This is a genomic window from Sphingomonas glaciei (genome assembly GCF_023380025.1).
GTDB classification, from domain to species: domain Bacteria; phylum Pseudomonadota; class Alphaproteobacteria; order Sphingomonadales; family Sphingomonadaceae; genus Sphingomicrobium; species Sphingomicrobium glaciei.
The window spans coordinates 57,672-115,030 of record NZ_CP097253.1; the positions used below are offsets into that span (position 1 = coordinate 57,672).

Annotated in this window: 51 protein-coding genes, 2 tRNA genes and 1 pseudogene (2 of these 54 cut by a window edge); 24 read left to right on the top strand and 30 right to left on the bottom strand. The window is 64.0% G+C overall.

What is annotated here, in order from left to right; genetic code table 11:
* The 7 genes from M1K48_RS00240 to M1K48_RS00270 form a co-directional block, all read right to left on the bottom strand.
* Window positions 1-1,885 carry the 5' portion of a TonB-dependent receptor gene (locus M1K48_RS00240; RefSeq protein WP_249503896.1) on the bottom strand. The gene continues 323 nt to the left of window position 1, outside the view, so only the first 1,885 of its 2,208 coding nucleotides appear in the window; the start codon lies at window positions 1,883-1,885; the stop codon falls past the left edge of the window.
* A gap of 102 nt (window positions 1,886-1,987) precedes the next feature.
* Window positions 1,988-2,875, bottom strand: a complete 888-nt coding sequence (locus M1K48_RS00245; RefSeq protein WP_249503897.1) for an ROK family protein — start codon at window positions 2,873-2,875, stop codon at window positions 1,988-1,990.
* Window positions 2,847-3,608, bottom strand: a complete 762-nt coding sequence (locus M1K48_RS00250; protein ID WP_249503898.1) for an SDR family NAD(P)-dependent oxidoreductase — start codon at window positions 3,606-3,608, stop codon at window positions 2,847-2,849. Before M1K48_RS00250 ends, M1K48_RS00245 begins: the two co-directional genes overlap by 29 nt.
* 7 nt (window positions 3,609-3,615) lie before the next feature.
* Entirely contained in the window at window positions 3,616-5,121 is a 1,506-nt protein-coding gene (locus tag M1K48_RS00255; protein WP_249503899.1) for a carboxylesterase/lipase family protein, read from the bottom strand.
* A gap of 49 nt (window positions 5,122-5,170) precedes the next feature.
* The gene (locus M1K48_RS14360; protein ID WP_406696899.1) at window positions 5,171-5,662 is read right to left on the bottom strand and encodes a DUF7010 family protein; all 492 of its coding nucleotides are present in this window, start codon (window positions 5,660-5,662) and stop codon (window positions 5,171-5,173) included.
* Window positions 5,663-5,861: 199 nt separating this feature from the next.
* Complete coding sequence (locus tag M1K48_RS00265) at window positions 5,862-6,176, bottom strand: DUF1963 domain-containing protein (protein ID WP_249503901.1); 315 nt, start codon at window positions 6,174-6,176, stop codon at window positions 5,862-5,864.
* A 176-nt stretch (window positions 6,177-6,352) separates the two neighbouring features.
* Window positions 6,353-7,474, bottom strand: coding sequence for a DUF1963 domain-containing protein (locus M1K48_RS00270; protein WP_249503902.1), 1,122 nt, complete (start codon window positions 7,472-7,474; stop codon window positions 6,353-6,355).
* Window positions 7,475-7,985: 511 nt separating this feature from the next.
* Between M1K48_RS00270 and M1K48_RS00275 the strand changes: the two genes are divergently transcribed.
* On the top strand, window positions 7,986-9,098 hold the full coding sequence (locus M1K48_RS00275; protein WP_249503903.1) for a hypothetical protein: 1,113 nt from the start codon (window positions 7,986-7,988) through the stop codon (window positions 9,096-9,098).
* 563 nt (window positions 9,099-9,661) lie between these two features.
* On the top strand, window positions 9,662-9,967 hold the full coding sequence (locus M1K48_RS00280; protein ID WP_249503904.1) for a YetF domain-containing protein: 306 nt from the start codon (window positions 9,662-9,664) through the stop codon (window positions 9,965-9,967).
* Here the strand turns inward: M1K48_RS00280 and M1K48_RS00285 are convergent.
* Complete coding sequence (locus M1K48_RS00285) at window positions 9,964-10,980, bottom strand: ion transporter (protein WP_249503905.1); 1,017 nt, start codon at window positions 10,978-10,980, stop codon at window positions 9,964-9,966. The two genes, M1K48_RS00280 and M1K48_RS00285, sit on opposite strands and share 4 nt — an antisense overlap.
* On the opposite strand from M1K48_RS00285, the gene M1K48_RS00290 reads away from it, so the two are divergent.
* The 6 genes from M1K48_RS00290 (at window position 10,928) to M1K48_RS00315 (ending at window position 16,049) form a co-directional block, all read left to right on the top strand.
* Complete coding sequence (locus tag M1K48_RS00290; RefSeq protein WP_249503906.1) at window positions 10,928-11,806, top strand: mechanosensitive ion channel family protein; 879 nt, start codon at window positions 10,928-10,930, stop codon at window positions 11,804-11,806. The two genes, M1K48_RS00285 and M1K48_RS00290, sit on opposite strands and share 53 nt — an antisense overlap.
* Window positions 11,803-12,549, top strand: a complete 747-nt coding sequence (locus tag M1K48_RS00295) for a hypothetical protein (RefSeq protein ID WP_249503907.1) — start codon at window positions 11,803-11,805, stop codon at window positions 12,547-12,549. Before M1K48_RS00290 ends, M1K48_RS00295 begins: the two co-directional genes overlap by 4 nt.
* A complete protein-coding gene (locus M1K48_RS00300) occupies window positions 12,546-13,898 on the top strand; it encodes a DUF2254 domain-containing protein (RefSeq protein WP_249503908.1) in 1,353 nt (450 codons plus the stop codon). The genes M1K48_RS00295 and M1K48_RS00300 overlap by 4 nt, the downstream gene beginning before the upstream one ends.
* A gap of 97 nt (window positions 13,899-13,995) precedes the next feature.
* Window positions 13,996-14,901, top strand: coding sequence for a L,D-transpeptidase family protein (locus M1K48_RS00305; RefSeq protein ID WP_249503909.1), 906 nt, complete (start codon window positions 13,996-13,998; stop codon window positions 14,899-14,901).
* A 60-nt stretch (window positions 14,902-14,961) separates the two neighbouring features.
* Entirely contained in the window at window positions 14,962-15,276 is a 315-nt protein-coding gene (locus M1K48_RS00310) for a DUF202 domain-containing protein (protein WP_257794184.1), read from the top strand.
* Window positions 15,277-15,566: 290 nt separating this feature from the next.
* Window positions 15,567-16,049, top strand: coding sequence for a hypothetical protein (locus M1K48_RS00315; RefSeq protein WP_249503911.1), 483 nt, complete (start codon window positions 15,567-15,569; stop codon window positions 16,047-16,049).
* 171 nt (window positions 16,050-16,220) lie between these two features.
* On the opposite strand, the pseudogene M1K48_RS00320 reads toward M1K48_RS00315, so the two are convergent.
* The 3 genes and pseudogenes from M1K48_RS00320 to M1K48_RS00330 all read right to left on the bottom strand — a co-directional run.
* A pseudogene (locus M1K48_RS00320) lies at window positions 16,221-16,796 on the bottom strand (SDR family oxidoreductase); the annotation flags it as partial.
* Between the two features lie 12 nt (window positions 16,797-16,808).
* Window positions 16,809-17,000, bottom strand: coding sequence for a hypothetical protein (locus M1K48_RS00325; RefSeq protein WP_249503913.1), 192 nt, complete (start codon window positions 16,998-17,000; stop codon window positions 16,809-16,811).
* Complete coding sequence (locus M1K48_RS00330) at window positions 16,991-17,326, bottom strand: nuclear transport factor 2 family protein (protein ID WP_249503914.1); 336 nt, start codon at window positions 17,324-17,326, stop codon at window positions 16,991-16,993. Before M1K48_RS00330 ends, M1K48_RS00325 begins: the two co-directional genes overlap by 10 nt.
* A gap of 1,263 nt (window positions 17,327-18,589) precedes the next feature.
* Between M1K48_RS00330 and M1K48_RS00335 the strand changes: the two genes are divergently transcribed.
* Genes M1K48_RS00335 through M1K48_RS00345 form a run of 3 tightly spaced genes read left to right on the top strand, consistent with a single transcriptional unit; the run spans window position 18,590 to window position 20,975 of the window.
* A complete protein-coding gene (locus M1K48_RS00335; RefSeq protein ID WP_249503915.1) occupies window positions 18,590-19,873 on the top strand; it encodes a site-specific DNA-methyltransferase in 1,284 nt (427 codons plus the stop codon).
* Complete coding sequence (locus M1K48_RS00340) at window positions 19,870-20,400, top strand: DUF5681 domain-containing protein (protein WP_249503916.1); 531 nt, start codon at window positions 19,870-19,872, stop codon at window positions 20,398-20,400. The genes M1K48_RS00335 and M1K48_RS00340 overlap by 4 nt, the downstream gene beginning before the upstream one ends.
* Window positions 20,397-20,975: a DUF5681 domain-containing protein gene (locus tag M1K48_RS00345; RefSeq protein ID WP_249503917.1), complete on the top strand. Its 579-nt coding sequence runs from the start codon at window positions 20,397-20,399 to the stop codon at window positions 20,973-20,975. Before M1K48_RS00340 ends, M1K48_RS00345 begins: the two co-directional genes overlap by 4 nt.
* Before the next feature lie 262 nt (window positions 20,976-21,237).
* Here the strand turns inward: M1K48_RS00345 and M1K48_RS00350 are convergent, their stop codons facing one another.
* Window positions 21,238-23,019 (bottom strand): acyltransferase family protein, encoded by a 1,782-nt coding sequence (locus M1K48_RS00350; protein WP_249503918.1) that lies wholly within the window; start codon window positions 23,017-23,019, stop codon window positions 21,238-21,240.
* 1,279 nt (window positions 23,020-24,298) lie between these two features.
* Between M1K48_RS00350 and M1K48_RS00355 the strand changes: the two genes are divergently transcribed.
* The 5 genes from M1K48_RS00355 to M1K48_RS00375 all read left to right on the top strand — a co-directional run bounded on the left by M1K48_RS00355 (window position 24,299) and on the right by M1K48_RS00375 (window position 26,587).
* A complete protein-coding gene (locus tag M1K48_RS00355) occupies window positions 24,299-24,769 on the top strand; it encodes a LuxR C-terminal-related transcriptional regulator (protein ID WP_249503919.1) in 471 nt (156 codons plus the stop codon).
* Between the two features lie 41 nt (window positions 24,770-24,810).
* A complete protein-coding gene (locus M1K48_RS00360; RefSeq protein ID WP_249503920.1) occupies window positions 24,811-25,155 on the top strand; it encodes a hypothetical protein in 345 nt (114 codons plus the stop codon).
* A gap of 39 nt (window positions 25,156-25,194) precedes the next feature.
* Window positions 25,195-25,662, top strand: coding sequence for a hypothetical protein (locus M1K48_RS00365; protein ID WP_249503921.1), 468 nt, complete (start codon window positions 25,195-25,197; stop codon window positions 25,660-25,662).
* 5 nt (window positions 25,663-25,667) lie between these two features.
* Window positions 25,668-26,081, top strand: coding sequence for a JAB domain-containing protein (locus tag M1K48_RS00370; protein WP_249503922.1), 414 nt, complete (start codon window positions 25,668-25,670; stop codon window positions 26,079-26,081).
* Window positions 26,082-26,203: 122 nt separating this feature from the next.
* Window positions 26,204-26,587, top strand: a complete 384-nt coding sequence (locus M1K48_RS00375; protein WP_249503923.1) for a hypothetical protein — start codon at window positions 26,204-26,206, stop codon at window positions 26,585-26,587.
* 1,996 nt (window positions 26,588-28,583) lie between these two features.
* Here the strand turns inward: M1K48_RS00375 and M1K48_RS00380 are convergent.
* Window positions 28,584-30,041, bottom strand: coding sequence for a vWA domain-containing protein (locus M1K48_RS00380; RefSeq protein ID WP_249503924.1), 1,458 nt, complete (start codon window positions 30,039-30,041; stop codon window positions 28,584-28,586).
* A gap of 347 nt (window positions 30,042-30,388) precedes the next feature.
* On the bottom strand, window positions 30,389-30,931 hold the full coding sequence (locus M1K48_RS00385) for an RNA polymerase sigma factor (RefSeq protein WP_257794155.1): 543 nt from the start codon (window positions 30,929-30,931) through the stop codon (window positions 30,389-30,391).
* 452 nt (window positions 30,932-31,383) lie between these two features.
* Between M1K48_RS00385 and M1K48_RS00390 the strand changes: the two genes are divergently transcribed.
* On the top strand, window positions 31,384-31,749 hold the full coding sequence (locus M1K48_RS00390) for a DUF7668 domain-containing protein (protein ID WP_249503926.1): 366 nt from the start codon (window positions 31,384-31,386) through the stop codon (window positions 31,747-31,749).
* Between the two features lie 44 nt (window positions 31,750-31,793).
* Here the strand turns inward: M1K48_RS00390 and M1K48_RS00395 are convergent.
* A tRNA-Arg gene (locus tag M1K48_RS00395) sits at window positions 31,794-31,870 on the bottom strand.
* A 1,922-nt stretch (window positions 31,871-33,792) separates the two neighbouring features.
* On the opposite strand from M1K48_RS00395, the gene M1K48_RS00400 reads away from it, so the two are divergent.
* The 3 genes from M1K48_RS00400 to M1K48_RS00410 are packed head-to-tail and all read left to right on the top strand — an operon-like array spanning window position 33,793 to window position 36,040.
* On the top strand, window positions 33,793-34,077 hold the full coding sequence (locus M1K48_RS00400) for a DUF3489 domain-containing protein (protein ID WP_249503927.1): 285 nt from the start codon (window positions 33,793-33,795) through the stop codon (window positions 34,075-34,077).
* On the top strand, window positions 34,074-34,478 hold the full coding sequence (locus M1K48_RS00405; protein WP_249503928.1) for a DUF2924 domain-containing protein: 405 nt from the start codon (window positions 34,074-34,076) through the stop codon (window positions 34,476-34,478). The genes M1K48_RS00400 and M1K48_RS00405 overlap by 4 nt, the downstream gene beginning before the upstream one ends.
* On the top strand, window positions 34,475-36,040 hold the full coding sequence (locus M1K48_RS00410; RefSeq protein WP_249503929.1) for a recombinase family protein: 1,566 nt from the start codon (window positions 34,475-34,477) through the stop codon (window positions 36,038-36,040). The genes M1K48_RS00405 and M1K48_RS00410 overlap by 4 nt, the downstream gene beginning before the upstream one ends.
* A 196-nt stretch (window positions 36,041-36,236) precedes the next feature.
* Here the strand turns inward: M1K48_RS00410 and M1K48_RS00415 are convergent.
* The 4 genes from M1K48_RS00415 to hrpB all read right to left on the bottom strand — a co-directional run bounded on the left by M1K48_RS00415 (window position 36,237) and on the right by hrpB (window position 40,420).
* Window positions 36,237-36,312: transfer RNA gene (locus tag M1K48_RS00415), tRNA-Glu, on the bottom strand.
* Window positions 36,313-36,361: 49 nt separating this feature from the next.
* On the bottom strand, window positions 36,362-37,477 hold the full coding sequence (gene wecB, locus M1K48_RS00420; RefSeq protein WP_249503930.1) for a non-hydrolyzing UDP-N-acetylglucosamine 2-epimerase: 1,116 nt from the start codon (window positions 37,475-37,477) through the stop codon (window positions 36,362-36,364).
* 88 nt (window positions 37,478-37,565) lie between these two features.
* On the bottom strand, window positions 37,566-37,883 hold the full coding sequence (locus M1K48_RS00425; RefSeq protein ID WP_319941184.1) for an NADH dehydrogenase ubiquinone Fe-S protein 4: 318 nt from the start codon (window positions 37,881-37,883) through the stop codon (window positions 37,566-37,568).
* Window positions 37,880-40,420, bottom strand: a complete 2,541-nt coding sequence (gene hrpB, locus M1K48_RS00430) for an ATP-dependent helicase HrpB (protein WP_249503931.1) — start codon at window positions 40,418-40,420, stop codon at window positions 37,880-37,882. Before hrpB ends, M1K48_RS00425 begins: the two co-directional genes overlap by 4 nt.
* A gap of 231 nt (window positions 40,421-40,651) precedes the next feature.
* Between hrpB and M1K48_RS00435 the strand changes: the two genes are divergently transcribed.
* Window positions 40,652-40,909, top strand: a complete 258-nt coding sequence (locus tag M1K48_RS00435; RefSeq protein WP_249503932.1) for a hypothetical protein — start codon at window positions 40,652-40,654, stop codon at window positions 40,907-40,909.
* A 95-nt stretch (window positions 40,910-41,004) separates the two neighbouring features.
* Here the strand turns inward: M1K48_RS00435 and M1K48_RS00440 are convergent, their stop codons facing one another.
* The gene (locus M1K48_RS00440; RefSeq protein ID WP_249503933.1) at window positions 41,005-42,120 is read right to left on the bottom strand and encodes an NAD(P)-dependent alcohol dehydrogenase; all 1,116 of its coding nucleotides are present in this window, start codon (window positions 42,118-42,120) and stop codon (window positions 41,005-41,007) included.
* A gap of 63 nt (window positions 42,121-42,183) precedes the next feature.
* Entirely contained in the window at window positions 42,184-43,191 is a 1,008-nt protein-coding gene (locus M1K48_RS00445; protein WP_249503934.1) for a polyprenyl synthetase family protein, read from the bottom strand.
* A gap of 150 nt (window positions 43,192-43,341) precedes the next feature.
* Here M1K48_RS00445 and M1K48_RS00450 point away from each other — a divergent pair, with 150 nt between their 5' ends.
* Entirely contained in the window at window positions 43,342-45,309 is a 1,968-nt protein-coding gene (locus M1K48_RS00450; RefSeq protein WP_249503935.1) for a response regulator, read from the top strand.
* On the opposite strand, the gene M1K48_RS00455 is transcribed toward M1K48_RS00450, so the two are convergent.
* From M1K48_RS00455 to M1K48_RS00470, 4 genes are all read right to left on the bottom strand, one after another.
* Window positions 45,310-46,740, bottom strand: coding sequence for a sensor histidine kinase (locus tag M1K48_RS00455; RefSeq protein ID WP_406696912.1), 1,431 nt, complete (start codon window positions 46,738-46,740; stop codon window positions 45,310-45,312).
* Window positions 46,741-46,816: 76 nt separating this feature from the next.
* Complete coding sequence (locus M1K48_RS00460; protein ID WP_168068606.1) at window positions 46,817-47,479, bottom strand: response regulator transcription factor; 663 nt, start codon at window positions 47,477-47,479, stop codon at window positions 46,817-46,819.
* A 90-nt stretch (window positions 47,480-47,569) separates the two neighbouring features.
* Window positions 47,570-47,866, bottom strand: coding sequence for a hypothetical protein (locus tag M1K48_RS00465; RefSeq protein WP_249503936.1), 297 nt, complete (start codon window positions 47,864-47,866; stop codon window positions 47,570-47,572).
* A 61-nt stretch (window positions 47,867-47,927) separates the two neighbouring features.
* Window positions 47,928-48,317, bottom strand: coding sequence for a VOC family protein (locus M1K48_RS00470; RefSeq protein ID WP_249503937.1), 390 nt, complete (start codon window positions 48,315-48,317; stop codon window positions 47,928-47,930).
* A gap of 83 nt (window positions 48,318-48,400) precedes the next feature.
* On the opposite strand from M1K48_RS00470, the gene M1K48_RS00475 reads away from it, so the two are divergent.
* Together M1K48_RS00475 and M1K48_RS00480 are read left to right on the top strand one after the other, a co-directional pair.
* Window positions 48,401-50,179, top strand: coding sequence for an ABC-F family ATP-binding cassette domain-containing protein (locus tag M1K48_RS00475; RefSeq protein WP_249503938.1), 1,779 nt, complete (start codon window positions 48,401-48,403; stop codon window positions 50,177-50,179).
* A complete protein-coding gene (locus M1K48_RS00480; protein ID WP_249503939.1) occupies window positions 50,176-51,663 on the top strand; it encodes a hypothetical protein in 1,488 nt (495 codons plus the stop codon). Before M1K48_RS00475 ends, M1K48_RS00480 begins: the two co-directional genes overlap by 4 nt.
* A gap of 6 nt (window positions 51,664-51,669) precedes the next feature.
* Here the strand turns inward: M1K48_RS00480 and M1K48_RS00485 are convergent, their stop codons facing one another.
* The 5 genes from M1K48_RS00485 to M1K48_RS00505 form a co-directional block, all read right to left on the bottom strand.
* Window positions 51,670-52,128: an EF-hand domain-containing protein gene (locus M1K48_RS00485; RefSeq protein ID WP_249503940.1), complete on the bottom strand. Its 459-nt coding sequence runs from the start codon at window positions 52,126-52,128 to the stop codon at window positions 51,670-51,672.
* A 148-nt stretch (window positions 52,129-52,276) separates the two neighbouring features.
* Window positions 52,277-53,647 carry a PEP-CTERM-box response regulator transcription factor gene (prsR, locus tag M1K48_RS00490; protein WP_249503941.1) on the bottom strand — a complete coding sequence of 457 codons (1,371 nt, stop codon included), beginning with the start codon at window positions 53,645-53,647 and terminating at the stop codon, window positions 52,277-52,279.
* Entirely contained in the window at window positions 53,644-55,716 is a 2,073-nt protein-coding gene (gene prsK, locus M1K48_RS00495) for an XrtA/PEP-CTERM system histidine kinase PrsK (RefSeq protein WP_249503942.1), read from the bottom strand. Before prsK ends, prsR begins: the two co-directional genes overlap by 4 nt.
* A 144-nt stretch (window positions 55,717-55,860) precedes the next feature.
* Window positions 55,861-57,135: an amidohydrolase gene (locus M1K48_RS00500; RefSeq protein WP_249503943.1), complete on the bottom strand. Its 1,275-nt coding sequence runs from the start codon at window positions 57,133-57,135 to the stop codon at window positions 55,861-55,863.
* A gap of 17 nt (window positions 57,136-57,152) precedes the next feature.
* Window positions 57,153-57,359, bottom strand: the 3' portion of a protein-coding gene (locus M1K48_RS00505) for a DUF4893 domain-containing protein (protein WP_249503944.1). The gene runs 420 nt beyond the window's last position; the window shows 207 of its 627 coding nt (coding positions 421-627); the start codon falls outside the window, past its right edge; its stop codon occupies window positions 57,153-57,155.

The window sequence follows — 57,359 nt, forward strand, 5'->3', positions numbered from 1 at the left end:
TATTGAGGCTGAAGTTATAGTCGGGCTGGAAGGGCAGGCGGTCGGACGCCAGCCGGCGGCCGGTGATCCTGGTATAGGAAGAGGTGTCGGTGAGACGGGCATGCTGGACCGAGACGCCGCCGCTGATGGTCCATTGCGGCGTCGGGCGGAAGGAGCCTTCCAGCTCGACGCCGTAGCTCTTGACGTCTCCGGTGTTGAGATCGACCGTCGCGAACCCGCCGCCGGGCAGGCCGACGATCGAGTTGAGGCCGATCAGGTCGTTGTAGTCGTTGTAGAAGAAAGCGCCCGACAGCGACAGGCGGCGGTCGGCCGAGGTGAACTTGCTGCCGGCCTCGTAGGTCCAGACCTTGTCGCCGTCATAGCTGCGGAACGGCGCGCGCGGATTGATGTTGAAGCCGCCGCCGCGGAACCCGCGGGCGACCGAGGCATAGCTCATGAAGCGATTGGTCCAGTGCCGAGTCACGGTCAGCCGGGGAGAAATCTCCTTGTGGCCGCCTTCGACCCCGGGGACCGCCGCCAGCGGCGCTCCGGCCAGGCCGGTCGATCCGCTCAGGCGGCGCTTTTCGCGGTCGTAGCGAAGGCCGGCCGAGACTTCCCATTCCTCCACCGGGCGCCAGAACAGGGTGCCGTAGACGGCGTAATTGTTCGAGGTCTTGCGCGATACGTCGCGCAGGTTGAGCGCGTTCGGCACGATGGTGGTGATGCCGTCGGCCGACAGGACTTCGCGGCTGTAGTAGAAGGCGACCAGCGAGGAGAGTGTCGGCGAGATCCTGGTGTCGAGGCGAAGTTCGGCGGTCTTGACCTTGGTCTTGTCGTCGCCGCGGGCGCGGGCAAAGTTGACGGGGTTGAAGTCGACGTCGCTGTCGGGCGTGCGGCCCTTGCGCTCGTCATAGGCGCCGAGCAGCGTGACGTCGGTGGCGATGCCGGCGATCGGGAACTGCAAGCGCGCATTGAGGCCGCGATATTCGAGCAGCTGGCGGTTGGCCGCGTTGAAGCTGACGACCCGCGAATAATCCTTGGGACCGGCGACCCGCGCATAAGGCGTCGAAGTGCCCTTGACCCAATCCTGGTAGCCGTTGACCGTCAGCACGACGTCGTCGACCGGCTCGGCGCGGACCGTGGCGTTGAGCGTATCGGTGTTGAGCGGGTTGGCGTCGATCCCGAGCGAGGGATTGCGCAGGAAGCCGTCCTGCTCGCGGTGCGCATAAGCGATGCGGGCCTGCAGACGATCGAGGACGATCGGGCCGCTGATCGAGCCGAACGCGGTCCAGGCATTGTCCGGCCCGGCATAGCTTCCCCCGCCGCGAACCTCGAGCTTGTTGCCCGGCTGGCGGCTGATGATGTTGATCGCGCCGCCCAACGTGTTCTTGCCGTACAGCGTACCTTGCGGACCGCGCAGCACCTCGACCCGCTCGACGTCGACCAGCGGATTGTTGAGGATTGAGGTGTTGGGCTGATAGACCCCGTCGATGAAGATGCCGACGCCCGGCTGCACCGTCTGCACCAGGGTCAGGCCGACCCCGCGGATCGAGACGAAGGCGCGTCCGGCGGCATCGCCGTTGACGTTGAGGCCGGGGGTCAGCGTCGCGACATCGCGGATCGAAGTCAGCCCGCGCCGCTCGATCAGATCGCCGGTGAAGGCGCTGGCGGTGACCGGGACGTCCTGAAGCCGCTCCTCCCGCTTGCGGGCGGTGACGATGATCTCGTCGTTGGGGATCGCCTGCGGCTGAAGCTGGCCCTCGGTCTCGGGCGCATCGCTCGGCGTGGTGTCGCCGTCGGCGGTTTCCTGGGTCTGGGTAGAAGGCGCCACGGACTGGGCGGCGGCGTTCGACGCGGTCAGCGCGGACAATGCGCAACCCAATGACAGCAGAGCGGAGTAGCGCATCGAGACCTCATCCTGAAAACAAATACCAGGACGACCTATCAGACAGGCTACCTATCTGAAAGCTACAATTGGCAGTCAGGTTTAACCGATCGGGGCGCAGCCTTAGCCGATCGGGTCACCGGCCGGCCAGGCGAGCGCAATCGCGCCGAGCGGGCCGGCCAGCGGGCCGAGCGCCGGGGTGATCAGATAGTTATCGAGGTCGAGCCCGGCGGAGGCGCCATAGCCGGCAAGGCTGGCGGCGAGCCGGGCTCGGACCAGCGTCAGCAGCTCGGGCCGCCCGGTGACCACACCGCCACCGACCAGGATCCGTTCGGGCAAGCTGGTCAGCGCGAGATTGTGGCACAGGCCGGCAAGGGCCTCGGCGACCTCGGCCCACACCGGGTGGTCGGGCGGCAGCGTCTCGCCGCGTCGACCGGTCCGCGCGGCGATCGCCGGCCCGCTCGCCAGCCCCTCGACGCAGTCGCCGTGGAAGCGGCAGGCGCCCGGCCACGTCGGATCGCTGCGCGGCACCCGCAAATGCCCCGCTTCGGAATGGCCGAGGCCCGTTACCGGCCGCCCGGCGACGATCGATCCGACCCCGATCCCGGTTCCGACGGTGACGTAGGCCCAGCTGGCGAGGCCCCGCGCCGCGCCCCAGCGCCCTTCGGCCAAGGAGGCGCCGTTGACGTCGGTGTCAATTACCGTCGGCACACCCGCGCCAAGGGTAGTCAGGTCCGCGCCGCTCCAGCCGGGCTTGGGCGTGTTGCCGATGCACCCGCGCGCAAGGTCGAGCGGACCGAAGCTGGCGATGCCGAGCGCGGCGAAGCGCCAGCCGTCGAGGGTCGCCCGGATCGAGGCCAGCGTTGCGTCGCGCTCGCCGGTCGGGAGGGTGACCTGCGCGAGGATCTCGCTTGGACCATGCGCCAGGATGCAGACGCATTTGGTCCCGCCGAGCTCCACCCCTGCCAGGGGCAGGCCGCGCTCACCAGCAGCTGTAGCCGCCGTCGACAAGGACGATGCTCCCGGTCATGAGGCTGGCCGCGTCGGATGCGAGGAAGGCCACCACCGAGGCGACCTCCTCGACTTCGCCGAGGCGGCCCATCGGAGTACCGTCGATCCACCGGCGGTACATTTCCCCCGACCGGTCGGCGAACCGGTTGAGCGGGGTGTTGATGTAGGTCGGCGCGACGGCATTGACCCGGATTCCGCCGGGCGCCCATTCGGCGGCGAGGCTGCGGGTCAGCTGATGCACCGCGGCCTTGGAAGCATTGTAATAGCTCTGCGGTTGCGGGCGGTTGACCACCAGGCCGCTCATCGAGCCGATGTTGATGATGCTGCCCTTGCCCGCCGCGAGCATGTGGCGCCCGAAGGACCGGCAGCACCAGAAGGTGCCGTTGAGATTGACGTCGAGGACGTTCAGCCAATGCTCGTCGGCGACCTCCTCGGCGCTGGTCTCGCTGCGCGCGATCCCGGCATTGTTGACCAGGATGTCGAGCGGGCCGAGTTGGTCGGCGACTTCGCCGACCCGGAAGGAATCGGCGACGTCCATCACCGTCCCGCCGACTTCGAAACCCTTGCCTCCGAGCAGCGCGCGGGCACTGTCGATCGCGGCCGGGTCGCGGTCGGCAATCGTCACTTTCGCGCCGAATTCGGCGAGCGCCTCGACGCAGGCGAGCCCGATCCCGCTCGCCCCGCCGGTGACCAGCGCGGTGCGCCCGTCGAGCCGCAGGCGGTCTAGATACATGAGGTCCTCAGGGCAGGAAGGGCGCCGCGGGCATGGCGGGTTCGTGCACCGCTTCGCCCTTGGCGAGCTGGTAGACCTGGCGGGTGTCGCGGTCGAACTCGGGCCAGGGGAGCTCACCGGTCTTGGCGAAATCGATCCAGATGCGGTGGACCCGGTCGGCCAGCGCCTGCGGCGGGGCAGTGCCGGCAAGCCCGCGCTCGCCGGTCACGCTGGCGAGCGTGTCGAACACGAACGGCAGCTCCATCCCGTGGCATGCCCCAAGCTCGCCGCCGAGTGCGGGCGAGCGCCATTCGAACTCGTACAGGTGGGTGCGCCCGCGATGCTCTTCGGCGAAGCGGCGGGCCGGCCAGCGGAAGACGAGATCGTTGAGCGCGGCGGTGAGGACATGGCCCGCGCGCTTGCCTGGCCGGCCCATGCCGTAGGCAGCCAGCACCTTGCGCGCCTGCGGCTGCGAGCGGTGAACGAGGTAGGTCGCGAGCAGCCGCCCGATCTTGTCGCGCACCCCGGTCGGGACGAGGTATAGGTTCATTTCCTCGGCATTGGTCCCGATCAGCAGCTCGACCTCGGCCCCGGCGCCCCGCTGCAGCGCCGCCAGCGGCTGCTCGGGCAGGACGTCGTCACCGTGCACCGGGACGAAGCGGCTGATTCCGAACACAGGCTCGCGGCCGTCGGCTTCACGAAGGTCGATGCGAGTGGTCGGAAGACCGACTTTCTGCTGGGCATCCAGGGCCCGATCGATCGGGACCGAGCGGAAGCTCTCCACGTCCGGCTTGATCCCGAGCAGCCTCGCGACCTTGCGCACGAGCCGCTGTGCGACCCCGATACTGCGGGTCATCCCGCCATGCCCGCTCTGAACGATCGCTCGGCGGAAGAGGCCGGAGGCGAGCGGGGAGGTAAGCAGATTGGCGACCGCCATGCCGCCGGCCGATTCGCCGAAGACCGTGACATTGCCCGGGTCACCGCCAAACGACGCAACGTTGTCGCGGACCCATTCGAGCGCTGCAATCTGGTCGCGCAGCCCGAGGTTCGTCGGCACACCCGGAATGGGAAGGAAGCCTTCGATGCCGAGGCGGTAATTGATCGCGATGCAGATCACGCCGTCGCGGGCGAAGGCACTGCCGTTGCAGACGGCGGCATCCTTGCTTCCAAGCACGAAGCCGCCGCCATGGATCCAGACCATGACGGGCAATGCGGTTCCGCCGCCCGCCGGCCGCCAGATGTTGAGAGTAAGATAGTCCTCACCGGCGTCCTGGTCCGTCCCGATCAACGGCTCGACGTCGAGCGCCGGGAAGGGGTTGTGGCGCTGCGGAGCGGTCGGACCTGGCGCACCCGCGTCGCGTTCGCCCTGCCGGGCTTGTATGGGCCGTGGTTCGGCGAAGCGCAGGCGTCCGACCGGAGATGCGGCGTAAGGAACGCCGAAGAAACACTCCACCGTGCCGACGCGGACGCCGCGATAAGTGCCCGCTGCGGTCGATGAGGTTATAGTGTCGGCAATTTCTGGGCGGGGCGGCATGGCAATTCTCCAGCTACTCCGCATAGCAGCTGAGCCCGCCTCGCCTAGGTCAGGCACTATGCCGGTCGTATCCTACGCTTGATGGATTGTGTAAATATGCGCCTCGGGATGTACCAACTCCGATAGCAGCCACAATGCCCCCGATCAGCCAAAATAGTCGCTCACCATATGCGGTTTTTAAGACGAAATAGTGCGTACCCACGGCGACAGCCGCAAGCGGGAAAACCAATGCTGGCTCGGACTTCAGAAACAGCCAAGCTGCAAAGAATCCCCCGATCATGGCAATGGTGCACTCAAGCACGGTCATACCGAATGGATTGCTCCGGAACTCATTCTCGCGGCCGAACGCGCGCCGACATACCAACTTGGTTATAGGAAAGATCAGCATCCCGCCGAAGAATAGGGAATCGAAGCCAGGGCCGGCTCCTGCGGTATGATTTATCCACGTCGCCGCTAGCCAGACAAACCCAGAGATCACCACGCCGGGTCCACCCCCGACGTAGGCCCGCCTCAGATCCTGCTGAGCATCTGAAATTAGCATGTCCCCCCCATCAACTACTGCCGTGCTTCCATCGCGCGAACAAAGCTTGGTAGCACGCGACAGCAGAAGCGGAACGACGTCTTTGATGAAGCGAGGAAATGTCTGCTTTCCACCGCGCGCAAACCTTCGGTGAAGGCCAGGCAGGCGTTGGCAAGCGGCCGACAGCGGTCATTACTAAAACGCTACGCGCGTCCAAGCGTCACGTGTTCTCGGTCCACCACACGACCTTGGTGAAGTCTCCACGCGCAAGTGCGTCGGTCCCGATCCAGGCGAACAGCGCTCCCGAATCGCCCCAGTGGAATCCGGTCGCATCGTCCGTCCCGAGTTGCAGCAGAAGCACCGAGCCGGTGGGCGCGACAGTGTCTTGCACGGGCTGGTATACGGCGCCGAGCCGGTGCGGACGATTGTCCTCCAGGCGACGCAAGTCGGCTTCTAGCGCCAAGCGCATGGCATCGGGAAGAAGCGAACGCGCCTTCGGACCGGCGCGGTATAGGTCGCGTGCGGCAATCGCCACGGATCGCGCTCGCTCACTTTCGACAAGCTCACGCGCTATCAGGGTCGTGTATTCAGGGCATGCCACCCTGTTACTGGGTGTCACCGTGCCCATGTGCCACTGACCGTGGGATGCGGAGAGCTGATTTTCGATCCGCGATCGATCGGCAGGGGAGAGCAAGGTGCGTGGGGGGTGGGTTATGCTTCGGTTAACAACGACCCCATCGCCTCATCTTGTTGCTCCAGCCAGGACCGGCGTTCGGCCTGCGATTGCTCGACCAGCATGGCCAGCTTCTCGGGGTCGAACGGATCTCCGGCCCCGAGAAGGAACTCCCGTTGCCGTGCCAGACTGACCCTTGTCTCAGCGATGTGGCGGTCGCGCCGCTCTTGCCGGTCAGGATCGATTGTCTGTGTGAGCAACTCTGCGAGCCGCTTCTCCTCCTCGGCGATAGCATCGAGGGCCCGTTCGCGGCCGACGGCCGGGAGTCGTGGCACCTCCCGCACGCCGGCGGAGCGGCGCGCCCGCTTGCTTCGCGTGCGCTCAAGCATCAACGCTAAGCCGCCCCAGGTGAATGGGTCCTCGCACGGCCGCCAAGGTTTCGCTGCTACCGGCGCGCCCTCGTACAGCGCGCTTTCGAACTGCGGTGGTATGGGTGAAACCGACTCATCCCCGGTCCACGGAGCCGCGCTCGGATAGGCGGGCCGGTTCGAAAATGAGATGATGTCGACCGGCCAATGTTTCAGCGAGGGATCGTCACCGCCGCTATAGGTGGGATCGCCTACCGATCTCTTGTCGGTCGGCGGTTGTCGTTCCTGCCCCAGCTCGCGTGTGTGGAGCACGCGGATCGAGCCTTCGTCTTGGCAGCTGGCGCAACCCCAGGTGGCGACAAAGAAGAGCAGCCAGCCTTCGCGTGGACCGAGGCCACCCCACAAATCCGCGGGGAGGTCGGCGCAGGCGATCTGGGCAGCGAAGTTCAAGGGTATCTCGCCCGTGTCGGGGTATTCGCTGTTGCGGGCGCGCGGCCACTCAAACGTGTCGGGCAGCATAGGCAAGCCACCGATCCAGGATCGCGGCGCCTCGTCTCGTGGCGGAACCTGACGGCGCAGCACCACGGTGACGTCCTCGCGAGCAACGGGCGCCGATCGGGCCTGAAGTTCGTCAAGAACGCGTGTGAAAGCTTCATCGGCTCGCCTGGCCTTGCGCGCCTTCTTCTCTTCTCGGCGACCCGCTTCGCTCTCTCGCTGACCTTGTGGTTTGGAAAGTTCATCAAGTGCAGCTTCTGCGAGCTTGCTAACGAGCTTACCGAACAAGGAGGACATCTGCACCTGTCTCAAGAAGAGTGAGGGATTCTCTTATCCGAGAAGCGTTAAGATTCGAGCAGAGAGAAGAAGCGCCGGGCGAAGGCCAGCCGATCCTGACCTCGCTACAAGCGTAGTCAGTTCCGGTATCTTTGCAAAACGTCCGCTTCCGGGAACTGGTTAGTACACCCCGGCGTCGGCACTGCGCGCTGAGACGCTTCTCGCTTCGCAACGAATGAACGTCTAGTTCCGCCAGTGCTCTTCCGAAAGCAACCGCTACGCTTCCTACTATCACAAATCCATTCGATTGTTTTCTCCTCGGCCCCTGTTGGCCTGAGAAGATAAATCATGGGTTACGCAGTCTACGAGCCCGGTCAGGAACACTGCCCGTACCCGATGCGGATACTTTCGACCGCATGACGCGCAGTCGGAACCGAACTTCAGTTGACGCATCATTTTCATGTTTTCATAACTGCTTCAGCAATAAGCTTTCTCCATGAGACGCACCTGGCACTTCGGCCGACGGCTCCGTATGCTGATCGGCACCGGTCAATTTGCTCGGACTGAGAAGTTGATCCGGTTGGTCGCCACTAAGGTTGTTGTACCAGAGGTAATAGCCGCTCTCGACCGGTCAGCAGATCAGGTGCGGATCGAAGGGTGGGATACCATTGGCGCTCGGATGGAAGAGGCGAGATGCTATCTACACGGCGACAATAAGGGGCGAGAATGGCGCGCGGTGATCCTCGGCCTTCGCAACGACACCGGAGTGACGAATCTTCGGGTTGAGACCCTCTTTTCGCTGTCCGATCAGGCACGTCTGTGGCATCCGCTCACCGATTTCTTGAGCGACTTTCAAATTAAAAGACAAGAGCGTGAGCTCGCGACCCAGGCACGCGTGCCCGACACCGACCTTGTGACGATGGATGTCGCGCCGCTACGCCTGTTGGGGCTGGACGACTTGTACGCGGTGGAGGTCAATCAGCCCGTTTCGTGGAGCGAGCAGCGGGAGTGCACCCAAGGCCTTGCTGCCGCTGCCATCCTGCTGCGGTTCCACCAGGCCGTTGAACGCCACGCTATGACCGATGGCCTGCCACACGGCTTGCCGCTGTACGCAACGGTGAGACCAGTTTCACGACCGATGGAGGTGAATGCCCTCAATTTCGGCGAGGTTGCCACGCGCCGACTTAGCCCGGTGGTGGGGAACTTCGAGGCCCGCACGGCTGACCTGGTGGCCGAAGCGAAGCAGGCACGTGAAGCTGAATTCGTTCACGATACCCGGCGCCTTATTAGCCAAATGCGAGAGCGGGAGGCGGTGCTCGCCCGCTGGCCAGTCTGGCACAATCCCTTCAAACGCCATGGGTTTGCCGAACAAGTTCAGCGCGAGCAGCGGCTTACCCGCGACGCCCTGCAACACATGCACGGCATCGAGACAGGGAACGCCAATGGTGAGACCTTGATCCGGCTCCTGGTCGAAGCGCGTCACGGCAAAGTGACGCCCGAACTCCTCGCAGATCTCCCAGCGCAAGATCGTTCCGAACTCCACCAAATCAGCATGGCTTATGCCAAGATGTTCGGTGGTCGGCGCGTCCGTGCCCACTTAATGGCACATCCGGATCGCCCCGCGATCGTAGACGAGATCGGCTGACGGTTAGGTAGCTCCGTCCGCCTCTTTGGTCTTAGTGACTTATGCCCGCGAATGACACCTTCGTAGAGCTGATCGGAGACGCGTAGCAGCTCGGCATCAGATGTTCCGTCCTCGAGCCAGATCAAGAAGCACAGGAGTAATTTCGTCATGCCTTCTGCTGGGACAGTCGAGCTGCCGGAAAGACGGGCAAGTCTCGGCCACATCCGATTCGTCCGCGTGACTTCAAGCCGCGACGTGCCAGGAGACGAATACTTGTTCTACTTGTCCGATGCCGACGAGCAGCCTGCGGCACGGGTGACGGTCTACGATCGAAGCTGGGACCTGACTGAGCAAAGGGCAGAGGTTTCCGGTGAAGATTGGTTTGCACGTTCGATCAAAGAACAACTCGCCGCTGTCCGTGACTTCGTCGAAAGGCAAGGCGCGACCTTCGAAGTGAATGAATTCCTTCTTTGCTCCGGATATGAAGATCGCGTTGATACTGTCCGCAAGGGATTTCTTGAGGCTCTGGCCTCTGGCGCTCGGGAGCCGGCACGCGCAGCGAATGGAGCGAGTTCGCGCAGGCCATGGCCGCAATCGGCGCCGTCTTCTTGGTCCAGTATCTGCTCGCCAGAGGGCGGCTCGCCTGGAGCGGATTTCAGACCGCGATCGACAACGAGCCCTTGCTGCTGATGTGCGACGGGCAATTCCTGGAAGACGCCATGCGCGACGCGCGGGTGACCCGTGCCACTTTGATGGAGAAGATACGCGCGTCCAAGGCCGGGCGGATTGCCGATATCCATGCCATCGTGCTGGAGACGACTGGCGACATCAGCGTGCTGACCCGGCAAGAGACCGGACCGGAGTTGCTGAAAGGAGTTCGCGGCGCCTAGGTATCCGAGCGGGCAAGCTGCAGGCGAAGGTCACGCACTTCCTCGATCAGGCGCTGGATCTCGGCGGCGCCCGCCACCGGCGCGTCGGGTTCGGCCGCATCACGACCGACAAAGAAGCTCGCGAAGCTCGCGGTGATGTAACCGAAAATGGCCAGGCCGTAGATCGACAGGAGCAGCGCCAGGATGCGGCCCTCGCTGGTCAGCGGCCAATAGTCGGAGCCGATGCTGGTCACCAGCATCGCGGTCCACCACAGAGCATGGCCGTATGAAGTAAACCCGCCCTGAATTTCGGTGACCGGCTCGAAGCTCAGCATCCCCGCCGCTCCAAGCAGGACAACCAGCCCCGTCAGCATGAGCACATAGCCGAACCGCCGTCTGCGGAGCGTCACCCGAAGCGCGTTCATGCTGCGATTAGCAGTGCCGATGATCCGCACCAGCCTGACGCCCCGAAGCGCTCGCGCCGCGCGAAGCACCGCCAGCGAGCGGAAGAAGCGCAAAGCCGGGACGATGAGCGCGATGATCGTCAGCCAGTTCTGCCGCAAGAAGGTTGACCGGTCGGGGGCGAGCAGGAGCCGGATCGCGAACTCCGCGATGAAGATGATCCAGATGACTGTTCCGGCCACTTCGAACAACTGGCTTGCGCCCCACACCAGCTCCGTAAACACCAGGAGCAGCCATGCGAGCCCCAGGATCGCCATGGGCAGGCGCAGCCACTCGTCTAAGTGTTCAAGAACGCTCCACCGCTCCGCCGTCGACGCCATGCTTAACTCCCAGTAGGTCTGCCTGAGGTCAAGCTGTCGCACAGCAGTCCGTTCCGTTTGCAACAAACTGGCGCCCTCGCCCGTCTCTTCCAGCAGGAGGCGTCGATTGACCACAAGCAACGCACTCGAACTTTTCGGCATCACGCTGGTCGGCGCGACACCGGAGAATGGCAAGAAGCTGCTCCTCACCATCGCGTTGGTGGCAGTGGTGCTGTCATTTTCGACGATCGTCAGGCGGCTGCTTGCGCGCACGCCCGGCGAGCGCCTTGGGGCAGGCAAGGTTCGCTTCTGGTCGCGGCAAGCTGTCGGACTCATGGCCGGGGCCATTCTGGTGCTCGGCATTGTTTCCATCTGGTTCGATGATCCGGCGCGTCTGACTACGGGCCTAGGGCTGGTCACTGCCGGCGTCGCCTTTGCGCTCCAGCGCGTGATCACCGCAGTTGCGGGCTATTTCGTGATCCTGCGCGGCAAGACCTTCAACGTCGGCGACCGGATCGTCATGGGCGGGGTGCGCGGCGACGTAATCGCTCTTTCGTTCATGCAAACCAAAATCCTGGAAATGGGCCAGCCGCCGCCGGTGGACTCAGCCGAGCCCGCCATGTGGGTCCATTCGCGCCAGTTCACTGGCCGCATCGTCACCGTCAGCAACGACAAAATCTTCGACGAGCCGATTTACAATTACACCTACCACTTTCCTTATGTCTGGGAGGAGATCCGTCTGCCTGTCAGCTATCGCGACGACCGCGCCCAAGCCGAGCGCATCCTGCTCGACGCGGCCCGGCGCCATGCAGTCCAGCAGCACGAAATTGCCAAGGGGGATGTCGCGCAGCTCGAGCGCCGCTACGGCATTCAGATCGGCGACGTTGCACCAAGGGTCTACTGGCGGCTGACCGACAATTGGCTCGAGCTTGCTGTCCGGTTCCTTTCGCCCGACCACGGCACTCGCGAAATCAAGGATGCGATGAGCCGCGAGATCCTTGCACGACTGGATTTGGCCGGAATCGGGATCGCCTCTGCGACCTACGAGATCACTGGCCTTCCGGCGATCACAGTTGAACGGAAGAACGGACCGGCGTGACCCCAACGACGCTGATCGTTCTTCTCACCGTGCTTGCCTTTGTGCTGGTTCACGTTTTCGGCGCGAAGCTGGCGTTTTTGGCAGGGATGCCGCGAAGCATCTGGCTTTCCGCGGCGGGCGGGGTCTCGGTCGCCTACGTATTCGTCCATCTCCTGCCCGAACTTGCCAGCCATCAGCAGGTCATCGGCGAGCGGGCCCGGTCGGCGGGTCTCCTCGCCAGCGTCGAAAGCCATGCTTATCTGATCGCGCTGTTCGGCCTCGCTCTCTTCTACGGGGTAGAGCGGTTTGCACGATCGCGCGGAGGCGGCGCCCCACCACGCGAAGGCGAACGGCGTTCGCTTGGGGTGTTCTGGGTTCATCTGACGGCTTTCGCGCTCTACAATGTGCTGATCGGCTATCTGCTTCTACACCGGGAAGAGAACGATCTGCGTGGCCTGGTCGTTTATGCGATCGCCATGAGCCTTCACTTCATCGTCAACGATCAGGGGCTGCGGCAGCAGCACGGAACGACCTATCACCGTTATGGGCGGTGGATCCTTGCAGCGGCGCCGGTCGGCGGCCTGCTGCTCGGGCTGGCGACGGACGTGTCCGCCCTGCTGCTCAGCGCGCTGTTCGCCTTTCTTGCCGGCGGCATCATCCTGAACGTCCTGAAGGAGGAATTGCCCGAAGACCGCCAGAGCCGCTTCTCGGCTTTTGCGCTCGGCGCCATCGCCTATGCAGCCGTACTGCTGCTGACCGCATGAACCGGCTTCGCGCCCGCCTTAGCGCCGTACGGTCGAGCTACTGGTTCGTGCCGAGCCTCATGGCCCTGTCCGGAATCCTGCTCGGCGGTATCATGATCTGGGTCGACGCGAGCCTCGGCGCGAGCTGGATCGAGGGGCTCGGCTGGTATCAGCAGGTCCGTACCGACGGCGCCCGCGAAGTCTTGTCTACCATCGCCGGATCGATGGTCACGGTCGCGGGCGTGGTCTTTTCGATCACCATCGTCGCCTTGTCCTACGCATCCAGCCAATATGGTCCGCGCGTGCTGACCAATTTCATGGATGATCGCGGCAACACCGTCACCCTCGGCACCTTTATCGCGACCTTCCTCTACAGCCTGATGGTCCTGCGCACGATCCGCGGCGGCGAAGAGGATTTCGTCCCGCAATATTCAGTGATCGTGGGAATGCTTTTGGCGGTCTGCTCGATCGGGGTGCTGATCTACTTCATCCACCACGTGCTGCAGAGCATCCACATCAACCATGTGGTCGAGAAGATCGGTCGCCAACTGGTCGAGGACGCCCGGATCCGCTTTCCTAGGCTAATCGGTAAGACGGCACCTAAGGATCGGTCACCCTCCGCTGAACTCAAAGGTGAGGTTGCGGTTACGATCAGCAACGTGACTGGCTACATTCAAGCGCTGGATGGCGACAGATTGCTGGACATTGCGCGCAAAGCAGACGTGCTGGTCCGCCTCCGGTACCGGCCCGGCGACTTCGTCATGGAAGGGCGGGGGCTGGCGGACATCGCTCCGTGTGGCAATTGGTCGGACGAGCGTGGCGACGAACTGCGTGCCTGCTTTACCGTAGGTGCCAAGCGCACCCCGGAACATGACCTCATGTTCTTGGTCAGCGAACTGGTCGAGATCGCGGCCCGTGCGCTGTCGCCTGGCGTCAACGACCCGATGACAGCGGTGACTTGCCTAGACTGGCTGGGCGCCGGCGGAACCGAATTTGCCACCCGCGAGCTGCCAGAACCGGTCCGCGTGGACAAGGAAGGCGCATCTAGGCTGATCACCAGCCCCGACGACTTTCGCTATTTTGTAGATCAGAGCTTTGGTCGCCTTCGGCAATATGCCGCCGGCGACACCATCGCCGCCCTGCACTTGCTTCGGGTCGTTGGCGAGGTCGCAGCCGCCTGTCGGCGTCCCGACCAGATCGACGTGCTTCGCGCCGAGACGAGCCGCTTTGCCGAACTTGCGATGGAGCAGCTTGACGGACCCAATGGCCGCGCAGTGCAGGAACGCGCAACGGCGCTGCAGAGCCTGCTTTCGAACGGCGTCGGGCAGATCGATGCCCGGCAGGCTGACTGGCTGGGTGGAAGCGCCTGATCGCCCAGCAACAACACAGAACGGTTATGCCGCCCAGACGTTCTCGAAACATACCTCGCGCAAAGCGCAACACCTCCTGCTCCATCGGAGAATGTCTGTGATCTTCAACTTCGCTCTGTCTGCCGCAGCGCTTGCCGCAGTTGCGGGCACCCCCGCCGTACCCCAGCCCTTCTCGCCCGACATGGTGTTGGAGGCGCAAATCCTGCTCGACCGCAACCATCATTCGCCGGGCGTGATTGATGGACGGCAGGGCAGCAATACGCGCCGGGCAATTCGGGCCTTCGAAATGGCCGAGGGACTCTCCACGGACGGCAAGCTGGACGCAGAGGTCATGAAGCGGCTTCGGGCGTCCTCCAGCGAGCCGCTGCTGGTCGACTATACGATAATCGAAGAAGATATCTCCAAGCTGGTCGACGTGCCCGACGGCATGGAAGCGCAGGCTGCGCTTGATCATCTCGGCTTTGAGACCGCCGCCGAAGCGTTGGCCGAGAAGTTTCACATGAGCCAGGCTTTTCTGGAACGGCTCAACCCTAATGCGACGTTCGCCGCAGGTGATGCCATCAAGGTCGTGCGCCCCGGCAAGAATGAACTTGGGAGCAAGGTCGCTAGGATCGAAGTGGACAAGCGCAGGTCGGAAGTTCGCGCCTTTAATGAAGACGGCAAGCTGCTCGCCAGTTACCCCGGCACCATTGGCAGCGATCGCTTCCCCTCGCCGGACGGCAGCATGGAAGTAAGAGCAGTTGCGCCCGCTCCGACCTACTATTTCGACCCGTCGGGTCGTGACTGGGGTCCCGAAAAGCGCCTCACCATCGCGGCGGGTCCGAACAACCCGGTTGGCGGTACATGGATCGATCTCACCAAGGAGGGGTACGGCATCCACGGGTCTCCCGATCCCAGGCTGATCGGCAAGACCGCCAGTCACGGCTGCGTGCGCCTGACGAACTGGGACGCGGCGGAGCTAGGCGGCGCTGTCGATCAGGGCACTACAGTCACCTTCACCTGAAGCTGAGCCTAGCCCCCTAAAAACGACCTATCCCGCGATGATCTGGCCGAAGATCGCACGATCCTCGCCAACGAGCGAACCTTCGGTAGCTGGATGCGGACGAGCCTTGCCTGCGTGGCGATCGGCGTCGGCTTCCAGGGGTTGTTTCCTACGATGGAGCCGGCGTGGGTGCCGCGTGCGATCGCGACGGGGTTCCTGCTACTTGCGATGCTGGTGATCATTGCGGCGGAGAGGCGTGCAGCCGCAGTGATGGGCCGCCTTAGGCCTCACGTTGTGATTGCCGCCAAGGGCATCAACTTGCGATTGTTTGCGTGGCTGGTCTCAGCAGGTGCCAGCGCCCTCATGATCGCAATCTGGACCGTGAAGATCGGCTAAAATTAAGTGGAGCCTTCCGGGACCTCCTACTTTAGGTAAGCGTGCGTTCGTTTACGGGCACTTGCAAGATGACAAGGAACGACTGAATTGGGCGCTTGGCCGCCACGGCATCTCGCCTGAACGAGCGTCTGCTATTCGCTGGTGCTCACCCGAAAACGGCCAGTCTGCTTACCACCAGTGGACGACATCGCCCACAGTTCCGTTCAGGACCGCCACAAGCGGGGGTCGTGTGACCATTTGTTCATACCATGCTGGCCCAAACCTCTCATCAGCTGAGATGTGGCCATCTAATGATCGAGAGTAACAACGCGTTCTGGGACGACGGTGAGTGGATCACCTGGGACGATATCAATGAGCAGATCCAGTACAAGGAATGGCGGCCTCGCTATCCTAATGCCGACCTGTCCTTGGTCTCGGTCTTCGAGAACCTGCTCGAGACGGCGCAGAGCTATCACGGCCTCACCGGTCAGCACCTGCAGGTTTATGGTGACATCGGCGAGCTCTACGGCGTCATAACTCATGGTCTCAAGCTGAACCGGAATTACGCCCAAGGCTCAGATGGCCGGATAGGTGACGACTTTGTGGAGGTGAAAACCATCACACCTTTCAAAAGCAACGACGTCGTCACCCTCAACATGGCCCGAAATTTCAACAAAGCGCTTATCGTAAAGATCAACGAGAGTTTTGAGATTAGAGGAGAACTCATCGATCGAAGGTCATTGCCGAAATCGACTGGAGACAGGCTCAGGCTCGATTGGGCGTTATTTGGATAAGGGCCTGCGAAGCAAACGACTGCTATCCGCCTGCGCTCACCGAAAGCTGTCGTTCTGCTTTCCTCCACCTGTAGCCTCTCACCGCAGCGGTCGATATCCTGCGCAAGGCGGCGTGCTCTCTCACCTGCTACCAAAGTCTTCTAACGCCTTGGCATGCGCGTCCAGGCAACCTCAGACCGTCCGCACCGTTCCTCCATCGATGATGAACTCGGCGCCATGGATGGCACTGGCTCGATCGGAGGCAAGATAGGCGATAAGATCCGCCACTTCCTCAGGCTCTGCACCCCGCCCGATCCCGAGCGCGTCGACGACCGATTGCCGTGCTTCCTCGATCGTGCCGCCGTTCACGTCCTGGATCCGCTTCAGTAACGCTCCGGTCGCCTCGTTCATGATCCACCCCGGCGACACCGAATTGACCCGCACGCCCTTGGGACCAAGTTCCTTCGAAATGGACTTGCTGTAAGTCCGCAGCGCAGCCTTCGCGGCCGCGTAGCCGGTGGTCGATTCCGGGAGCGGAAGGATCGACTGGATCGAGGTGACGTGCACGACCACGCCCTGGCCCTGCTCGATCAGCCTCGGGACCAGCAGGCGATCGAGCCGCACCGCCGGCATCAGGTTGAGGTCGAGCTCGGCAAGCCAGTGCTCGTCGGTCAATGCCACGAAGCCACTGGCTGGCGACGACGAGCCGCCGAGCACGTGGGCCAGGATGTCGAGACCGCCGAGCCGCTCGATCGCCGCGCTGGCGAAGGTTTGAACACCCTAAGCGGTGGTGAGGTCGGCTTCGACATATTCGACACCATTGACTGGCTCGATAATGGAGCGGGCGGCGGTGATGACCTGTGCACCGCCCGCTGCAAAGCGTTCGACCGTGGCGCGGCCGAGACCCTTGGTTCCGCCGCTGACAAGGACGCGCTTGCCGGCGAAGTCCTGCGGGTTTGCGGTCATGCCCATACGATCGTCTCCAGCGACTTGATGGCATCGCCTTCGAGCCCGAAGCGGTAGGTGAAGCGTAGTGGGCTGACCGGAAATTCGCCGTGGGCCGGACCTTCGAGGACGACCTTGCCATCTTCTTCGCGGGATGTGTCTGGCTCGAAGACCGCCTTTGCGGCGATCGCTTCGTCCCGCAGCATGGTGCGAATGGCGTCCTTGCCGACAAAGTCCTTGCCATTGTCCGTGAACACGGCGTCAGGCGCGAACTTCTTCATCATGCCGTTGAGATCGAGCCGGATGTTCGCCTCGATGTAATCGGCGACGGCGCGGGGCAATTCCAAAGGCATGTTCATCTCCTAGTTTGTTGCGAGACGAACCTAGGGCTGGACAGGCACGCTGATAATCGAGACAAATCGCGCGAACCCATTCTCGAAGAAGGTAGGAGAAGCGAACTGCCGGGCGGCTTTAGCAAACGGCCAGCTTTCAGCGCCTTCGCCGGGTCTCCTTAGAGCGGTGCCTTTTCTAGCAGTGCGTCGGCGGCCGCCGAAGCGTCATAGCACTTGGCATGGGCGTCGAGCCCAAGCGTCAGCCCGGCTGAACAAACGTCGGTTCACTGGAAGTGCTCACCCGACAGCTGCCATACCGCTTACCACCAGCATCGGAAGCCATCTCGCTCAGTTCGACACCTTGGCAAGATCGCTGCAGGTATAGCGCAGTAGACGTTTTCGAAATCGGCGATGATTGCATCGAGCTCGTCGCTCGTCTTGGCGGCGGGTTTCCTTGTCTCAGCCCACAAGTCCTTGAGACCTGAAAGTCTGATGACCAAATCCAGTTCGCGTCGCTAACGGCGTCAGTGAGCTTCGCAATTCTATCTCGAGCACCGAGCGCCGTTACTTGCCAGCATCGAGAATGCACACTGTTGGGCGCGTGGATGAAAGGCCCCCGGCAGACTGACCGGCAGAGAACTACCTAAGCTGCCTTCCGTTAGTGGGTGTAGCAGGAAAGGACTCTGGCTGGCGGAAATATCAACGCAACTGACTGTCTTTACTTCCGCGGCGATTGAACGCTGCCGCTAGGGGGCGATCGCAGTCGCTCCAGTGCGATCCCTTGCTGAAGTGGTCAGGGAGCGGCTCAGGTATTTGGCGTCGAAGATAGTAGACGCCGTTCGAATGAACGTAGAGCACCGGAATGTTTGTCTTTTTCATTCTGCCTTGCTGTACCAGCAGAGGTAAAGAAGGCTTGAAGTCGGGCATTTCCGCCGCTTCGCGCGAAATGGTGACGCAGGCAGTGCAGAGCTAACCGGTCTCCCTGTTTATCAGGGCGGAACAGGGAATTTTGACCAAACGAGGGCTTGAAACAGGGCGTTCTCGCAGCCAAACGCCAGGTGAGGACGCTGGCGGTACTGGTTTTCTGCCGTTTATAGTCGCAGAATCCGGCCTCCCTGTTATTCGCCGGAACAGGCAATTAATTCGTCAAAACAGGACCTTTGATCGCTCGTAACAGGGCTGTTCTTCGGCAAAACAGGCGCTTCGGCTCTAAAGCTGGGGATAACGAGCGATTGTTCGCGATCCACAGCTGACAGGGCCGCCTGTTCATGCTATGTTCCAGTCATGAACCAGGATGTCATTGCGGCGCAGGCCGCTACCCGCCAGCTGGCGATTGTCTACCGTGCGACCAGCTCCCTTCAACCTGATCCGCGTAATGCCAGGACGCATCCGAAGCGCCAGATCATGCAGCTGGTGCAATCGATCGAGCAATTCGGCTTTACCAACCCGGTGTTGGTCGATGAGGCGGGAGTTCTGATTGCTGGGCACGGGCGGTTGCGAGCAGCCAAGGAGCTTGAGCTTCGGGAAGTGCCCACAATCACCCTCGAAGGTCTGTCGGAGGCTGAAAAGAAGGCGCTCCGCCTTGCCGACAACAAGATCGCGCTGAATGCCGGATGGGATCTCGAGATCCTGCGTCTCGAGCTTGCTGATCTGGGCAATCTCGACATCGACTTCGATCTGGGCCTCACCGGCTTTGCCAGTGGCGAGATCGACGTCATCCTAAAGGCCGTAAACGACCCTGATGACGAGATCATCCCAGCAGTGCCGAGTGAGCCGCGGACCAAGCCAGGGGACATCTGGGTGCTGGGCGATCACCGGATCGGCTGCGGCGATGGTCGCGACCGAGAGTTCCTGAGCCGAGTGATAGGGCAGGGCGGGTTGATTGATGCCGCCTTTATGGACCCGCCCTACAACGTAAAGATCAATGGCCACGCGAACGCCAAGGGTAGGCACCGCGAGTTCGCCATGGCCTCTGGCGAGATGAGCGACGCTGCCTTCCGGCAGTTCCTTGACGAGACGCTTGGCGCTGCCGCGGCCGTATCGAGGGCAGGGGCCGTGCACTTTGTATGCATGGACTGGCGCCACCTTGACGATGTGTCCGCCGTTGGCAGTTCGGTCTACGGTGAGCTCCTCAACATCTGCGTGTGGAACAAGAGCAATGCGGGGATGGGCTCACTCTACCGCTCCAAGCACGAGATGGTGTTCGTTTACCGTTTAGGCGATGCACCCCACGCCAACATGGTTGAGCTTGGCAAGCATGGTCGCAACCGTACCAATGTCTGGGACTATCCGTCCGTCAACTCGATGGCGGGAAGCCGCCGCGAGGATCTTGCTTTGCACCCGACCGTGAAGCCGGTGGCGATGGTGGCTGACGCTTATCAGGACGTGACGAAGAGGGGTGACCTCGTCTTCGACATGTTTCTGGGCTCGGGCACGTCGCTCATTGCTGCGGAGCGCTGCGGGCGTCGCTTTCGCGGCTGTGACATAGATCCCGCCTACGTTGACGTGGCGGTCGATCGTTGGGTGCAGACCACCGGAGGAACACCCCAGCTGGAGCAACGTCGGTGAGCGGACGCTTCGCCAAGGGCCAGAGCGGCAATCCTGCCGGCCGACCTCGCAAGCGCCGGCCGCATGTCTCTGCGTTCGATATTATCTTCGACAAGACACTCACCGTCACGCAGAACGGCCTCGAACGAGAGCTGACTGTAGAGGAGGCACTGCAGATCCAGACGTATCAGGCTGCTTTGAAGGGCAGCAGGATGGCGATCCGCGCGGTGCTCAAAATGATCGAAAAGCGGGAGCTTGCGCTTGCCAAGCAGGCGCCCGCGCCAACGAACCACATCAAGCCACTCAGCATCATATACGATTCGGACAGTGCCAATGAGGCCATGCGCCTCCTTGGCGTCACGATGGTCGATGAAAGTGAGAGTGGTTATTGGGAGAACCGGCCGAAGCTTGCGACCTGGGCCACTCAAGCGGCGGTCAGCCGGCCAGGCAGACGGACGCTGGATGAGAAGACGCTTGCTGATGCAAGGCGCTCAACCCTGAATCCGGATTGCGTCAAGTGGCCTCGGACCCGGATTAATTCCCAGTGAGCGCGCCAAACGAGCAGGGGCAAGCGTCCGGGTATGGACGACCACCCGTCTCGGGGAGGTTTAAGACGGGCACAAGTGGCAATCCCAAGGGCCGTCCCCGAGGACGGAAGTCGAGCGTGCCCTATGACACCGTGCTGGGTCAGATGGTCACGATCCGCGAAGATGGCCGGCAGCGCCGCGTTACTGCTGCGGAGGCATTCATCCTTCAGCTTACTAAGAAGGGCCTTGCCGGAGACAGCGCCGCTGCAAGGTCGAGCCTAGCAGCGATTGAGGCGGCCCGAGCATCTCGCTCAGCCTCGGGGCAAGAATTGCCCACCATCCGTCTCCAGGCTCGAGCCTTCGGGCTGTGCTGTTCGATCGTGGACCTTGGTCTGGGAGTTCTCCTGAACCCTCATGACAAGCAGCGAGTGAGGCTGATGCTCAAGCCGTGGATTGTTGATGCTGCCCTCTCTCGCCTCGGCTCGCGGCGCCTCTCCCCCGAAGAGCAGAGCATTGTTTTGGCAAGCACCCGCAACCCGGAGCAGGTGTCATGGCCTGAGTGGTGGGACACGAGCTCGCTTGAACAAAACCGATGAGTGGCCCGGGTACCGTGAGCAGGAACACCCACACTGCCACCTATGACGTGCGTGGCACTCTCGTGATCATCGACGCAGGTGTACTGGGTCGAAAGTCAGCCGAACTCGGTCGGCTGCCAGCAGAGGAAATTGCCGGGTTGCTCCTTCGCGAGCTCATCGTCGAAGGCAAGCAGCGAGAGCGTAGTGCTGGTACGAAGTCGAAGTAGACAGGACACTAATGTCTGCTTTCGACCCCAATCAGACATTGCTTGAACACTCCAATCTAGCGCGAGGCAGACGCCAACGGCGCTGCGAGAAGTGGGCCGAGGTATCGGCCGGTGTTGCCGCTGAGGTGATGGCTGTCAAAATAGAGCGGGTGGCCATTGATCGTGGTCGGGCAAAGATCGTCTGGGCACAGGATCTGACCAATGTCGATCACCTTAGCTCCACTCGTGCTGATCAAATCTAAAAACGTGGCAGGTGGCACATTGCGAGCAAAGTGCTTGTCGAAACCACCGGTCCACCGCAGCTGCTGCATCAAGTTCGAGGGTAGATCCCGGTCTGCGCTGCCTGGACCGACGATTACCACTACCTTTTTCCCCGATCGAACCAATAGTTTAAGTGTCGCCTTAAACTTCTCCGAAAAGCCAGGCTGTTCGAGATACGAGGGCCAATACGCAGCCAGGATAATTACTGGTGCGCGCTCGGTAGCTAAGCCGGCGTTCCGTTCGAAACACTCATTGAGATCGCGCCCCTTGAGATTGATGGGTCGAAACGCGAGCACAGGGGGGCAGGCGTTGAACGCGACAATGCGCCCTGGACCATCTGCTCCAAGGCTTACGGCTTCCCCTAGCGCGCCGGCATGGCTGTCTCCCCACAGCGCGTAGCGAGGCGCACCAAGCCCCACTATGCACGGTGATTGCTCGCAGCGGATCGAGCTCCAAGGCTTATCGGCAGAGCCCGCCGCAAACTGGAGGGCTTCTGAGGAGTAGCGGGACAGGAGGCCGCTTAGGCTCACCGCCGCCAAAAGGCTGACTGACATCAACCCAGCCGCTGTAATCTTAAGCAGTCTTCCTGTCGGCATTGCGCTGCGCGCGCGGAACGGACCTTCGATGAAGCGCCAAGAGAGAACCGCAAGCACGAGTGATGCCAACAGCGCCACCATACCCCAAGCTGGACCATCCAAGCCAGCCTGTCTGCTGAACAGCAATGCAGGCCAATGCCATAGGTAAAGGGAATATGAGACGAGCCCAAGGCCAACGACCGGGCGGAGTGACAAAAGCCTGGCTGCCGATGAGTGACGTGCCGCTATGAAACTTGCCGCACCGAGAGTCGGCAGCAACGCGACCCATCCCGGAAAACGCGTTGACGCGTCAAACAGGCTCGTTGCAGCTAGGATCGCGCCCAAGCCTACCCATCCTATCCAAGGAGGCGCAGTGAGCCGTCCGCGAGCCAACATTGCGCCAATCAGCAGCTCCCAACCACGCGTTGGCAGCAAGTAGAATGAAGCGGCGGGCATTCTGGGCGTGAGATACACTGAGAGCGCGAGCGAAGCGCAGAAAAGCGCAGCAAGGCCGACCCCGACACGGTTGACTCGAGCGAAAAAACCGAGAGCGAGCGGGAAGAAGATGTAAAACTGCTCTTCCACGCCAAGGGACCAAGTGTGGAGTAAGAGGTGTTGGTCACCTGAGAAATAGTCAATCGTTCGCCAGAACCAGATATTCGACGCGAAGCTGAGAGTGGCGAAAGTGGACTGAGCCAGACCAGTCAGTTGGTGCGGGACGAGCACCACGGCGCCGACGACGAGGGTGGCCGTAAGCACGGTGAGAAGCGCTGGTAGAATTCTTCGAGCTCGCCTTTCGTAGAACTGGAGGATCGAAAAGGAACCATCCGAAATCTCCCGAGAGATGATGCCGGTGATCAGATAGCCCGAGATCACGAAAAAAACGTCGACGCCGACGAAGCCGCCGGCGAAGCCCGGAACCCCAGCATGGAATAGGAGAACTGCGGCAACTGCGACAGCGCGGAGGCCGTCGATGTGCGGCTCGTACGCTTTGATTTGCACGCCTCTCGCTACTTCTAGCGCGAATACATATCAAGTTGCCGATGGAGTATCTGCGATGGTCAACTGGCTACGCGTGCGAAGCGAATGTCCGCTTTCCACCCATCGCAGACATTAGCGGCTCTTCATTACGTGACCCATTGACGGTGGAAAGCGGACATGGCGCGGGCCTGTCCCATCTCGCACTGACAAGCCATGCGTCGGCAGCACCTCAAGTTCGCGCCTGGCGGCGTCCAACTCTGCATGATCCTTATGTTCGTCGAATTGACGTTCTTCCGGACGGCGTGGACCGCGCTACTCGGAGCCCTGCTCCTCGTAAGCATGTTTCGATCCCGCTGCCAGCATTGCTCTACCGAGCTCTGGAGAAAGGAAATGATCGGAACACGCGTGCCGATTCGACTTAGCATCATCGACGAGTGCTCTGTCTGCGGAAAGGCAATCGCTTGATGTCCGCAATGGGTGGAAAGCGGAAACAAATGCGCCGCGGGCAAGAGCGCTGGGGCCCGGCGCGAAGGAGCTTCGATGGTCAGCGCTTGCCCCCGCAATCGAGCCGTGCAACCAATAAGATTGGCGGCCCGGCGTGCCGATGCGTAACGATGAGAACCGGATCGCCAACCCTCCATGGCGGAAAAGAAGCTGGAAGCTGATTATCAGGGTCAGGCGCCGGGGAGCGCTTGGCAGGCGCTCAACCCGGCTCACTCCCAACTGCCCCTGCGGCTTACCGAGCGGGAGCGGCGCTATTCTACCGTAGGGCGACGTTGTCCGCAATGTTCGTATTTTCTGATTCCGACCCACTTCTAACAGATCGCAATCTTAACTTTCCGCCACCGTGAGGGTCTGGGCCGGAAGCCACCCTTATCGCCCTCTGTCAAATTCAGTTATAATGCGAGGCATTCGAGGAGGCACCAATGCCCAGTCCTACCGAGACGATGAAGGCGGTCCCCTGCGCGATCTAAACTCGCAAGGGCACTGAGAAGCCACCCCGGCAGATGATGACCTCGCTAGCGAGGCAATGAACAGTCTGTGCCGACTATATCGAGTGTAGGGCCCATTAGGGATGGGTGAACATTCCGCAGCTTCACGATGACGAAGGCTTCTCCAGGGCAATGTCGATCTGGTAGCATACCACTGAGATTATTTTCCGCGACAATGGAAAGCGGACAGACGAGACGGGAACCTCTCGTGGGCGGATAACTTCATATGGAGGCATACGTTGCCTTCCCCCTCGCGTTCCGGTGCCACAAATCTTGCGTCAAATGCTCTTTGGAGACAGATCGCCCTCATGACGAACGTTTCCGAAAAGCGTGGCGATTGGCCTCTTACTGATCGCCAGTTCCAATGCCTCGAAGGCTTCTGGGCACGGAAGACCTCCAAGCAAATCGCTCTCGAACTGAGTATTAGCCATCATTCGGTCGAAAAGCACCTTCTTGCCTGCCGAGAGCGCCTCCAAGTTAGCTCCTCAGCCGAGGCGGCCAGAATGATCTTCGCTGGGGACGAAGCGCTGGCGGTCAGACCGTATTACGAGGCGTCGGAACTTCACCCGGACGCTGCCATGTCGCAACGATCAGGCACCCACCAACTGCCATGCGGCTCGGTCGGGGTGACTACGGAAATGGCGCCACTCAACCGGTTCGGCGCAGGCATGACTTTGTTCTTGATCCTCGCGATAGCGCTGGGATCGATCCTTGCAGTTGCTGGCTTAATCGCCGCGGCTCAGGGTGCGAACGAGCTCGGAAGTGCGCTTCTGTCGTAACCTCTTCGCCGGGCTCTTGGCGCCCTACTAGGAGAGTTACGTTGCTCAACAAGCGTCATGAGATCGCGCAAGCCATCGCAAACGAATTGCTGCCTTCTGAAAAGGAAGTCGACTCCGCGATCGTGCGAAGCGCAAAGCTTATGATTGCGGTGGTTGAAGGTCGCCGAGCTGCTCGTGTATGCCTTTCGATCGGGCAGGAGGGCCTCGATCTTGTCGCCCAAGCGAGCGTCAAGCTCGTCGTCGCGCGGGGGCTGCTGGCCGAAGCGCACGTTGCATTTCGCAAGACACAATCTGAAGTTGGACTTGATGCCTTCAATTACGGTGACGCGGCCGAATGCCCGCCTCCCACGGGCCTTGCAGTTGTGCCCAGCGTTCGCGCAGCCTGAGGAGAATGACTCGATCAGTCAGGGTGTGAGGTTACTTACGTGATCCGCATCCTGATTTTTCAAGTCATATTCCTGACATGCGTATGGTATGCTTGGAAAGCGGGCGGGCAACCCGAGCGAGCAGCGATGCTCGCTCAGGCGGTCGCCTATTCGATCACTTTGTCCACTGGCTATCTGCGGGTAGCTGGCGGCTTTACCAATATAGTCGAGGGCTGGCTGATCGCCGATATTCTCCTCTTGGCAGCATTGATTTGGCTTGCCTTGCAGGCGAACCGCCTCTGGACCCTCCTCCTTGCGGGATTGCACCTGGCGGCGATTTTTGTGCACTTGGCGAAGGCAACATATCCCCAATTTCCGCCGTTCGGATACGCACTCTTTCTCCAGTTCTGGGCCTACCCGATGCTGCTCACTACCGCGATCGGCATTCGGCGCCATCAAATACGCCTTCGCCGGTACGGACCGTATCCGGACTGGAAGCGGCCGAGAAAAGACCAGCCTGCAGCCTAAGTGATTTGCTCCGACCAGTTGAGAACAGCAACATTCGTCCTCACCGGCCGTTTCTGAGTAGTCGCAAACAGGTTGCCGCTTATCTTCGAAGGGAAGTACTTCGTGATCGGGTAGATGTTCTTAGGGCGGTAATGGTGGATCAACAGAGCCGCCACCTCGCCACTTGTATCGTAGCACGTGGTGAGGATCAGCTTGTAAACTTCGACCCCTCAAAGATCATCGATCAGGCTTTTACTGCAGGTGCTGCCGGCATCATCTTTGTTCGCGGCATACGAAGCGACGGAGAGGGCCGCATCAGTATCCAGGAAGTTATGCGGGCTTTCACGATCTGGTGCTCTACCGATCGAAGCGGCATCCACGTTCTGGATTATGTCGTGATCCCGGCAGGAACAACACAAGCCCTGTTTGCACATTCATAATAGGCGCATGCTAGATGGCTAACCCCTTATCTACGTCTCCGATACTGCCTGGCTCAATTGCGACATCTTCGATGAGGCCGTTGTATGAATTCTTAAGGGAACTATCAGGAGGACCATCGCAGATGGATATTTCGCGAGGTACGCCGGAGCCCGATTTGGCGAAAGATGAAGCCGAAATGCTTCGCATTGCTGCGGCCGAGTTGTACGCCATGCGGCGCCGGCGCGATAAGCATATCCCATGTGAGCTATTAGGCGAGCCAGTTTGGGATATGCTACTTGCCAGCTATGCGCATCGCGAGAATGTGATGTCGATTCCCGAAGTTTGTCACTTTTCAGCAGTGTCGCAGTCCACGGGGCATCGCTGGTTAAGGGCGTTGATTAGTAAAAGTTTAGTGGAATACGTACGCTCTTCGCTAGACTCCGATCAAGACTGTAATCTGGTCGCCCTAACGAAGGATGGGCGCGCCATGGTAGAAGAAGTGCTTAGGGACATGTTGCGCGGCTAAGGCTTCCCTCGCATAACCCCTCCGAAGGGGCATGTTTAGCGATGGCTCAAGAAGCGTATAGTAGTAGAGATGATGACGCCCGCAGGGTTCATCGCAGTGAGGCACTTCGCCATCTGAAGGCAGCGCTTTTTGAACTTGACCAACTAGATCCATCATCGGCGCTGGGTGCGAGGTGTCAGCATGTCATCGACAACTTAGAAGATCTGATTGCTGCCGACGATTAATCAGTAAGCTCCTGAGTCGACATCGCTCGCATGGAATCTCGTGAACGACCTGGGCACGGAGGGTTTATCGGGCTTTTGCCTTCCGCCACGGGCATTCCGGGACGCAAAGGTCTACCTGCTACAAGCCAATGTTAATACGACTGCCGCGAGGAGTGATCTGCGCGATCGTCACTCCCTCGCGTCTGCGTTTCATCCAGCAAGTCATACTTATGGCCACATTGGTACAGAGCAATATTTCAGCGATTTGCTTCGGCAGGGTCTGATCGCGGCCGAGGCGTCATCATTAAGCTAGGTTATCCTGCGGCATTGCCTGAGCTTCATACCCCGCATGGTGCCAGGCCACGCTCTTGGCCGAATGTCTGATTTGGGTCGATTCCGGACATTAGCTACTTAGCTGAACGGACGTCCGCTCATGGGTGACCGCCTGGCAGGCCTGAGCGTCTTGGGTGGGCGCTAAGCCGACGTCTTGGTCCGCCTGAACGAACGGCAGCTTATCGGTATCTTTCCCCCCAAAGCTGCCAGTCCGCTTTCCACCAAATACGTATGTAAGCAGAGCGGCAGGAAATCCGATCGACGATGACGCGGCGCGCGCTCCTTTGGCTCCCGCTGTCACAACCTGCGACCGTCTCGAGCTAGTGCTTAATCAGGGGTGATCGCTATGACCCGCAACGCTGAACTAGGATCGCAGCTGCTGCCTCTGCATGAAGTGCTGATGGTGACGCGCCCGACCGACGTCTGGCCTGCACGACGGTCACCCGAAGTCTTTTGCCTGAGCGAAGCTTCTACCGCCGGAGTGAAGATGCGATCGAAGTCACGTCGCACGTCCGCGGCCCTGCGGTAGGTCACCGTGCCCCCGGCATATCGCACCTGCAGCGGAAACCCGGTGAGTTGCAGCACCCTGTCGCGGTTACCCGACCTGAGCGCCGCTTGTAGGTCGGTCAGAAAGCGCTCCCTGGCGTCGATCGTCGCTACGGGACTGCCACCCTTCGCCGCGCGTGCGTCCCCGGGTTTTCGAACCCTGCTCCCGGTCACGACCACCTCACCCGACATCGCGCTTTCCTCAAGCGAGACACCATTCTCGACCCTGTCGGCCGAAGTGATCGCAGAGGGAGGAGGCGGTGGCGGAGGTGGCGGAGGTGGCGGAGGTGGCGGAGCCGGCGGGGCGAAGGCTTGCGCCGGTGAAGTTTCTTCCATGACCACGTCCGCGCTTGGTTCAGAGGCTGCCACAGCGCGGCCCGGCGGCACAGGAGGCGTGGGCGTCTGTTTGTTCTGAACAGGCTCCGACCGTTCGGGTTGCTTGGGGCTAGGAGCAACGGCGTCGACCTGAGCGTCCGGCGCAGTTTCGGCAACCTCAAGACTCGGCTGTCCGGAAGGACTCACTTCTGACACTGCGTTGGTAGGCCGACCTTGTTCGATCGTCCGAAGACCAAGCGGAACGGTCACGATCAGGACAAGGGCAGCGGTTGCGAAGGCGCTGGCAGCACGCTGGTGCCGTGTTGCCCACCCGAAGCGGACCGGCTCTCGTGTAGCCGACCTGGTGGGAGCAACTTGCTCCACGCCATCAAACCTTCGCATCGCAGCGTCGATGGCCTGCTGCTTGACAGCAGGGTTCGGCGGCGGCGCCTGCGGCAGGGCGATCGGTTTGTCCGGCCCGCCAACCATCTAGCTCTTTCCTCGCGCAGGCAGCATCGGCGAACCATATCGGCATTTGGCGGCCGGGTGAAAGCCTTGGGGCCGCCGAACGCAGTCGGCGCGACGGCGGCCCCTAGTCTTCACCGGTCCAACTGCGCCATCGTTCGCGCCGATTGCGCGGCTCGGACCAGCTGGATGAACTCGCTGCGATAGCCAAATTCGTCCGGCCCTCGCGCCGCCTCGGCCATCTGCAGCACATCGCCGTACGTCAGCTTGCCGCTGTAGCGTCCGTTACGGAGCAATTCCGCAAAGCCCGCGACTGCAGTGGCGAAGCGCGCGTCGCGAGGTGCCTGCGCAAAGCTTGCGAACTCGGCTCGCCGATCGATCGGCGTAGAGATAAGCCGGCTGGTCGCCGACCTTGGCAGCTTGTAGCGAAGCTTCACGAAGCCGAGCTCGCCCGCCGATCCGGCCTTGGCCCCCGTCCCCGCCGCGTACCGCAGATCGCCCATCGTGCGCGGCCCGCCGACCGGCACCACTTCATAGAGTGCGGTGACCGTCTGGCCCGATCCGACGTCACCCGCGTCGACCTTGTCATTGTCGAAGTCGTCGCGGTTCAGGGCGCGGGTCTCGTAGCCGATCAGCCTGTATTCGGCGACGGCCGCCGGGTTGAACTCGACCTGGATCTTCACGTCCTTGGCGATCGGGAACAGCGTCGAGCTCGCTTCTTCAACCAGCGTCTTCCGCGCTTCGTTGATGGTGTCGATATAGGCCGCGACGCCGTTGCCATTCTGCGCCAGCGTCTGCATGAGCGCATCGTTGTAATTGCCGCTGCCGAAGCCGAGCACGGACAGGAACACGCCCTTGTCGCGCTCCCGCTCGATATAGCCCTTCAGCTCATTCTGATCGGTGATGCCGACGTTGAAGTCCCCGTCCGTCGCCAACAGCACTCGGTTGATGCCTTTCGCATCGAAGTTCGCCTTAGCCAGGGCATAGGCCTGCCGGATCCCTTCCGCCCCAGCCGTGCTTCCTCCCGCCCCCAGGCGGTCGATCACCGCCCGGATCTTGTCCTTTTGCCGCGCCGAGGTCGGCTCAAGTGCCGTTCCGGCACTGCCGGCGTAGGTGACGATCGACACCGTATCGCGCTCATCCAGCTGCTCAAGCAGCAGGTTCAGGGAGCGCTGCACCAGCGGCAGCTTGTTGGGCGCGTTCATCGATCCAGACGTGTCGATGAGGAACACCAGATTCGCCGGCGGGCGGGTCGAACGTTGCACCGCAAAGCCCCTGATGCCGATCTGTACGATCTTCCGGCCGGCCGCCCAAGGGCTTGGAAACACCGCGAGATTGGTCGTGAACGGCGCCTCCGCGCTGCGTGGCCGGGCATAATCGTAGGGGAAGTAGTTGATCATCTCCTCGGTGCGGACCGAGGCAGGCTGTGGAAGAACATTCTCATTCAGCGCCGAGCGGACCCATGAGTAGGATGCGGTATCGACGTCGATTGAAAAGGTTGAGACCGGTGCTTCATGCACGATCTGGAACGCATTCTCCGCAACGGTCGTGAACTTGTCCCGGCCGACATCCTTATAGGGCACGTTCCACATTGCTGACGGCGGTGGTGGCGGTGGCGGTGGAGCGGGCGGCGCTGGTGACATGACGGCCATCTGTGAAGGCCTCAGCGCACGGGACTGAATAGCGGAGCCCGTGACCACGATCTCACTTGCGGCATCCGCAGCTTCCAGTGCTGCTGCCGGAGGCGCTTCGCTGGTCGTCTCGAGGCCCGAGCCCGCGCACGAAGCAAGACAGGCGGCGCTCAGACACAGGCCTGAAAAACGGAGTGATTTCCCCATGGTGATCTCCTCATTGTCGAGGCTCGCACGACTGCTCGCCTGGTCCTTCGACGCGGCAGCGGCTTAAATCCTTTGAGGATGGGCGGAAGTTTTTTCGTCGGTCAGGTCAGGTCACTTTCGAAGGACAGGAGACGGCGGACTTCATGCATCCGCCAGCCGACCGTCGCTTCCGCGACGTCCAGGATCTCGGCGGCCTCGGCGTGGGTCAGCTGCTGTCCGACGACCAGCACGACCGTATCGCGAAGCGCGGGTTTTAGCCGGCTGATCGCGCTCTTCAGCCACATGGCGTCATGGAGGTCCCGGCCGTCCGGCTTGGCGGCAAGGCCGGCGAGAACCGTCAGCCGTTCCCCCATCGACCAGAAAGATCGCCGCCGCCGTTTCAGGTCGCGGCAGGCGTTATAGGTGATACCGCACAGCCAGGTGCTGAATTTGGCCTCTCCGCGAAAGCTGCCGATCTTCTCGACAAGGGCGCAGCAGACTTCCTGGGCGATATCGTCGGCATCAGCCCGCGTGCCGGTCAGGTGCCAGGCAAGCGCATGAATGCGATCATAGTGGCGCTCCATGATCGCAGCGAATGCCGTTCGATCTCCACGGCAGGCCGCCGCGACAAGAACATCATCGGAATCGGCTTCCGCCCTACTCACCCCTGCCCCTGTCAGACCTGCCAGTGTTCCCGACTATGGCTACAAGGCATGACGAGCGCTAGCGCCTCAGTGCCGGAAGTTTTCATCTTAGTTTGACTTGAGTTTGGTTATGCATGGCGCTGCAGGTCCATCCTATTGCTGAGCAGGAGTTTCAGCGTCAGGACAAGAAGATGAGGCTACCGGGAACTACGAGGTAGACGCGTTCAGGTGACACGATCGGCAACATCGGCTTTGGCCTTCTTTCCACCGAAAGCAGACAGTCCGCTTCCCACCAGGATCAGGCGCTCGGGGGCGCCAGCCTAAACGTCTGAACGTGGCCGTCAGGAGACCGTCAGGTCTTCGTGGCGAAGCACAAGAAGCGGCCGCTCGTTCAGCTGCAGGGCTAATGTCCGCTTGCGACCCATTGCGGACATTGGCGTTGCCATGCTTTGCTAGCTGGTGGAGGCTGGCCGATGTTGCAGAAGGACGACCACGAGCACCCGGTGCCCGAGCCGTGGCGCTCGATGTTCAAAGAGATCGCCGGTGCCTTCGCGACTGGCGATTTCCAACTGAGGAATGCGCGCGTCGAAGGGGTTGAGCCTGTCGAACGAGGCATAGCCGACCACATCGCTGCAAACGTGGCTGCATACGGGAGGCCACTGGCACACCTTAACGACGCCACTTGGGAGCGCTCAGTCTACCGGTGGATGGACGGTTATTGGCAGGTGCTCGTTGATCTCACGACCGTAGGGGAGCCGGTGAGCGACCTCACGCTTCATGCGAGGCTCGATGAGCCCGATGGGTGTCGCCTGACGATTGAGTCCGTTCACGTTCCGTGAGCGCGGCTTAATGTCCGCTTTCCACCCATTCCGGACATTAGGATTGGCCCGCTCCGAGGGGCTCGAACCCCCAACCTTCGGGTTCGAAGCCCAACGCTCTATCCAGTTGAGCTAGGAGCGGTTCGCTAATGCGGCCTGGCCACATGTTGAAGCCAATGGCTCTGACCTTGCCCATCGGCTCTCGTCCGAGCGCTCGATGATTGATCCGCAGTCGTCACACAGCGCGGTGAACCGATCGGTCCTGCGGACGATCGATGTTAGCATCGGCCGATGGACGTTGAAGAGGCACCGTAGGCTCATGGGCCCGACTTAAGGCAGAAGCGGCTTCTTGGAAGGGCTTACCCGTTGTCCCGGCGAAGAACTTTGCGGCTGTTGCTCGAAAGCGGCGCTGCCCTCCTAGTGTCCGCTTTGGGTGGTTAGCGGACATTGGCGGATGCGTTCTCAGCCGGCGATTCCTTCGACTCGGCAAGTCTTGGCGACATCCTTGATGCGAAAGTCACAAGATACTCGGACGTCGCTCGGATAGGCTGGACCGGTCCAGCTCACAGCACCGACGATCGGATTGCCAATCCCGTTGAAATTGCGGAGCTGAAGACTTTGGCGCCGTTCGTCCGCGCCCCGTGCGGCGCTCCGCGCTGCCGGTGAAACGCACTTCGCCTGACGGATCGTGCATTGTGAGATGTGCTGATCCGCCAGGAGGGTCCCTTCATGCAGCGGGTCGCTTCCCCTGGAACCGTAGATTAGAATAAGCGAAGTCAGCGCCGTGTCCGAGGCGCTGCGGACCTCGACGGAAATCCCTGGCATGGCGGGTCGCCAGTAAGCAGGTCCGGCCAGTGCTCCAGCAGTCACGAAAGCAGCGACGGCCAACCCCGTTGCGAACCAAGTCATGCGCATGTTGATCTCCGCGACCGGAGTGCAACTTGGAGGATCAAGCTAATGTCCGCAATGGGTCGTAAGCGGATTGTGCGCTAAGGGTCGAAAGCGGACCTTAATCGTCGTGAGCTCTGTGTGGGGCTGAGAGATTCTTTGGCTGCCGCTTCTCGGCTCTTCGCACCTTTTCGCGCTGCCGTATGATGTCCCAATAGGCTTTGTGTCGCAATGCCCACCGCCAACTTAGAATGGCGAATGGAACCGGCATCCAACTGGCCATTAACATCAGCCATTGCGGCCACGAGCCCAGTAGGAAAGATCTGCTGCAGGGATATACGAGCAAGGCGCGGACCATCGCGACCGCCCTGTACCCTCCCTCCAAGTGCCAGCCAGTGCATCGCTCCAACGTTTCTACGTCCATCGAAGCAGTGCAATTTGCAAGGAGCAGAACGGCGAAGGGCCACCATCTACGTAGACCCATTCCGCGGCTGCCCCTAATCTCACGTTGCTCGTCTGTCAGCCGCCGCATGGACAAGTTGTCAGATAAAGAGCGAATTTCCGCAATGGGTCGCTTTGCGACATTAGCTACTTAGCTGAGCGGACCCCTTCCGGCGGCTAATGCGCGCCGGGGTTACCCGCTTCCCAGGGGCGCTAGTCGCCGTTGCAGACGTTGCAGAGTGACACCTCGTCCGTGATGAGGCCCTCCCCAAAGCCGAAAGGTTGGCCGCAGTGGATGCACTCAGTCACTGGCGCGGCACGGAAACGGACCTCGGGTCGCTTCTCACGTTCGCGTTTCGCCTCGTGCCAGGCACGCTTCTCTTCCTCACTGAACGACATAGCTGCCTCCAGCTCATACCCTGATGGCAATGCATGAAGGTCTGGTTTCCACCTACTTGCCCTTGTTGCGGAAGGGCAGCTCTCGGCCACTTCCTGCCGCAGGGCGCATATGAACGGATGGCTGCTCACGGGAATGGGCGGAGCGGCCCTTGGCGTCCGGGACTGGGTCTAAGCGGACGTTCTCGCCAGGATTTTGCTCGACTGTATGTCGGATCGGAGCATTGGTGTTCATGTGAGTCGCGGCGCTGGTTGGGTGCCGCCGCCCTGACCAGCGTGCTGGCGGGGCTGTGAGTGATGGAGGCGGTAAATTGCCGCTTCGAACCGAGAGGCACTCACATGAACAGCACGACAAGGACGAGCAAGAGCCGCGGCAGCTCTTCCGAGGCGAAGGGAGGCGCGGCGAAGCCCGCCACCGAGGCCAAAGCACCTTCCAAGCAGGATAGCCTGGCAGCTTTGCTGGTGCGAGATGAAGGCGCCACGCTTGAGCAAATGATCGCTGCAACAGGCTGGCTGCCGCACACCACTCGTGCCGCGATGACCGGTCTACGCAAGAAGGGCTACGTGATCGACAGCGACAAGGTCGATGGCGTTCGTACCTACCGCGCGCTGGCGCCGCAATGAGCGGCCTCGAGAAAGAGGTCGCCGCATTGCCTAAGCTTGGCAGAGCTGGGCTCCAGCAACGGTGGCGAGAGGTGTTCAAGACCGCGCCACCGGCTGCGTTCACGCCGGACCTACTGGCAAGGGCTTTAGCCTATCGTTTGCAGGAGAAAGCAATTGGGCGATTGGAGCCCACCTTAGCTCGGCAGCTGCAGTCGGGTGCGGAGGGTAGGGGAGCGGCTAGGCCAAAGCTCCGCACCGGCAACCGCCTTGTGCGCCGCTGGCGAGGAGGCACCTACGTCGTCGATGTTACTGACGACGGCTTCCGCTACCAAGAAACGAACTACAGTTCGCTGAGCGAGATCGCCGGAGTGATCACCGGCACGCGCTGGTCGGGCCCGCGCTTCTTCGGACTTCCGCGATGAGCAGGGTCCGCTGTGCCATCTACACCCGCAAGTCGAGCGACGAGGGGCTGGAGCAGGAGTTCAACAGCCTCGATGCGCAGTATGACTCCTGCAAGGCGTACATCATCAGCCAGAAGCACGAAGGCTGGACCATTGCGCGGGACCGCTATGATGATGGCGGCTTCTCCGGCGGCAGCATGGAGCGGCCGGGCCTGAAGGCGTTGCTCGCCGACATTGCCGCCGGCAAGATCGACGTGGTGGTTATCTACAAGATTGACCGGCTTACCCGCAGCCTCGCTGATTTCGCCCGGATCATCGAAGTAATGGAAACGCACGGCGCCAGCTTCGTCAGTGTGACGCAATCGTTCAACACTAAGACCAGCATGGGCAGGCTCATGCTGCACGTCCTCCTCTCGTTCGCACAATTCGAGCGAGAGGTCGGCGCTGAGCGCGTGCGCGACAAGATCGCCGCGTCCAAGGCCAAAGGCATGTGGATGGGCGGCACGGTGCCGCTTGGCTACGGCGCTGTGGATCGAAAATTGGTCGTCAACGAAGCAGAGGCGGCCACCGTCCAGGCACTCTTCACAAGGTTTGTGGAGCTTGGCTCGATCCACGAGACACTGCGCTGGTCACAGGAGCAGGGGCTTACGACTAAGGTCAGGCAACGGTCCGGCGCGCAGATTGGTGGCACGCCGTTCCACTATGGTGCGCTGCGCTGCGTGCTGAGTAACCGTACGTACGTTGGCGAGGTCGAACACAAGGGCAAGGCTTATCCTGGACAGCATGCCGCCATCGTAGATCGAGACCTCTTCGACCGTGCCGCGGCGATCCTCGCCTCCCGCAGCACGGAAGAGATGCGCCGACCCAAGCTGGCGACTGCAAGCCTGCTGCAAGGCCTCATCTTCGATCGCCATGGCCGCAAGATGGGTCCCGTCCACACGACGAGGGAGGGTCAGAGGTTCCGCTACTATGTGACGAATGCCAAGCGCATCGAGGCTGGAGGACCTATTGCTTACAGGATTGCTGCTGTCACTATCGAGCGCAACTGCCTCATAATCGTGGCTGAGCACTTGGCAGCGCAAGTTCGCAGCATCGATGATGGCGCAGCGACTGCCGCCTCTACTCCGAATGGAGGCGGGCAGCGCCAGCTAATTTGCGATCACGTTCGTCGGGTGGTGATTGGCGATGCAGAGCTCTCCATTGAACTCAAGGATGGTGCCATCCTACGGCGCTCACTCGAGCGAGTTCGCCATGGCAACGATGCCAAGCTGATCGTCGGCAGCCCACCAGCAGAGGACAAGCCAGTCGCCAGCTCGCAGCTGGTCTTGCTTCTAACGGATGCGGCTCGGGCTCGGGAGCTTGCCTTGGCTAAGCCGAAGCTCAGCCTAGACGCGCTTGCGGCAAAGTTCGGCCGATCGCCGGAACGCTTCAAGCGTCTGATCCGCCTCGGCTATCTCTCGCCCAAGATCGTCACCGCAATCTTGCGCGGTGAGCAACCTGCGCACCTCACCAGCCGAGCGCTGCAGCACCTCGATGGGCTGCCACTTGCTTGGAGCGAACAGGAAGCGATGCTGCTCAGCTGACTGGATAAGTCCAGTAAGTCCCAAGACATGGATTCAGGCCTCGGGAGAAAAACCAGCCAAATCGAGGCCGGTGCAACTCTCTAGAGAGTCTCTCGCGAAGTGGTGCTCGATGACACCGCCCAAGATTGGCTGAATTCCGCCAAGCAAACGATAGCACCGAAAGGAGTAAAGCCAATGACCACAGAGACTTAGTCGGTGGTGACCCCTACGGGACTCGAACCCGTGTTTTCGCCGTGAGAGGGCGACGTCCTAGACCGCTAGACGAAGGGGCCGCGCGGTGGTGCGAGGCGCGCATATGGCGGGGGACTGGCGGTTCGTCAATCAGGCGATCAAGGCCTGCCGGGTCAGCTTCTCACTCGCGAGCCATTCCCCGCACAGGGCAGCGATGCGGGGCGCAGCCTTGCCGTCGCCGAACGGGAACGCCGGCACCGCCATCGCGGCGTAGGCATCGCCATCTTCGAGCAGGTGGCGGACGTGGTGGACGATCTGGGTGCGATCATTGCCTACCAGCTGGCTGTTGCCGCTGGCGATGCCCTCCGGCCGCTCGGTGGTCGAGCGAAGGACCAGCAGGGGGATGCCGAGCGCCGGTGCTTCCTCCTGGATTCCGCCGGAATCGCTCAGCAGGATGTGCGCCGAGCGGATCGCGCCTACCATCGAGCGGTGGGCCATCGGCGACAGGAGCCTGATCCGCGGATGCCCGCCGAGCAGCAACCGGGCCGCGGCGGCCACCGAGGGATTGCTGTGGAGAACCACCTCGATCCGAAGCCACGGAATTTGCGCGAGATCGATCAGCGCAAGCCCGATGGGGGTGAAAGCGGCACCCCAATTCTCGCGGCGGTGACAGGTGACCAGAAGCCGGGGAAGCCCGTGGCTGTCCAGTCTGGGCGGCAAGGCCAACAGGACGTCGAACAGGGCGTCGATGGCAGTATTGCCGGTGACGTGGACGCCGCCCGTCACGCCCTCCGCGGCGAGGTTGGCCGCATTGTCGGCGGTGGCGGCGAAGAGCAGGTGCGAGAGACGATCGATGGCGACGCGGTTGCCCTCCTCGGGCCACGGCAGCGCCAGGTCATGGCTGCGTAATCCGGCCTCGACATGGGCCAGCGGAAGCCCCGCGGCAGTTGCGGCCAGCGCCCCGCCGAGCGCACTGGAGGTGTCGCCCTGGACGATCAGCATGGCGGGTCGCTCGCTTGCCCGCAGGAGGGGCGCGATGGCGTTGGCGACGGCCTCGGCATGGACCCGGGGATCGCCCCCCGACGGACAGCGCAGCCGGGTGACGGGATGCGAGGCCAGGCCGAAGGCGGCGGGGTCGAGTTGGCTGTGCTGACCGGTCAGGACGATGTGGGGGGCAAGGTCCTGGGCCAGCAGAGCGCGCGCCACGGGAGCGAGCTTGATCGCTTCGGGCCGAGTGCCGACGACGAGCAGGATTGTTGGAGACACAGACGCCCTCCCTCCCAGGAGAAAGCGATCCGGCACCGTTACGATTAACCGAATTAACTACTTCCCGCAAGTGCGGTTGTTGCAAGCCTCAGCGGAAGTTGTCGGCGTACGCCTGGAGCTTGAGCTTGACCGGCGGGGCGGGGACGAGATGGTAGTCGAAGCCGTGCTTCACCGCATAGTCGATCGCCTGCTCCCTGGTCTCGAAGGCGAGGCGGACTTGGGTCGAGGTGGTGGCATTGCCGACCCAGCCGGTCAGCGGATCGTGGCGCTGCGCGCGCTCGCTCTCGAACTCGAGCGTCCACTTGCCGGCCTTGGCGCGGCCGCTCTGGGTGGTCTTGCGGTCGGTCTCGATGATGCGGGCGGTGGGCATGAGGCGCGAGGTGGCGGAAGGATCGTGCGAAATCAAGAGCGCGGCTTGGTGCGCAGGGTCGGCGTGGCCGACGCCGGGTCGTCGGGCCAGGGGTGGCGCGGGTAGCGGCCGCGCATCTCCTTGGCGACCTCGCGCCAGCTCCCGGCCCAGAAGGAAGGCAGGTCGCGGCTGGTCTGGATCGGGCGGCCGGCGGGCGAGGTGATGGCGAGGGTCAGCGGGACCTGACCGCCGGCGACCATCGGATGGGTCGCGAGCCCGAACAACGCCTGGGCGCGGACCTCCACCGTCGGGCCACCGGGCGCGGCATAGTCAATCGGGTGGGCCGAGCCGGCCGGCGAGCGGAAGTGGCTGGGCACCAGCTTGTCGAGCCGCTGCTGGCCGTCCCAGCCGAGCAGGTTGTGGAGCGCCTGGACCAGCGCTCCGCCGCCGATATCCGACAGGCGGCGGCGGCCCTGGGCAAGCGGTGAGAGCCATTCGTCGAGACGGGTTGCGAGCGCTTCGTCCGAGAGGTCGGGGAGGGTTGGGTCGCGCGAGGCGGCGAAGGCGGCCCGGGCGCGCAAGGCGTGGGCGTCCTCATTCCATGGGAGGAGGTTGAGGCCATGCTCGGCGACGCCCTCGACGAGGGCGGCGGCGATGGCGTGGGGGTCGGGAGTGGGGTCGGGCCCGGAGGACAGGCGGATCGCGCCGAGCCGGCGGCTGCGGGAGGGGGTCACGCCGCCGGTAGCGGGATCGAAGGCGCCGTCATGGCGGGTCTCGATGCGGTCGCCGAACAGGGCGACCACCTCGGCCTCGTCGATCGCGGCCGCCGACAGGATCCGGGCACCGGCCGCTGCACCGGCCACCTCGGCCACCGCCAGCCACTGGGCCGAGGCGAGCGAGGAGGCGGGATCGAGGCGGAATCCGCGACCGCCGACCGACTGCCAATGCTCGCCCGTGGGGCCGCGTCGGCGGGAGAGGCGGTCGGGGAAGGCGAGGGCGATTGCGGGTCCCAAATCGTTCACATCCTCGTTCGTCCTGAGCGAAGTCGAAGGACGTTGTCGCTGCCCTTCGCCTACGGCCCTTCGACTACGCGCCTGCGGCGCTCCGCTCAGGACGAACGATAAGAAACGCTTCCCCAGCCCCCTTGCCGCCTCGGCGCGCTTGCCGCGGTCGCTGCGCCAGCGGCGGTGGCGCAGGTCGAGGTCGGGGTCGTTGCCGCCCAGCCCGCGCTCGGTGAGGAGGACGGCGGCATCGGCAGCAGCCCGGCCGAAGCCGCGGGCAGAGGCTTCGATCAGCATGTGGGCGAGGCAAGGCTCGAGCGGCACCCGGGCGATGGCGCGGCCGTGGTCGGTGAGGCGGCCATCGGGGATCATCGCGCCGAGCGCTTCGAGGCGGCGGCGGGCTTCGGCGAGGGCGGCAGCGGGCGGCGGGTCGAGAAAGGGCAGGCGCGACGGATCGGCTTCGCCCCAGCCAAGGCAGGTGAGAAGCAGGCTCGACAGGTCGGCTTCGAGGATCTCTGGCGGGTCGTGGGCGGGGAGGGCGTTGAAGGCGGCCTCCTCCCATAGGCGATAGGCGATGCCCGGCCGCTGCCGGGCGGCGCGGCCGGCACGCTGGGTGACCGCGGCGCGGGAGGCGCGTTCGGTGACGAGGCGCGTCAGGCCGGCGCCGCGGTCGTAGCGCGGGCGGCGGGCAAGGCCGCTGTCGACCACCGCGGCGACGTGATCAAGGGTGACGCTGGTCTCGGCGATCGAGGTGGCGAGGACCAGCTTGCGGGTGCCGGGAGCGGGCGGGGCAAGCGCGGCGCGCTGGGCGGCGGGATCGACCTGGCCGTGGAGGCGGTGGAGGATCACTTCGGGGGGCAGGGCGCCGAGCGCGTCGGCGGTGCGCTCGATCTCGGCGACGCCGGGGAGAAAGGCGAGGACCGAGGCGTCACTGTCGGCCAGCGCACGGCGGCAGGCGGCGGCGACCTGGGGCTCGATCCGCGCGGCGGCATCGCGGCCGAGGTGGACCAGGGTGAGCGGGTGCGAGCGGCCCTCGGAGCGGATCATCGGCGGATCGCCTAGGAGGGCGGCGAAGCGCTCGCCATCGAGGGTGGCGCTCATCGCCAGTAGGCGGAGGTCGGGGCGCAGTGCGGCGGAGGCGTCGAGGGTGAGGGCAAGCGCGAGATCGCTATCGAGGCTGCGTTCGTGGACTTCGTCGAACAGCACCGCCGACACTCCGGCGAGTTCGGGATCGGCCTGCAAGCGAGACAGGAACACGCCGTGGGTCATGGCGATCAGCCGGGTGGACTTGCCGACCCTGCTGTCGAGGCGGGTCTGGTAACCGACTGTGGTCCCGGGCGCTTCGCCGAGGCCGCGGGCAACGAATTCGGCCGCAGCGCGGGCGGCGAGGCGGCGGGGGACCAGCAGAAGGACCTGGCCGCTGCACCATGACTGGTCGAGCAGCGCAGGAGGAATGACGGTGGTCTTGCCGGCGCCCGGCGGCGCGACAAGCAGCGCCCGCGAGCCATTGCGGAGGGCGGACAAGAGGTCGGGAAGGACAGAATGGATCGGGAGGGCGGTGGTCACGGGGGCCATCGCCTGCGGCCAGAACATGCCAAACTCTTCTTTGCAAGCGGAGGCGAAGGCCTTGTCTCAACGGATGAGGCCCCCGCGCCGCTCGTCTAGCCCGCCGTTTGCGGCGTGACTCTTGCGGTGCGATGCGTGATCCTCCGCGTCGACGGGGCTGAGTCGCGATGATCGCCTTCGTATAGCGCTGTGTGACAGCGAGCCGGCTTCAGGGGCTCAGAGACCTCTCGTCGTGTGCGTCAATCAAGGAGGCTAGGCATGAGAAGGTTCAGCAAGCACCTGATGATCGTCACGGTAATGATCGCCACGCCGGCGCTGGCCGGTGAAGTCACCGGAACGGGAGCGTCGACCCCGATCCGCAGCGGTGTCGCGAGTTCAATCTGCGCTTATTCGGGCCTCAACGACGATGGGATGGGGCCAAGTACGCTGGTGCAATCCTACGGTCAGATCCGGGCTGCGTTTGGCGGACCGGCGCCGATGAACGGCTCACCCGGCACATCCTGTCGAGGCAATTGAAGCCCGCTTCTGCGGGTACGCTTTTCTAAGACGAACCGGAGCAGGCTGGTCGGCGCGCAAGGGCCCACCAGCCTGCTTGTCGAAGGCGAACTGCCTCAGTTCGCGTCGGCCTCCTCCTTGGCGAGGCTGGCCATGTCGATGACGTAGCGGAAGCGCACGTCGCCCTTTTCGACCTTCTTCATCGCGCTGTTGATGTCCTGGATCGGAATAACCGTGATGTCCGGGGCGATGCCGTGTTCGGCGCAGAAGTCGATCACTTCCTGGGTCTCGGCGATCGAACCGATCAGCGAGCCGGCGACCGACCGGCGGTGGAAAGCGACCTGGCTGTTGTCGACCGCCGCCATCGGCTCAAGCGCGCCGACAATCACCAGCGTCTTGTCGCGCTTGAGGAGGGCGATGAACGGGTTGATGTCATGCTTTTCGGGGACGGTCGAGAGGATCAAGTCGAAGGTGCCGGGCACCGCGGCCAGTTGCTCGGCCTTTTCCTTGATCTCCTTCTCCATCGCTACGTGGCTCGCGCCCAGCGCTTCGGCTTCGGCCTTCTTTTCTTCGGTGCGGGTGAAGACGGTGACCTCGGCTCCGAGCGCCTTCGCCAACTTGACCGCCATGTGGCCGAGTCCGCCAAGGCCGATCACACCGACCTTGTCGCCCTTTTCCACCCCCCAATGCTTCATCGGTGAATAGGTGGTGACACCGGCGCAGAGGATCGGCGCGGCCTCCTCGGGTTTGAGCGCGTCGGGGATCGCGATCACGAAGTCCTCGCGGCAGACGATGTTGGAGGAATAGCCGCCGAAGGTGTTGTCGCGGCCGTACATGTTCTCACCGGTCGCCGCCTGCGCCGCCGGAATGAACGGGCCGTTGTAGGTGGCGAGAAAGCCGTTGGGGCCCTCGCAATAATTCTCGTCGCCTTCCTTGCACGGCGCGCACGACTGGCAGCTGTCGACCATGCAGCCGACGCCAACGATGTCGCCGACCTTATGCTTGCCGTCCTTGGCCGCTTTGGCGACGCGGCCGACGACCTCATGGCCGGGGACGCAGGGGTAGAGGGTGTTGCTCCACTCGTTCTTCACCTGGTGGATGTCCGAGTGGCAGACGCCGCAATAAAGGACTTCGATGAGAAGTTCGTTGGGTTTGGGTTCGTCGCGCTCGAAGCGGAAGGGCTTGAGGCGGCTGAAACTATGCTTGGCGGCGTAACCGATTGTGTCGACCATGGGGTGCTTCTCTTGTCCTTGGGGGAGCAGGAGAAGCCCGCGGCGGCGGCTTAGGTTCCCCGTTTAATAGGCCCGGGCAACCGCAAATTCGACCGCCTGGGTGAGGGCGGCCTTGGCCTTGCCGGCGGGGAAGGGCGCGAGATTGTCGAGCGCGCGGCGGGCGTAGGTGCGGGCGCGTTCCAGCGTGTCGGCGATTGCCCCGGTGGCATGGAACAGGTTGATCGCATGGGCGAGGTCTTCGTCGCCGGTCCGCTCGCCCGCCACGGCCTGCTTCCAGAAGACGCGGTCGTCGGCCGAGCCGCGGGCATAAGCGAGGATGATCGGCAGGGTCATCTTGCCCTCGCGGAAGTCATCGCCAAGGTCCTTGCCGCTGGTCTTGGCCTCCGAGGTATAGTCGATCGCGTCGTCGACCAGTTGGAAGGCGATGCCGAGGTTGCGGCCGAAGGCGTTGAGTGCTTCCTGGGCCTCCTCACCCGCCTCGGCCACGACCGGCGCGATGTGGCAGGCGGCGGCGAACAGGGCGGCGGTCTTGGCTTCAATGATCTGAAGGTAGGTGTCCTCCGACGTGCCGATCTGGCGCTGCGCGGTGAGCTGCGCGACCTCACCCTCAGCGATGATCGCCGACGCGCGGCTGAGGATCTTGAGCACCTTAAGGCTGCCGTCCTCGACCATCAGCTCGAACGCGCGGGAGAACAGGAAATCGCCGACCAACACGCTGGCGGGATTGCCCCAGATGAGATTGGCGGTCCGCTTGCCGCGGCGGGTGCCGCTGCCGTCAACGACGTCGTCGTGGAGGAGGGTGGCGGTGTGGATGAATTCGACCGCGGCGGCGAGCATGTGGTGGCGGCTGCCGGGATATTGGCACAGCGCGGCCGAGGCGCAGGTCAGCATCGGGCGCATCCGCTTGCCGCCGCCCGCGATGAGGTGGCCGGCAAGCTCCGGAATGAGCGGTACTTCGCTCTGCATTCGGGCCAGAATGACACGATTTACCGCGTTCATGTCGGGCGCGGTGAGCGCTACAAGGGGGTCGAGGCTCGGCGCCGGGTTCAGCGAGTGGATGGAAGCGGTCATCTCGCCCGGGTCGGTAGAAGCGGGCGCGGGGAAGGGCAAGCTTGACCGGGCGGGGAGAGGGCGGAACCATCTGCTTCGCCGTGACTTGGACGAGTGGGGCATGACGGGGGCGAAACGATCCTGAGGAACAGTCGATCGACGTGGTTGATCGTGGCGGCGGCGCTGGTGCCGCTGCTGCTGTTCGCTGTTTTCCAAGTGGGATATACCGCACGCGAGCAGCGCCGCACCGTGGAGGACAGCGCGCTCAGCGTTGCCGGCAAGCTGATCCTCGCCGCCGACGTCGAGACGGTGCGTTATGCCGCGCTGCTGGATGCGCTAGCGACTTCCCGCCCGCTGCGAGAGAGCAATTGGGAACGGCTTAGACAGCGCTTTGGCGAGTTCCAGGCGCTCAATCCCGACCTGCGCGGGCTGGCCGTCGAGGACACCAGCGGAGCGCAAGTGGCGGTGATGGGCGCGACGATCGTGCGCGAGGTGTCGACAGCGAGCGGGCCGCCGACCAGCAAGCCTTTGTTCGCCGGCTATGTACGGACGGGCGACTGCCTGTGCCTGATGTTCAGGCGAACAGCGTTTGCCGAAGACGGTCGGCGGCTGGTGGTCACGCTGCTGACCGACAGCCGCCAATTCGGACGCCTGATGCCGGCGACGAGTGACTATCCGGTCAGCGCGCTGGCGGGGCCCAAGGCCCATTTCATCGCGCGTTCGGTAGAAAATGAAAAACGGTTCGGGACGTTGTCCTCGGCGTACCTGCAGCAGGCGGTCGTGTCCGGGGATGGCGAGGGCATCTATCGCGGTGTGACCCTTGAGGGGCTGGAGAATTACACTGCCTTTTCGCGGTCGGAACGGACCGGGTGGACCGCACACGTCGCGCTTGGGTCGGACTATATCGACAATCCGGCGCGGAGGTTCCTGGCCTCGCTGGTGGCGGCGGCGCTGCTGTCGTTGCTGCTGGCCGGGTTGCTGATCGCCTTCGCGCTGCGCCAGATGGTGGAAGCCCGGCGGGTCGCCGAGCGGATGCAGCAGGCGCAGAAGATGGAGGCGTTGGGGCAGCTGACTGGCGGGCTGGCGCACGACTTCAACAACCTGCTGACGCCGGTGATCGGGGTGCTCGACCAACTGACCCGGCGCGACAGCCTGGACGAGCGCGGCAAGAAGCTTGCGACGGGCGCACTGACCGCGGCGCAGCGGGCAGCCAAGCTGACCCAGCAGTTACTGGCCTTTTCGCGCCGCCAGCGGCTCACCGTGGAGCCAGTCTCCGTAGAGGTCCTGCTCAACAGCATAGCCGGGCTGGTCGAGCGGACGATCAGTGGACGGCACCAGTTCACGATCGAAGCCGACCCTGAAGCGGGGTGCGTGCGGAGCGACCTGACTCAGCTCGAGCTGGCGCTGCTGAACCTTGCGATCAACGCACGCGATGCGGCGCCTGATGGCTCGACCATCGTCCTCCGGGTGAGCAGGGAAGAGGCCAGCCAACCGGGCGGAGCGGGATTCGTGCGCTTTGCCATGATCGATCGCGGCAGCGGCATGGATGAGGAAACCAGTCGGCGCGCGCTGGAGCCGTTCTTCACCACCAAACCGACCGGGCGAGGCACCGGGCTTGGCCTGGCGCAGGTGTTCGGGGTGGTCGAGCAATCGGGCGGCACGGTCGAGATCGTGTCGGAACTGGGTCAAGGCACGACGGTGAACCTGCGGTTGCCTGCTTGCTCACCTGGTGACGAAGTGGCGGTGCGCGCGGCGAACCAGGCTGACCCGGTCGCGGCCTCGCGGTCGCTGCGGCTGCTGGTCGTTGACGACGAACCCGACGTCCGCGCCACCCTTGCCCAGATGCTGAGCGAGGCTGGCCATTCGGTGGATTCGGTGTCGAACGCCAAGAGTGCGCTGGCGGCACTGCAGAACGAGAGGTTCGACCTAGTGGTGTCCGATTATCTGATGCCCGAGATGAATGGCGCTGAGCTGATCGCGCAGGCACGGCAATTGTGGCCGGAGCAGCCGTTCCTGGTGGTCAGCGGCTATTCGGATAGCGACGAACTGGCGCGCAGTTGCCCCAATGCGATCCGCCTGGAAAAGCCGTTCACCGGGGCGCAGTTGCTGGTCGGGGTAGAGCGGGCGCTGGGCGCCTGATCAGCCGAGCGGCAGGCTGAGTCGCGCGAGGAGACCACCGAGGTCCTCGCTTTCCTCCAGTGAAATGCGCCCGCCGTAAATCTCCGCCACGTCGCGGACGATGGCGAGGCCCAGGCCGGTGCCGGGCTTGCCGGTGGTGTCGAGGCGCTTGCCGCGAGTGAACAATTCGGTGCGCTGTTCCTCGGGAATGCCGGGGCCGTCATCCTCGACCAAGATGTCGACGAAGGGGGCGGACTTCTCGACAGTAACGAACACCCGGCCCGATCCATATTTGGCGGCATTCTCGACCAGATTGCCGAGCATTTCGTCAAGGTCCTGACGCTCGACCCGGACCTGCGAGCCCTTGTCGCCGGCGATGTCGACCGTCGCGCCTTCGTGCATGCGGGTCACCGCACGCTGTACCGCCTGCAGGCTTTCCCACACCGGCGCGCGGGCCTGGGCCGAGGCGCGGCGGCCGATCGCGCGGGCGCGGGCGAGGTGGTGGTCGACCTGGCGGCGCATGGTGGTCGCCTCGCGGCAGACAGTGTCGTGAAGCTCTGGATCGCGCGCAGTGGCGGCGTTGGTGATGACGGTCAGTGGGGTCTTCAAGGCATGGGCGAGGTTGCCGGCGTGGCGGCGGGCTTCCTCGGCCTGTTCCTCGTTATGCGCGAGGAGCTGGTTGATCTCCTGCGACAAAGGCTGGATCTCGTCCGGGAAATCATCGGACACGCGGGTCTTGGCCCCGGAGCGGATGGCGATCACTTCCGAGCGAACCCGGCGCAGCGGCCACAGCCCGTAAAAGGTCTGCAGGGCCGCGAGCATTACCAGGCCGAGGCCGAGCACCGCAAAGCTCCAGGTCAGGGTGGTGCGCAGTTCCTTGAGTTGTGAATCGAGATTCTCGCGGCTTTGCGCGACCTGGTAGCGCCACTTGACCGGGCTGCCGGGGATGATGACGTCGCGCTCGACGATGCGGAGCGGCTCGCCCAGGAACTGCGAACTGTCGTATTTGCGGGTCTCGGTCCCGCGCACCGCATCGGGCACCACCGCCAGACGCCGATCCCACAGCGAACGCGAGGGATAGTCCTCGACCTGGGGGGTCTTGCCGTCGGGCCCGGGTAGCGGGGTGATCTGGAAATAGCTGCCCGAATAGCTTTCGATGAAGCGCTGGTCGGCCAGCTGCCGCGAGAAGCGGATCTCGCCGACCGTGCCGATCTCCGACGAGGCGATCATCGAGCGGAGGACGAGTTCGATCCCCTCGTCGAAATTGCGGACCAGGCTGTCGGTGAGCAGGCGGTTGAGTGCGAAGCCGCCGACCGCGAGCAGGATCGAGATCCAGATCGCGGCGATGACGATCATCCGCCGGGTCAGCGAGCCGGTGCCCCGCTTGCGAGGGCGGGCAGTGCCTGCGTCCGTGCCGGCAGGCGGCGCTGCGATGACTTCCTGCTTCGTCATTGCGAGCCGCAGGCGAGGCAATCCAGGCGCGGCACGGCCGATTGCTTCGCTTCGCTCGCAATGACGAGGGAGGTCGTCATGCAGGCTCCTCGAGACTGTAGCCGAGGCCGCGGATGGTGGTGATGACGTCCGGCCCCAGCTTCTTGCGGATGCGGGTCACGAACACTTCGATGGTGTTCGAATCGCGGTCGAAGTCCTGATCGTAGATATGCTCGATCAACTCGGTCCGGCTGACCACTTTGCCCTTGTGGTGCATCAGGTAGCTGAGGAGCTTATACTCCTGCGCGGTGAGCTTGACCGGTTCGCCGTCCTTGGTGACCTTGCCCGAACGGGTGTCGAGCCGGATGTCGCCGGCGTTGAGCTCGCTGCTGGCATTACCCGACGCACGGCGGATCAGCGCACGCAGGCGGGCGATCAGCTCTTCGGTCTGGAACGGCTTGGCGAGATAGTCGTCGGCACCGGCGTCGAGCCCGGCGACCTTGTCCGACCAGCTGTCGCGGGCGGTCAGGACCAGCACCGGCATCCGGCGGCCTTCCTTGCGCCAGCGGTCGAGCACGGTGAGTCCGTCGACCTCGGGCAGGCCGAGGTCGAGGACCACCGCATCATAGCTTTCGGTCTGGCCGAGATAATGGCCGTCCTCGCCGTCGGTGGCGAGATCGACCGCATAGCCCGCGCCCTCCAGCGTGGAGCGGAGCTGGCGGCCGAGCGAGGGCTCGTCTTCGACGATCAGGACGCGCATGAATGTTTTCTCCCTTTGGGGAACCTTAACACGCGCGAAGATGAACGGTTGCTTTGGCGAAATGAAGAGGGGGGCGGCAGAAAGCCGCGATCAGTCCCCGCTGCGGCCTACTACCCGGCCGGTCGAGGCGTCGACGTCGACCCAGATCACCCGGCCGCCGCGCATGAACTTGAGGCGGTAGGTGCGGCCGTTGAACTCGGGCCCGAGATAATCGGCGCCGCCCATGCTCGGCAGCACCCGCCGCTCGATCATCGGCAGCGGCATGGAGCGCCCCTCGCGGGTCGCCTGGAAGGCACGATCCTGGTCGCGCGGCCGCTCGGCCGCAGCGGGAGCCGCGGTGATGGCAGCGGCGACGGCCGCAAGGAACAGGGTGAAGGTGTTACGCATGACGATTGGATTTCTACCACAAGGTGTTGAATAGCTTGTGAACCGCGTCTTGCGGCCAGGTTCAGGCTGGCGCGGGGGGCTGCCACAATTCGATCGGATTGCCCTCGGGATCATGGACCCGGGCAAAGCGGCCGACCTCGGGCATGGCGTTCCACTCCTGCTTGACGATCACTTCGACCCCGGCGGCCTCTAGTTTCGCTATCAGCGCGTCGAGGTCGGTCACGCGGAGGTTGATCATCGCCTGCTTGTCGGCGGGAAAATAATCGCTGCTGGCGGCGAAGGGTTCGAACACCATCGGGCCGCCCTGCGTTTGCCACAGCCATTCGTTGCTCTGGCCCGCCGCGTCGGTGCCGCAGCCGCCACCGACGCCAAGGTAATCGCGATACCAGGCCTTGAGGGCGGCCGGGTTCTCCGCCCTGAAGAAGTATCCGCCCATGCCGACTACCGTCATTGCCCAGCCCCCCGCTTGTTGCCGATGCGACCAGCATAGCCAAGATGATGACGAAGAGCGATGCACGCTCTAAGTGGGCGGCCATGGCTCCTCCCATTCTGTCGTTCGAAGATCTTGGCCTGGTGCAGGGCGAAGGCTGGCTGTTCCGCCACCTCGACGTGCATGTCGGCCCGCGCGACCGGCTGGCGCTGATCGGGCGCAACGGGGCGGGCAAGACGACGCTGCTCAAGTGCTTGGCCGGCGTCATCGACACCGATGAGGGAAAGCGTTCGGTTGTGCCGGGGAAGAAGATCGTGCTGCTGGAGCAAGATCCGCCGATGGGCGCCCATGCGACGCTGGAAGAATGGGTGCTGAGCGGCGCGGACGCTCCGCAGGCGCATGAGGCGGCGGCGATCGCCGATCAGCTCGGGATCGACCTTGGCCGGCCGACCGCGACGGCCAGCGGGGGGGAGCGACGCCGCGCGGCGATCGTCCGGGCGCTGGCGCAGGAGCCCGACCTGCTGTTCCTCGACGAGCCGACCAACCACCTCGACCTCGCCGCGATCGACTGGCTGGAAAGCTGGCTAAACCGCTTCAACGGCGCGTTCATCGTTATCAGCCACGACCGTACGTTCCTGACCCGGCTGACCAAGAGCTGCCTGTGGCTCGACCGCGGGCAGATCCGGCGGGCGGAAGTGGGGTTCGGCGGGTTCGAGGCGTGGACCGAGCGGGTCTATGCCGAGGAGCAGCGTGCGGCCGAGAAGCTGGACGCCAAGCTGGCGATCGAACTCCACTGGCTGCAGCGCGGCGTCACCGCGCGGCGGCGGCGCAACCAGGGGCGGCTGGCAAAGCTGGGCGAGATGCGCGAGGCGCGCGCTGCGATGATCGGCGGGCCGGGGGTGTCGAAGCTCGGCCTCGCCAAGGACGACGCCAAGACCAAGACCGTGATCGACGCCGAGAGGGTAGTGAAGCGCTTCGGCGATCGCACGGTGATCAAGGACGTCACCCTGCGCATCCAGCGTGGGGACCGGATCGGGATCGTCGGCGCGAACGGGGCGGGCAAGACGACCCTGCTCAAGCTGCTGACCGGCGAGTTGGCGCCCGACGAGGGCAAGATCACCCTGGCCAAGACCTTGAACGGGATCGTCATCGACCAGCAGCGCAAGCTGATGAGCCCGGAAAAGAAGGTCCGCGACGTGCTGGCGGAGGGCGGCGACTGGATCGAGGTGCGCGGGGTCAAGAAGCACATCAAGGGCTATCTCAAGGAGTTCCTGTTCAGTCCCGAGCTCACCGAGGCGCCGATCGGCAGCCTGTCGGGCGGCGAGCGGTCGCGGCTGCTGCTGGCGCGCGAATTCGCCCGGGCGTCGAACCTGCTGGTGCTGGACGAGCCGACCAACGATCTCGACCTCGAGACGCTCGATCTCCTGCAGGAGGTGATCGCGGATTACGAGGGCACGGTGCTGATCGTCAGCCACGACCGCGACTTCCTCGACCGGACGGTGACGGTGACACTGGGGCTCGATGGGTCGGGCAAGGTCGACGTGGTCGCCGGCGGCTATGAGGATTGGGCCAAGCGCCGCGCTCCGGTGAAGAATGCCGCGCCGCCCAAGAAGAAAGCGGACGAAGCGCCGAGGACCGCGGCGCCGGCGAAGAAGCTGAGCTTCAAGGATCAGCGCGACCTTGATCGTTTGCCGGGCGAGATCGAGACGCTCGAGGCCGCGATCAAGGCGGACGAGGCGGCGCTGGCCGACCCCGACCTTTACACCCGCGATCCCAAAAAATTCGCCGCGCTGATGGCGAGCATCGACCGCAAGCGCAGCGAAAAGGAAACGGCCGAGCTGCGCTGGCTGGAAGTGGCGGAGATGGCCGAGGGACTGGCTTGAGCGTCGCCCGCGGCCACGCGGCGGCGCTGGGCGGGATCGCCGGGCTGTTGCTGTGGGCAGCGCTGTTCTGGACCGGGACGCTGGTCAACGACGTCGCCTGGCAGCTGTGGATCGGGCGGGAGATGAACGCCGGCGCGGCGCTCTACGGCGACATATTGGAGGTAAATCCGCCGCTGTGGTTCTGGATCGGCGCCGGGTTCGACCGTGTGGCGACGACGACCGGCATTGCTGGCGAGCGCTGGCTGGGGTTGGCGTTCGTCAGCTATGCAATCCTGTCGCTGCTGGTGACCCTGCGGCTGCTGGAGCAGCCCCGGCGGCAGTGGGCGGCGGCGCTTGCGCTGGTCGCGACCCTGCTGCTGACTTCGCCCTACGCGCACCTCCAGCGCGAGCAGTTCCTGCTGATGTCGGTGCTGCCCTATCTGGCGCTGGCGGTGCGGCGGGCCGAGGGCGGGGAGGTGAGCCGCGGGCTGGCCTTGGCGGTCGGACTGATCGCGGCGCCCGGACTGGCGCTCAAGCACCATTTCCTGATCTTCCCGGCGCTGGTCGAGGCGTGGCTGTGGTGGCGGCGGAAGCGGTTCGACATCCGGCCCGAGCATCTGTCGCTGGTCGCCGCCGCGCTGCTCTATGCGGGGGCTGTCGTGGCGTTTGCGCCGACTTACCTGTCGACCATGCTGCCGCTGCTGCGAGCAGGCTATCACGGCTATAATCCCTCGCTGTGGACCCTGCTGTTCCAGCCCGGCATCGTCGTCGGCCTGTTCGCGCTTGCGGCGGCGGGGCTCGGGCGCGGACGGCTGGGCGTGCTCGGCGAGGCGGCGGCGGTCGGGACGGCGGCCTTCATCCTGGTGTTCATCGTCCAGGGCAAGGACTTCCACTATCAGGCGATCCCGGCGCTGGGCATGGCGCTGCTGACCATGCTGGCGCTGCTGCTGGGCACTGGCAAAGGGGGCGGGCGGCTGGTCGCGGCGGTCGGGCTGTTGGTGGCGTTGATGGTACCGGTCAAGGCCGGGCAGGCGCGCTACGACATCTTCTTCCTGCAAGCGACGCGCGACCTCAAGCCGGGCGAGGGCGTGACGCTGGTCTCGCCCAGCCAAGCGCTGGCCTGGCCGGCGGTCTACGAACGCGGGCTGAGGTGGGACAGCCGGACCATGGGGCTGTGGATGGTGTTGTCACCCTGGGCTAGCGAGAAGGACGGGAGCAAGGACGCGCGAATGGCGATGCTCGGCACCGCCGTGCGCCGCGAGCTTGCCGCGGAGATCGCCTGCAAGCGCCCGGCGATGGTGATCGTCGATACGTTCTACGATGAAGAGGTGCCGGGCGGCGACGTCCTCGCCTGGCTCAATTCCGATCCGCGCTTCCGCGCTGCGCTGGCCGGGTATCGCGAGGTGGAGCCGGTATTCGTTCTCCGCCGCTTTGTGCCGGACGCACCGACGGAGGCCGCCTGCAGTGCAGGCGACCTCACGGCGGTTACTCGGCAGCAGCCTTGAACGGCCTCAGGAGCCGAGGAATTTGACCAGTTCCGTTTCACTGACCGTGCCGCTCTTGTCGGCATCCGCAGTACGGAAGGCGCCGGTCAGATAGGCGCTGGTCGGCGCCTTCTGGCCGGCCGCGGTCTGGAGGGTTGTCACCCACTTGGTGAACTCGGTCCGGCTCAGCGACTTGTTGCCGTTGGTGTCATATTTCGACCAGTCGGCAGCGACGATGCCAGCGGTGTCGGTCGGCGGTGTCGCTTCAACCTCGGCCTGCGTCGTCGGGGTTGCGGGAGTAGCAGGTGTCGCCGGCGTAGCGGTGGCCGGATCGGCTGGCTGGGCGGGGGTCGCCGGCACGGTGCCGCTCGGAGTCGTGGTCGGGACGGCCGGGCTCAACGGGTCGGTCGCCGGCTGGGTGGTGGTCTGCGCGACGGCGGCGGTGCTGCCGGCAAGCAGCAGTCCGAACAAGGCCTGTTTGATCATTTCAATCTCCACGAAAATGGGTCTCGCCACATGATGGGCCAGCTGTACCATGGAGAACGAAGTGACGGGATTAGAGTGTCTTAGCTCGCCCCCACAAGCTAACGAGCCAACGTTAAGCTAGCCCGCCGATAGTGATTAACGTTAACGATCAGGCGTTGAGTCGATATTGCTTGAGCAAATCGTAGAGTGTCGGACGACTGATGCCGAGCAGCTTTGCAGCGCCGGAAATGTTGTGTTCGGTCCGGATCAGCGCCTGGTGGATGGCGCGGCGGTCGGCCTTTTCCCGCGCGGCACGAAGATTGATCGCTTCGCACGCTTCTTCGGACAGGCCGGGCAGGTCGAGGTCGAGTGCGCCGAGCAACTTGCCCTCGGCCATGATCACCGCGCGCTTGATCCGGTTCTCCAACTCGCGGACGTTGCCCGGCCAGGCGTAGCCGTCGATTGCGTCGACCGCGTCGGGCGCCAGGCCGGTGACCGGCGTACCAAGCTCTCGGGCGAAGCGGCGGGTGAAGTGTCGGGCCAGCAGCACCGCGTCGCCGGGCCGCTCGCACAGTGCCGGAATGGCGACCACCATCTCGGCAAGGCGGTAGTACAGGTCCTCGCGAAAGCGGCCGTCGGCCTGCATCGCGCCAAGGTCCTGGTGCGTCGCGCAGACGATGCGCAGGTCGACCGGAATGGTCTGGCGGCCACCGATGCGCTCGATCACCCGCTCCTGCAGGAAGCGCAGCAGCTTGACCTGAAGGGGGAGGGGAACGTCGCCGATCTCGTCGAGGAAGAGGGTGCCGCCCGACGCCATCTCGATCTTGCCGGGGGTGGTCTTGACCGCCCCGGTGAAGGCCCCGCGCTCGAACCCGAACAGTTCGGCCTCGAGCAGGTTTTCGGGGATGGCGGCGCAGTTGATGGCGATGAACGGTTCCGAAGCGCGGCGGCTCTTTTCGTGCACCGCGCGGGCGAGCAGTTCCTTGCCGGTTCCGCTGGCGCCGAGCAGCATGACCGACACGTCGGCCGGCGCGACACGCTCGATGGTGCGGGCGACCTTGAGCATGGCGGGCGAGGCGGTGATGATCCGGCCGAGCACGGTGCCGCCGTCCGCCGCCTGTGCCTCGAGCCGCTGGTTCTCGGCCTCCAGCGCATGGAGGTGAAAGGCGCGGGCGACGATCAGGCCGAGCTGGTCGATGTCGACCGGCTTGGCGCAAAAATCGTAGGCGCCGAGCGCGATGGCATGCAGCGCGCTTTCGTGGGCGCCGTGGCCCGACGCGACGATGATCTTGGTGTCGGGCTTGAGCCGCAGGATTTCGGTCAGGACCGCGAAGCCCTCGGTAGTGCCGTCGGGATCGGGCGGAAGGCCGAGGTCGAGCGTGACCACCGCCGGTTCGTGCAGGCGCAGGAGGTCGAGCGCTTCGGCGCGATTCAGCGCGCTGACGACCTTGTAGCCGTCATAAGCCCATTTCAGCTGGCGCTGCAGGCCCTCGTCATCCTCGACGACGAGCAGCACGGGAAGGGTGGCGGGGTCGGTCATGCGGTCAGTCTTTCGGGCGACGCGGCCGGTTCGGCGACGCTGAGGGGGAGGGTGATGGTGAAGCGGGTGCCGGCGCCGGGGCGGCTGTCGACCGTCAGCCGGCCGCCCATCGCCTGGACGAGGGTCCGCGCTTCATAGGCGCCGATGCCGAAGCCGGCCTGCTTGGTGGAGGCGAAGGGGGCGAACAGGCGGGTCGAGATGAAGTCGGCGTCCATGCCGGGGCCAATGTCGACGATCTCGATCCGGGCGGCGCCGTTGGAGTGGGACACGCGCACTGTGACCGGATCGGCGGGGGCGCTGGCTTCCACGGCATTGGCAAGCAGGTGGCCGACCGCCTGTTCGAGGCCGAGCGGGTCGGCCATGACGTCGATCCCGCCGTCACCCAGCAGGCGCACGTCGTGGCCGGTGCGGTGCGCGGCGATGCAACTGGCAAGCAGCGGCCGAAGCTCGACGTCCTGGAGCGGGGGGCGGCCCCCCGACGAGGCCGCGGGGGCGAGGCGGGCGAGGAGGTCGTTCATCTTGCCGACCGAGGATTTCAGCGTCGCCACCATGTCGGCGCGCCACTCGGGATTGTCGGCGTGACGCTCGGCATTGCGGGCGATCAGGGTCAGCTGACTGACGAGGTTCTTCACGTCGTGGAGGATGAAGGCGAAGCGGCGGTTGAACTCGTCGAAGCGGCGGGCCTCGCTGAGGCGCTGCTGGCCGGCGGCTTCGCTGAGACTGGCCGCGGCCTGGCGGCCGGCGGTGCGCAGGAGGTCGAAATCCTCCCAGTCGAGCGGGCGGCGCATCTGGGGCGCCGCAAGCAGGACCAGCCCGACCGCGCTGTCGCCGTGGACGAGCGGGACGCCGACCCACAGCGAAGGCTCTTCGAGCAGCCAGGAGGGAAGCGGAAGCGAGAGGTCGGCGGCCGACCCCCAGCGCTGGCGGTGCGCGTCGAGCTCGATCACCCGGCCGTCGCCAAGCAGGGGCCAGAGTGCATCGAGCCCGCGGCCGCTGACCGCCTCGTCGGGCAGGCGCTCGTCCCAGTGCCAGGATCCGGCGACCGTGACGCGGCCGGTGTCGTCGGGGACCAGCAGCAGCCCTGCAGGCGCTTCCAGGATGTCGGCGAAGGCGCGGACAATTCGCGCCGACAGTGGCTCGTTCGAGCCGCCGGTGCCGAGCGTCGCGGCAAAGCGCAGCCATTCTGTGCGATAGTCGTAGCGATGCTCGAAGAAATGCTTGGCGATCTTGACCCGGGTCCAGCTGCGGGCGCGGCGGCTGGGTAGCAGCACGGCGAGCGCAACGGTCATGGCGGCGAGGGCCAGCGTGGCGAGGCCGCGGAGCCAGTCGAAGGTGCCGGTGCGCAGCACGGCGGCCAGCAGCGCCATGACCGCGAAATAGGAGCAGATCGCGAGCAATGAGAGCGACTGGAAGGTTGCGGCGCGCGACAACTTGGGGCGGAAAGCGGCGCTGTCGGCGCGGGTCAGCGCGAAGCAGGGGGCGGCCAGCGCCACGACCACGCCCTTCAAGTCACCCAGCGTCGCGCCGAGCGGCAGGCCGAGCGCTTGCAGCGTGTAGAGGTTGAGGTCGTAGACCCACAGCAGGGCAAGGCCAAGCATCGGCAGGCGCATCGGTCCGCGGCTGGCGGCGGCGGCCTGGCCGTAGAGATTGTGGACGAGGATCAGGGAGCCGGCGGCGGAAATGGTGCGAAGGACGATCGCGGTCGCCTCAAGCGCCTGCCGGTCGGCGGTTCGCGCCAGCGGGGCGAGGCTGTCGACCAGCGCCTGGGCTCCGAGCACGAGCGCCACCGCTCCGTAGACGAGGGCGACGCCCTGCTGCCGCGTGCCTTTCTCGTCCGCGCTCGACAGCACGAACAGCATCGCGACCCAGATCAGGTTGCGGGCGGTCTCGGCATTGTCGGCGAGCATGGTCCCGGCCATGACCCCGCCGAGCCAAGTCGATGCCGCGGTGGTAAGGAGGCCGCCGAGCAGGAGTTTCTGCGCAGGCCCCGCGGCCCAACTGCGCAACTGCCACAGCAGCACCGCAGCCATCGCCACCGCGCCGAGCGCGTGACCCCAGAAGGCGAGCATGCTGTCCACGCCCAACACTGTCGGAGATATTTACAAAGGAAGGGTGAAGAACGGTTTCGCAGAGAGCGTCGTCCCGGCGGAGGCCGGGACCTCAGGCGAGGGTTCGCCTTACCGTTCAAGGTCCCGGCCTGCGCCGGGACGACGTCACTGTTTCAGCGCTTCCAGCGTCGCGGCTTCCATCGCCACCACGGCTGTGCCGATCACCTTTTCCGCATCGGGAGCCCACAACGGCGAGTGAAGACCGGGCAGCTTGGTGATCTCGCCGCCGGCTCTATCCCAGCGGGCCTGCGGCACGCCGCCGACCCAGAACAGCAGGCTGCGTCCTTGCGGATTGGCGATCAGGAAGCGGCTGAAATCCTCGCCGACCATCGCCGCGGGGACCATCCGCACCCGGCCCTCGCCGAACAGGCCGGTGAACAAGGTGCGGGCTTCAGCGGTGAGGTCCGCGCTGTTGACCGTGGCGGGGGTGTAGGGATCGCGCACGGTGACCACCGGCATGCGGTCGTCGGGGACGCCGGCGGCGATCGCCTCGCCCCGGGCGATGCGGCGGATTCCGTCGAGGATGCTGGCCCGAACCTCGGAGGTGTAGCTGCGCACGGTGATCTGCAGCTTGGCTTCATCGGGGATGATGTTGTGGGTGGCTCCGGCGTGGAAGCTACCGACGGTGACCACCGCCGGATCGAACGGGTTGCGCTCGCGGCTGACCAGGGTCTGCAGGGTGGAGACGATGCGCGCGGCGACGACAATCGGATCGCGCCCGTTTTGCGGCGCGGCGCCATGGCTTCCGACGCCGTGGACGGTGACGTCGACGCTGTCGACATTGGCCAGCGCCGGACCGGGAGTGAGCCCGATGGTGCCGGCCGGAAGCGACGCGCTGTTGTGGAAGGCGAGCATGGTGTCGGGCTTGGGAAAGCGGGTGAACAGGCCGTCCGACAACATCGCGGCGGCGCCTTCGCTGGTCTCCTCGCCCGGCTGGAGGATCAGGACCAGCGTGCCTTTCCACTTGGCCTTGGCGGCGGCGAGGCGGCGGGCGGTGCCGATCAGCGCGGTCATGTGCGTGTCGTGGGCGCAGGCATGCATGACGCCGGTGTCGACGCCCGCCTTGTTGGTGGTGCGGACCTTCGACGCGAAGGCGAGACCGGTCTTCTCCTCCAGCGGCAGGCCGTCCATGTCGGCGCGGACCAGCACGGTCTTGCCCGGGCCGTTGCGCATCACCGCGACGATGCCCGTCTTGCCGACCTTTTCGGTCACCTCATAGCCGAGCTTGCGCAGCTCGGGCGCGAGGCGGGCGGCGGTGCGAATCTCGGCCATGGCGAGTTCGGGCGCGGCATGAAGCTCACGGTAGAGCGCCATCAGCGGGGTAAGCTCGGCCGGGGTCGGCTGGGCGGCGAGGGCGGCGGCGGCAAGCAGGGTCAGCATGAGCCGAGCCTAGCGGCCTAGGAGGAGGGCACAAGCTCCACGACGTCAATCAGGCTTTCATAGCGGGGCGAGGGGAGGATCAGCCGAAATTGGCGGGGGCCGATCCGCTCGACGAAGCCGGCGAGGTCGCGGTCGCTGTCGATGCCGTAGGTGATGGCGCGCTGCTCGTCGCCCAGCACCAGGGTGCCGAGGAAGACCTGGCGCAACTGGTCGTGGGGGAAGAT

Bases quoted from the DNA above. Each gene is read 5' to 3' on its own strand.
- M1K48_RS00380 (WP_249503924.1), bottom strand. From the start codon at position 30,041: ATGTGGAACGTGCCCTATAAGGATGTCGGCCGGGACAAGTTCACGACC.
- M1K48_RS00355 (WP_249503919.1), top strand. From the start codon at position 24,299: ATGACGAACGTTTCCGAAAAGCGTGGCGATTGGCCTCTTACTGATCGC.
- M1K48_RS00280 (WP_249503904.1), top strand. From the start codon at position 9,662: ATGGCCGCAATCGGCGCCGTCTTCTTGGTCCAGTATCTGCTCGCCAGA.
- M1K48_RS00250 (WP_249503898.1), bottom strand. From the start codon at position 3,608: ATGTATCTAGACCGCCTGCGGCTCGACGGGCGCACCGCGCTGGTCACC.
- M1K48_RS00440 (WP_249503933.1), bottom strand. From the start codon at position 42,120: ATGGTCGACACAATCGGTTACGCCGCCAAGCATAGTTTCAGCCGCCTC.
- M1K48_RS00470 (WP_249503937.1), bottom strand. From the start codon at position 48,317: ATGACGGTAGTCGGCATGGGCGGATACTTCTTCAGGGCGGAGAACCCG.
- M1K48_RS00400 (WP_249503927.1), top strand. From the start codon at position 33,793: ATGAACAGCACGACAAGGACGAGCAAGAGCCGCGGCAGCTCTTCCGAG.
- M1K48_RS00410 (WP_249503929.1), top strand. From the start codon at position 34,475: ATGAGCAGGGTCCGCTGTGCCATCTACACCCGCAAGTCGAGCGACGAG.
- M1K48_RS00270 (WP_249503902.1), bottom strand. From the start codon at position 7,474: ATGTCCTCCTTGTTCGGTAAGCTCGTTAGCAAGCTCGCAGAAGCTGCA.
- M1K48_RS00460 (WP_168068606.1), bottom strand. From the start codon at position 47,479: ATGCGCGTCCTGATCGTCGAAGACGAGCCCTCGCTCGGCCGCCAGCTC.
- M1K48_RS00375 (WP_249503923.1), top strand. From the start codon at position 26,204: ATGGATATTTCGCGAGGTACGCCGGAGCCCGATTTGGCGAAAGATGAA.
- M1K48_RS00300 (WP_249503908.1), top strand. From the start codon at position 12,546: ATGAACCGGCTTCGCGCCCGCCTTAGCGCCGTACGGTCGAGCTACTGG.
- M1K48_RS00315 (WP_249503911.1), top strand. From the start codon at position 15,567: ATGATCGAGAGTAACAACGCGTTCTGGGACGACGGTGAGTGGATCACC.
- M1K48_RS00325 (WP_249503913.1), bottom strand. From the start codon at position 17,000: ATGGGCATGACCGCAAACCCGCAGGACTTCGCCGGCAAGCGCGTCCTT.
- M1K48_RS00255 (WP_249503899.1), bottom strand. From the start codon at position 5,121: ATGCCGCCCCGCCCAGAAATTGCCGACACTATAACCTCATCGACCGCA.
- M1K48_RS00485 (WP_249503940.1), bottom strand. From the start codon at position 52,128: ATGATCAAACAGGCCTTGTTCGGACTGCTGCTTGCCGGCAGCACCGCC.
- M1K48_RS00275 (WP_249503903.1), top strand. From the start codon at position 7,986: ATGCTGATCGGCACCGGTCAATTTGCTCGGACTGAGAAGTTGATCCGG.
- prsK (WP_249503942.1), bottom strand. From the start codon at position 55,716: ATGCTCGCCTTCTGGGGTCACGCGCTCGGCGCGGTGGCGATGGCTGCG.
- M1K48_RS00390 (WP_249503926.1), top strand. From the start codon at position 31,384: ATGTTGCAGAAGGACGACCACGAGCACCCGGTGCCCGAGCCGTGGCGC.
- M1K48_RS00465 (WP_249503936.1), bottom strand. From the start codon at position 47,866: ATGCGTAACACCTTCACCCTGTTCCTTGCGGCCGTCGCCGCTGCCATC.
- M1K48_RS00500 (WP_249503943.1), bottom strand. From the start codon at position 57,135: ATGCTGACCCTGCTTGCCGCCGCCGCCCTCGCCGCCCAGCCGACCCCG.
- M1K48_RS00435 (WP_249503932.1), top strand. From the start codon at position 40,652: ATGAGAAGGTTCAGCAAGCACCTGATGATCGTCACGGTAATGATCGCC.
- M1K48_RS00445 (WP_249503934.1), bottom strand. From the start codon at position 43,191: ATGACCGCTTCCATCCACTCGCTGAACCCGGCGCCGAGCCTCGACCCC.
- M1K48_RS00335 (WP_249503915.1), top strand. From the start codon at position 18,590: ATGAACCAGGATGTCATTGCGGCGCAGGCCGCTACCCGCCAGCTGGCG.
- M1K48_RS14360 (WP_406696899.1), bottom strand. From the start codon at position 5,662: ATGCTAATTTCAGATGCTCAGCAGGATCTGAGGCGGGCCTACGTCGGG.
- M1K48_RS00475 (WP_249503938.1), top strand. From the start codon at position 48,401: ATGGCTCCTCCCATTCTGTCGTTCGAAGATCTTGGCCTGGTGCAGGGC.
- M1K48_RS00455 (WP_406696912.1), bottom strand. From the start codon at position 46,740: ATGACGAAGCAGGAAGTCATCGCAGCGCCGCCTGCCGGCACGGACGCA.
- M1K48_RS00330 (WP_249503914.1), bottom strand. From the start codon at position 17,326: ATGCCTTTGGAATTGCCCCGCGCCGTCGCCGATTACATCGAGGCGAAC.
- prsR (WP_249503941.1), bottom strand. From the start codon at position 53,647: ATGACCGACCCCGCCACCCTTCCCGTGCTGCTCGTCGTCGAGGATGAC.
- hrpB (WP_249503931.1), bottom strand. From the start codon at position 40,420: ATGTTCTGGCCGCAGGCGATGGCCCCCGTGACCACCGCCCTCCCGATC.
- M1K48_RS00405 (WP_249503928.1), top strand. From the start codon at position 34,074: ATGAGCGGCCTCGAGAAAGAGGTCGCCGCATTGCCTAAGCTTGGCAGA.